We start from the raw sequence: 50,368 nt of genomic DNA, 5'->3' as shown, positions 1-50,368 counted from the left end.
CCCACGACCCCCACACCCACACCCCCCACGACCCCTACGCCCTCGCCCGTGCCAAGATCGCCGGGCTGCTCGCCGCGGCCCGGCTGCCCGCGCCCGCGCCGTACTACACGCTCACCACCGCCCCCGGGTACCTGCCCGGCATCCTCGCCCGGCACCGCCTCGCCCCGGACGGCACCCCGCAGCCCGGCGCCGCACGGCCGGAGGCGGGGGAGTCCCGGCTGCGCCGTCGGCTCCGCACCCATCTGCGCGAGGCCGCCCGCGGGGTGTACCGGCACGGGGTGCAGCGCGTCGCCCCGGTGATCCGCCGACTGGGGGAGCTGTGAGGGTCCTCGCCGTCGTCCCCGCCCGCGGCGGCTCCAAGGGGGTCCCCGGCAAGAACCTCGCCGAGGTCGCCGGCACCCCGCTCGTCGCCCGCGCCGTCCTGGCCTGCCGGGCCGCGCCGACCGTCACCGACGTGGTGGTCTCCACCGACTCCGAGGCCATCGCCGGGGCCGCCCGCGCCGCGGGCGCCGACGTGATCGCCCGCCCCACCGCACTCTCCGGCGACACCGCGAGCAGCGAGGCCGCCGTCCTGCACGCGCTCTCGGCCTTCGAGGAACTGCACTCGCTCACCGTGGACGTGGTCCTCCTCGTCCAGTGCACCAGCCCCTTCCTCGCGGCCTCCGACGTCGAGTCGGTCGCCGCGGCCGTCGCCTCCGGGGCGGCCGACTCGGCCCTGACCGTGGCCCCCTTCCACGGCTTCCTCTGGCGGGACGACCCCGACGGCTCCGGGACCGGCGTCAACCACGACCCGGCGTACCGGCCCCGCCGCCAGGACCGGCCGCAGGACCTGCTGGAGACCGGCGCCGCCTACGCCATGGACGCCGCCGGCTTCCGCACCGCCCGCCACCGCTTCTTCGGCCGCACCGTGCCCGTCCCCACCGACCCCGCCCGGGTCCTGGAGATCGACGACCCGCACGACCTGGCCCGCGCCCGGCTCCTCGCCCCGCTGCTCGACCCGCGCCCCGGCGCCCCCGCCGACCCGCAGCCCACACCCCTCGCCCCCCGTACACCCCCGCACCGAAGGACGCCCCCTGCCATGACGACCTCCCTCCCCGACCCGCGCCTGCGTCCCTTCGGAGCGCGCACCGCCGGCCCCGGCCGCCCCGTCTACGTCGTCGGCGAGATCGGCATCAACCACAACGGCGACCTCGGCAACGCCTTCGCCCTCATCGACGTCGCCGCCGAGGCCGGATGCGACGCCGTGAAGTTCCAGAAGCGCACCCCGGAGATCTGCACCCCGCGCGACCAGTGGGACATCGAACGCGACACCCCCTGGGGCCGGATGACCTACATCGACTACCGCCACCGGGTCGAGTTCGGCGAGGACGAGTACCGCGCCATCGACGAGCACTGCGCCAAGCGCGGCATCGACTGGTTCGCCTCCCCGTGGGACACCCAGGCCGTCGCCTTCCTGGAGAAGTTCGACGTCCCCGCCCACAAGGTGGCCTCCGCCTCCCTCACGGACGACGAACTGCTGCGCGCCGTGCGCGCCACCGGCCGCACCGTCGTCCTGTCCACCGGCATGTCCACCCCGCAGCAGATCCGCCACGCGGTCGAGGTCCTCGGCAGTGCGAGCATCCTCCTCTGCCACGCCACTTCGACGTACCCGGCCAAGGCCGAGGAGCTCAACCTGCGGGTCATCGACACCCTGCGCGACGAGTACCCCAACGTCCCGATCGGCTACTCCGGCCACGAGACGGGCCTGCAGACCACCCTCGCCGCCGTCGCCCTCGGCGCCACCTTCGTCGAGCGCCACATCACCCTCGACCGCGCCATGTGGGGCTCCGACCAGGCCGCCTCCGTGGAGCCCGGCGGCCTGGCCCGCCTGGTCCGCGACATCCGCACCATCGAGACCGCCCTCGGCGACGGGGTCAAGCGGGTCTACGAGTCCGAGCTCGGCCCCATGAAGAAGCTCCGCCGCGTCCGCGGCGAGCTGGCAGCCGTCTAGGGAGCGTCCGGCGCGCACCGGTCCCGCCCCACGAGAAGGAGTACGTGTGAGCACCTCCGCCTCCACCCTGGCGTTCGTCGAGAGCCCGGTCCAACTCCTCAACGTGCTCGAATGGGCCTACGCGCGCGGCACCGCCGCCGACAGACCGCTGGACGGCGTCCCGAGCCAGCGCGGGCGCCGGGCCGCCGGGCGGGCGGCGGACCCCGGCCCCCGCCCGGCGGACACGCCGGCACCCGTGCGGATCGTCGTCCTGCCGCCCACCGACCCCATGTCCCGCGGCCAGCTGCGCCGGATGGCGGCACTGGCCCGGGACGAGGGGTGCGACGTGCAGTGGCAGGAGGCGCGCGGCAGCCGACTCGCGCCGCTGCGGGCGCTCGCCGCCCTGGCGGGCGACGTCCGCGCGGCGCGCACCGTCGTCATCGGTGACCCCTTCTCGCGCTACGTCCAGCTCCTGCTCACGCTGGTGCGCGCCGAGGAGCTCGTCGTGGTCGACGACGGCACCGCCACGATGGAGTTCGTCGCGCAGACCGCCCGCGGCGAACGCCTCGTCCGCTGGCACCGGGTCGGCGGCGGAGGGCTGCCCGGCCGCGTCCGCGAGCTGGCGTACGCGCCCGTCTCGGCGGCCGCCCGGCGCCGCTTCGTCCCGGACCGCACCGCCGGCCCCGGGGCGGCGCGCCGCGTCGAGCTGTTCACCTCGATGCCGGTCGCCCCGCACGGCGGGATGACGCTGCGGGCCAACGAGTTCGCCTGGACCCGCGCCCGCTTCGGCCCGCCCCGGCTGACCAGGGGCACCGACCTCGTCGGCACCTCGCTCGTGGAGACCGGAGTGGTGGACCCGGACCGCTACCTGGACGCGGTGCGCTCCCTCACCCTGGAGCACGGTGCCACCCGCTACTTCGCCCACCGCCGCGAGTCCCCGGAGAAGCTGCGCGCGCTGAGCCGGGCGACCGGGCTGGAGATCGTACGCCCGGACCTGCCACTGGAACTGATCGCCCGTCGGGGTCCGGTCGGCCGGACGATCCTCAGCTTTCCGTCCACGGTCGTCCACACCCTGCCGTACGCCCTGACCGGTACAGGTGTCACCGTCGCCGTATGCGATGTGGACCCGGACTGGCTCACCGGCTCCGCCTCCCCGCGCGCCCGCAGCTTCCTCGCGGGGGTCACCGACACCGCCCGTGATGTGCACAGACTGCCTGCCCAGGCGGCGCCCAGGGCCGGATGAGCGCGCGAGTTTACCCCCGCGCTCACCCGGTCATGCGTCCAGAGGCTGGGTTTCTTTCCCCTAACGGCATGAACTTTTCGTGATCCCCGGCCAGTTGACCCATCCGTGCGCCTACCCTTCAACGGGTGAACCAGTTGATGTCCCGCGAGTCCCAGACCCTCCAGCCCGTCGCGTCCGACCGGCCCGAGCTGCCCGGCAAACTTCCGGACCACCTGCGCACCGAACTGATCGCCTTCCGCCGGGACTTGCACATGCACCCGGAGCTCGGACACCAGGAATTCCGCACCACCGCGGCGATCAAGGCCAGGCTCGAGAAAGCCGGCCTTCGACCACGGGTCCTGAAGTCCGGCACGGGCCTGATCTGTGACGTGGGTACCTGGGACGGGGGCCGGCCGATGCTGGCCCTGCGCGCGGACATCGACGCCCTGCCCATTCCCGACACCAAGACGCACGTCTCGTACCGCTCGACCTTCCCGGACCGCGCCCACGCCTGCGGCCACGACGTGCACACCGCCGTCGTCCTCGGCGCCGGCCTCGTCCTCGCCGAGCTCGACCGGCAGGGTCTCCTGCCGCGGCCCGTGCGGCTGCTCTTCCAGCCCGCCGAGGAGGTGCTCCCCGGCGGGGCCACCGACGCGATCGAGTCCGGGGTGCTGGACGGCGTGGGCCGGATCGTCGCCGTGCACTGCGACCCCCGGGTCGACGCCGGCCGGATCGGACTGCGGCCCGGCCCCATCACCTCCGCCTGCGACCGGCTGGAGGTCACCCTCACCGGCTCCGGCGGGCACACGGCGCGGCCGCACCTGACCACCGACCTGGTGACCGCCGCCGCCCGGGTGGCCGTCGACGCCCCCGCCCTGCTCGCCCGCCGGATGGACGCCCGCTCGGGCATGTCCGTCACCTGGGGCCGGATCGAGGCCGGGCACGCCTGCAACGTCATCCCGATGCATGCCGAGCTGTCCGGAACCGTTCGGTGCCTGGACCTGGCGGCCTGGCACGAGGCCCCGGACATGATCCACGCGGCGATCGACGAGATCGCGACGATGCACGGGGCCAAGTTCGAGATCAACCACGTGCGCGGCGTGCCGCCGGTGGTCAACGATCCGGTGATCACCGAGCTGCTGCGCGAGGCGATGGGGGCCCGCTGCGGGGCCGAGTCGGTCGAGGACACCGAGCAGAGCCTGGGCGGGGAGGACTTCTCCTGGTTCCTGGAGCACGTTCCGGGTGCCATGGCACGCCTGGGAGTGCGCGCGCCGGGCGACACCGCCAAGCGGGATCTGCACCGCGGGGACTTCGATGTGGACGAGGACGCGATCGCCGTCGGCGTCGAGTTCTTCACCGCCGCTGCCTTGATCGACGGCCGCCGTACGCCGCCTTCCAGGTAGCGATCGGGCCCCGCCCTCTACAACATCGGCGAGCCTCTCGGCGGACGCGTCCAGCCCTTGGTACACAAGGGCTGGACGCGTTGGCAGTTACCGATCGGTCACTGTCCGGTTCACGACGATCCGATAACGACTCATGAACGGGCCTTTAACTGACATCTACGCGCGTTACGATCGCCGCGAAACCAGCGCCGGTCGTGGCGCTTCGGTCAGGTTTTGAAGGAGCCTCCCCTTGCGCCGGATCACCAGGATCGCCACCGTGGGCATCGCGTCCGCGGCGCTGGCCCTCTCGGCCACCGCCTGTGGCGGTAAGAAGTCCTCTGACGCTGCCGCCTCCCCCTCGGAGTCGGGCGGTCAGAAGTCCGCAGCCATCGCGTACGACATCGGTGGCCGCGGCGACCAGTCGTTCAACGACGCCGCCTACGCCGGTCTGAAGAAGGCCGAGACGGACCTCAAGATCAAGGGCGCCGAGGCGGAGCCCACCGACGGCGAGGGCGAGGCCGACAAGGTCCAGCGCCTCACCGAGCTGGCCCGCAAGGGCAACAACCCGGTCATCGGCGTCGGCTTCGCCTACGCCCCGGCCATCAAGAAGGTCGCGCCGAAGTTCCCGAACACCACGTTCGGCATCATCGACGACACCTCGGTGACCGGCCCGAACGTCGCCAACATGGTCTTCAACGAGGAGCAGGGCTCCTACCTGGCCGGCGTCGCCGCCGCCAAGGCGTCCAAGACCGGCACGGTCGGCTTCATCGGCGGTGTCGAGGTTCCGCTGATCAAGAAGTTCGAGGCGGGCTTCACCCAGGGCGTCAAGGACACCAACCCGAACGCCAAGGTGCTCTCCGCGTACCTGACCCAGCCGCCGAACTTCGACGGCTTCGCCAAGCCCGACCTCGGCAAGGCCGCCGCGCAGGGCCAGCTCGACGCGGGCGCCGACGTGATCTACGCCGCCGCCGGTCTCGCCGGTTCCGGTGCCATCGAGGCCGCGTCCGCCAAGGGCAAGTGGGCCATCGGCGTCGACTCCGACCAGTACAACCAGGCCGGTCTGGCGAAGTACAAGGACTCCATCCTGACCTCGGTCACCAAGGACGTCTCGGACTCCGTCTTCAACCTGATCAAGTCGGTCGAGGACGGCAAGCCCACCACCGGTGAGATCCGCTACGGCCTGGACAAGGACGGCGTCGGCCTGGCCGACTCCAACCCGAAGTACAAGGAGATGACCGACGTCATCGCCGCGGTGGAGAAGGCCAAGGCCGACATCATCGCCAAGAAGATCACCGTCAAGACCGCCCCGTAAGGCAGTCTGCGACATGTAGTCCTGGGTCTCCGGGGTCCGGGAAGCGATCGACATCGCTCCCGGGCCCCGAGCCTCATTCTGTGATCACTAGTCTGTGACCAAGCAGCCTTCGTGGCCGCGAGTTTTCACTTCCGACAGTGCTACGCGCGTAGAAGCATCGTGGACGCGATACTTTCACTCCCCGCCCTGTCCTCCCTGCCTTCCGCTCCTTTTGCGCCAAGGAGAGTGCGTCATCAACGCGTCCAGCCCGCCCCCCGCCGTAGAACTGCACGGCATCACAAAGCGCTTCCCCGGCGTCGTCGCCAACAAGGACATCGCGATCACCGTCCGCAAGGGCACGGTCCATGCCCTGATCGGTGAGAACGGCGCCGGCAAGTCGACTCTGATGAAGATCCTCTACGGCATGCAGAAGCCGGACGAGGGCACCATCGCCATCGACGGGGAGCAGGTCGCCTTCCACACGCCCGGCGATGCCATCGCCCGCGGCATCGGCATGGTGCACCAGCACTTCATGCTCGCCGACAACCTCACCGTCCTGGAGAACGTGGTTCTCGGCGGCGAGAAGCTGTACGGCATCGGCGCCAAGGCCCGTAAGAAGATCATGGAGATCTCGGACGCGTACGGCCTGGGCGTGCGCCCCGACGCCCTCGTCGAGGACCTCGGCGTTGCCGACCGCCAGCGCGTGGAGATCCTCAAGGTCCTCTACCGCGGCGCGAAGATCCTCATCCTCGACGAGCCGACCGCAGTGCTCGTGCCGCAGGAGGTGGACGCACTCTTCGACAACCTGCGCGAGCTCAAGTCCGAGGGTCTGACCGTCATCTTCATCTCGCACAAGCTGGGCGAGGTGCTGAAGGTCGCCGACGACATCACCGTCATCCGGCGCGGCACCACGGTCGGCACCGCCGACCCCAGGACCGCCACCCCCAAGCAGCTCGCCGAGCTGATGGTCGGTGCGGAGCTGCCGTCGCCCGAGACCCGCGAGTCCACGGTGACCACCACCCCGATGCTGCAGGTGACGGGCCTGACCATCGCCGCCTCCGACGCCGTCGTCGCCGAGCCGGAGGTCCTGGTGCCCGCCGGCGCCCCGGACTCCGCGACCCTGGAGAAGGCCGAGGCCGGCCGTCTCCTCCTGGACGACGTCAACCTCACCATCCACAAGGGCGAGATCCTCGGCATCGCCGGTGTCGAGGGCAACGGCCAGACGGAACTGATCGAGGCCCTCATGGGCATGATGGCCCCCGACGCGGGCGTCATCACCCTCGACGGCGCGGACATCACCAAGATGTCGGTGCGCAAGCGCCGTGAGGGCGGCATCGGCTACATCCCCGAGGACCGTCACCGCCACGGCCTGCTGCTGGAGTCCCCGCTCTGGGAGAACCGCATCCTCGGCCACGTCACCGAGGCGCCCAACTCCAAGAAGGGCATCCTCGACCCGAAGGCGGCCCGCAAGGACACCGAGCGGATCGTGCGCGAGTACGACGTCCGCACGCCCGGTATCGACGTCACCGCGGCCTCGCTCTCCGGCGGCAACCAGCAGAAGCTGATCGTCGGCCGCGAGATGAGCCACAACCCGAAGTTCCTCATCGCCGCCCACCCCACCCGCGGTGTGGACGTCGGTGCGCAGGCGCAGATCTGGGACGCGATCCGCGAGGCCCGTCGCGAGGGCCTGGCCGTGCTGCTGATCTCCGCCGACCTGGACGAGCTCATCGGCCTGTCCGACACCCTGCGCGTGATCTACCGCGGCCGCCTGGTCGCGGACGCCGACCCGGCGACCGTCACCCCCGAGGAGCTCGGCACCGCCATGACGGGCGCCGCCACGGGGCACCTGGAAGCAACCGACAACCACTCCGCCGCTGCCGACGGTGACACGACGGAGGACGAGGCCCGATGAAGAAATTCGACAAGGACCGGCTGCTGCTCGCCATCGCCGGGCCCCTGCTCGCGCTGCTCAGCGCGTTCGTGCTGACCATGATCGTGCTGGCGGCGACGGGCATCAACCCGATCGAGCCGCTGCGCATCATGGTCGAGAACGGCGGCTACGAGGACGTCCAGATCCTCATCGTCAACCAGGCCGGCACGTACTACCTGGCAGCCCTGGCCGTCGCCATCGGCTTCCGGATGAACCTCTTCAACATCGGCGTCGACGGCCAGTACCGCCTCGCCGCGATGATCTCCGCCGTGGTCGGTGGCGCCATCGCGCTGCCCGGCCCGCTGCACATCCTGCTGATCGTGGTCGTCGCCATGCTGACCGGTGCCTTCTGGGCCGGTATCGCGGGTGTCCTCAAGGCCAAGCGCGGCGTGAGCGAGGTCGTCTCGACGATCATGCTGAACGCCATTGCGACCAGCCTCATCGCCTGGCTGATCCTGCCGAAGAACCTCGGTGTGCAGGTGGAGGGCTCCAACGACCTCACCACCGGTGAGATCGCCCAGTCCGGCTGGTTCCCGGCCCTGTCCATGGGCGACTCGGGCGAGATCTACGGCTTCACCTTCATCGCCTTCGCCCTCGGCGTCGTGTACTGGTTCGTGCTCAACCGCACCCGCTTCGGCTTCGACCTGCGCGCCAGCGGCGCCAGCGAGTCCGCCGCCGCGGCCTCCGGTGTCGACTCCAAGAAGATGATCATCACCGCCATGCTCATCTCCGGCGCCGTCGCCGGCCTGTCCGGCATGCCCGTGCTGCTCGGCGAGAGCCACACCTACACCCTCGTCTTCCCCGTGGGTGTGGGCTTCACCGGCATCACCATCGCCCTGCTCGGCCGCAACAGCCCCATCGGCATCTTCTTCGCCGCCCTCCTGATGGCCTTCATCGACAAGGCGTCGGCCGGCCTCGACACGGCCGGCTACGCCAAGGAGATCGGCACGATCATGAAGGGCCTGATCGTGATCGCGGTGGTCGTCTCCTACGAGCTCATCCGCCGCTACGGCATCCGGCGCCAGCAGCAGAAGGTCGGCGAGGAGCTGGCCGCGGGCCACGCCATGAAGACCGAGAAGGAGGTCGCGGCGTGAGCGCCAGCACCGTTTCCACGAAGAAGGCGGCGCCCGCCCCGGGCGGCCGCAAGAAGCTCACCCTGCCCTGGATCCTGCTGATCATCGCGGGTGGCCTCGCACTGGTCTCGCTGGTCCGCGTGATCTCCGGGGCCGACGACCTGACCTCCATCGGCCAGGTCTCCGGCGCCCTCTCCCTCGCCGTGCCGATCGGCCTCGCCGGTCTCGGCGGTCTGTGGGCCGAGCGCGCGGGCGTCGTCAACATCGGCCTCGAAGGCATGATGATCCTCGGCACCTGGTTCGGTGCCTGGGCGGGCTACCAGTGGGGCCCCTGGACCGGTGTCCTCGTCGGCATCGCAGGCGGCGCCGTCGGCGGCCTGCTGCACGCGATCATCACGGTCACGTTCAACGTCAACCACATCGTCTCCGGTGTGGCCATCAACATCCTGGCGCTGGGCTTCACGCAGTACCTGTCGAACTTCACGTTCGCCGAGGCGCCGGGCGGCTCCTCCAAGCAGTCCCCGCAGGTCGAGCCGATCACCAAGATCACCATTCCGGGGCTCTCGGACTGGATGGCCGACCTCCAGGGCAAGCACTGGTTCTTCGTCTCGGACCTCGCCGGCGTCATCGGCGGCCTGATCACCGAGATCTCGCTGCTGACCATCGTGGCCCTGCTGCTGATCCCCGCCACCTGGTGGGTGCTGTGGCGGACCTCCTTCGGTCTGCGCCTGCGCTCCTGCGGTGAGAACCCGATCGCCGCCGAGTCCCTCGGCGTCAACGTCTACAAGTACAAGTACATCGCCGTGATCGTCTCCGGCGCCCTCGCGGGCCTCGGTGGCGTGTACCTCTCCGAGGTCGCCAGCCCCATCTACCAGGAGGGCCAGACCGGCGGCCGCGGCTACATCGGTCTCGCCGCGATGATCTTCGGTAACTGGATGCCGGGCGGCATGGCGCTGGGCGCGGGCCTGTTCGGCTTCATCGACAGCCTCAAGCTGCGCGGTGGCGCCGAGAACGTCCACGCGATGCTGCTGCTGATCGCGATCCTGCTGGTCATCGTCTGCGTCTGGCAGCTCTACAAGAAGAAGTACATCCAGGCCGGCATCTCGGCGGTCTTCGCCGTGCTGCTGTTCGTCTGGTACGTGACGACGGACGCGGTGCCGAGCCAGTTCGTCGACGCGGCCCCGTACCTGACCACGCTGCTCGTGCTCGCCCTGTCGGCGCAGCGCCTGCGGATGCCCAAGGCGGACGGCATGCCGTACCGCAAGGGCCAGGGCAAGTGACCGCGGAGCACGCGGTGGACTGGGAAGTCCTGCGGACGCACGCCCGGGAAGCGATGACCCGGGCGTACGCCCCCTACTCGGGCTTCCCGGTCGGGGTCGCCGCCCTCGTGGACGACGGCCGCGTCGTGACCGGCTGCAACGTCGAGAACGCGAGCTACGGGCTGGGCCTGTGCGCCGAGTGCGGCCTGGTCTCCTCCCTCCAGGCGACGGGCGGCGGCCGCCTCACGCACTTCACGTGTGTGGACGGCAAGGGCGAGGTCCTCGTCCCGTGCGGGCGCTGCCGACAGCTGCTGTACGAGTTCGGCGGCGACGAGCTGCTGGTGGAGACCCCGGCCGGGGTCCTGCCGCTCGCGGCGATGCTGCCGCAGGCCTTCGGGCCCGATCACCTGAGATAGCCGTGCCGACGGCCCTTCGCCCCTGCCGGGCGGAGGGCCGTCGCACTTCCGTTTCCCGAACCCCTCTCTCCCTCTCTCTATGCGCGTAGAAGGAAGCACTTCATGGACGTCATCTCCGTCATCCGGACCAAGCGGGACCGCGGTGAGCTGAGCCCCGAGCAGATCGACTGGGTCATCGACGCCTACACCCGCGGCGTCGTGGCGGACGAGCAGATGTCCGCGCTGGCCATGGCCATCCTGCTGAACGGCATGAACCGGACCGAGATCGCCCGCTGGACCGCCGCGATGATCGCCTCCGGCGAGCGCATGAACTTCGACGCCCTCTCCCGTCCGACCGCCGACAAGCACTCCACCGGCGGCGTCGGCGACAAGATCACCCTTCCGCTGGCCCCGCTCGTCGCCGCCTGCGGCGCCGCCGTGCCGCAGCTGTCGGGCCGCGGCCTCGGCCACACCGGTGGCACCCTCGACAAGCTGGAGTCCATCCCCGGCTGGCGCGCGCTGCTCTCCAACGAGGAGATGATGCGCGTCCTGGACACCACCGGCGCGGTCATCTGCGCGGCCGGCGACGGGCTCGCCCCGGCCGACAAGAAGCTCTACGCGCTGCGCGACGTCACCGGCACCGTCGAGGCCATCCCGCTGATCGCCTCCTCGATCATGTCGAAGAAGATCGCCGAGGGTACGGGCTCGCTCGTCCTGGACGTGAAGGTCGGCTCCGGCGCCTTCATGAAGAACATCGAGGACGCGCGCGAGCTGGCCCGCACCATGGTCGGTCTCGGCACCGACTCGGGCGTCAAGACCGTCGCGCTCCTGACGGACATGTCCACCCCGCTCGGCCTGACCGCCGGCAACGCCCTCGAAGTCCGCGAGTCGGTCGAGGTCCTCGCGGGCGGCGGCCCCGCCGACGTCGTCGAGCTCACCATCGCGCTGGCGAAGGAGATGCTGGACGCGGCGGGCATCAAGGACGCCGACCCGGCGAAGGCCCTGGCCGACGGCTCCGCGATGGACCACTGGCGCCGGATGATCGCGGCCCAGGGCGGCGACCCGGACGCGGCCCTCCCGGTCGCCCGCGAGCAGCACGTCGTCACCGCCCCGGAGTCGGGCGTGCTGACCCGCCTGGACGCGTACGGCGTCGGCGTCGGCGCGTGGCGCCTCGGCGCGGGCCGCGCCCGCAAGGAGGACCCGGTGCAGGCGGGCGCCGGCATCGAGCTGCACGCGAAGCCGGGCGACACCGTCACGGCCGGCCAGCCGCTGATGACCCTGCACACGGACACCCCGGAAAAGTTCGACTACGCCCTGGCGGCGCTGGACGGCTCCTTCGACATCGCCGCGGCGGGCACGTCCTTCTCCGCCACGCCGATCGTCCTGGACCGCATCGCCTGACCTGCGGCTTCCCCTTCGGGTGAACGGGACCGGTGGACCCCCACCGGTCCCGTTCGGCATGCTCGGATCGGTGACGAACCGATGGCGATCCACTTGTACGGCGAGCCGGCGAACGGTACCTACCGCCTGCTGTGGTCGGGCACGTTCGGCGAGACCGTCAAGCTTCCGGAGCCCTTCGCCGTGGCGATCGACACCTCCGCCTTCCCCCGGCCCTGAACCCGGTGCACCGGCAGGGGCGGTCTCGGCGATGAGTTCCGGCGGGTGGGGGAGTCATCCCCTCGTGGAGACCACCCGACTCGTGCTGCCCGGACCCGCCCCGACCGCGCGTGACGCCGCAACGCTGTGTGCGCGCCTGGCCCGCCTGTACGAGGACGGGGCCCGCGCGGTGGAGTGCGACGCGCGGGCCGTCACCGCGCCGGACCTGGGCGTCGTGGAGGTGCTGGCCCGGCTGCGGCTGACCGCGCGGGGGCGGCCGTTCCGGGTGGCCGGGGCCGCGCCCGCCCTACGCGCCCTGCTGGAACTCGTCGGACTCGTCGAGCTGCTCGGGGAGGCCGAAGAGCGGGAACCACCGGGCCGTGTCGAGGAAGGCGTTGAGGCCGACGATCCGGCCGTCTGAGACCTCCAGCACCTGCAGCGCCCACGGCGTGTGCCCGGGCCGGCCGTCCTCGCGCGGCCGGTACTGCCCGAAGGCCGGCATGCCGTTCGCGGTCGTCGGGATCAGGCGGGAGCCCTTGCAGCCGATGCCCTGGTTGAGGTGCCATGCCGCGATGTCCGCCTTGCCCTGCAGCCACAGGTCGAACGGCGGCATGGACAGGACGGCGTCCTCGTGCAGGAGCGTCGTCAGGCGCGAGATGTCGTACGACTCGAAGGCCGCGAGGTACTGCTTCAGCAGCTTCGCCTGCTCGGCGTCCAGCGGGTCGGCCGACTCGCTCGCGCGCACCCGCTGTCCGGCGAGCGTGGCCCGCGCCCGCTGGAGCGCACTGTTCACCGACGCCACCGTGGTGTCCAGCAACTGCGCGACCTCGTCAGCCTTCCAGGCCAGTACCTCGCGCAGGATGAGCACCGCGCGCTGCTTGGCCGGCAGGTGCTGGAGCGCGGCGACGAAGGCGAGCCGTACGGACTCCTTCGCGAGCGCCATCTCCGCCGGGTCCGCGGTCTGCGGCAGCACCCGGCCGTCCGGGACGGGCTCCAGCCAGGTCACCTCGGGCCGCTGGTTGAGAACGGCGGAGGACTGGTGCTGCGGCGCGGTCAGGTCCATCGGCCGGGCCCGCTTGTTCCCGGCGTTCAGCAGGTCCAGGCAGACGTTGGTGGCGATCCGGTAGAGCCACGACCGCAGCGAGGAACGGCCCTCGAACTTCTCGTGGCTGCGCCAGGCGCGGATGTAGGTGTCCTGCACCGCGTCCTCGGCGTCGAAGGCGGAACCGAGCATCCGGTAGCAGTAGCCCGTGAGCTCGACCCGGTAGCGGTCCATCGCCGCGTCGAGGTCGCTGCTGGTGGTGGCGAGGTCACTCATGGCGGTCCGTCCCCCTGACGTACGTGGCTCCTTCGGAACCTACCCGAGGGCACTGACAACGGCAGCCGGAAGTGCGGAGCAGCCCAGATCTATCGACATCAAGTATCTTGACGTCAAGATTATTGTGCGGCAGGCTTCCTGCGGTATCTCGACATCGAGATACCTGGACGGTGGACGGGGAGGTGCCGGAATGCGGCGTGGCGGGGAGATCCGGAAGGCGCGGCGGGGAGAGCGGGAACCCGGCCTGGTGGCGCAGCTGCGGCGGCCGCCCGGCGGCCGCGACGCACGGATCATGCTGCTCGCCCAGCTCCTGGACCGCGCCGGCACCGGCGTCTGGGCCGCAGCCTGTGTCCTCTACTTCACCTTCGTCATCGGCCTCGACGCCGGACAGGTGGGGCTGCTCCTCGGCGCGTCCGGGGTGGCGGGCATCGCCGGCTCGCCCCTGGCGGGCCACCTCGCCGACCGCTTCCCGGTGCGCTCCCTGCTGATCGGCGCCCACCTGCTGCGCCTGGTCACCCTCTGTCTACTGCTCGTCGTCACCGACTTCGCGCTCCTGCTGTGCGTCGTGGCCGTCACCCACCTGGGGGACCGGGCGGCCAAGACCCTGGAGATGCTGTTCGCCACCCGGGTCGCGGGCGAGCGGCGCGCCACCTACCAAGCGCTGTCGCGCAGTTCGGCGAACGCCGGCTACGCGCTCGGCGCGGGCCTCGCCGCCATCGGCCTCGCCGTCGGCACCCGCGGCGCCTACCACGTGCTCATCCTGGCCAACGCGCTGTCGTTCCTCGTGGCCGCCGCCCTGGTGTGGCGCACGCGGGAACCGCGCGGCCGCGGGCTTGTGGCCGCACCGTCACCCGTACCCGCCGCCGCCACCGCCACCGAGGCCCCGGCCCCGGCGGGGAGGCGGAGTCCCTGGCGGGACCGCGGCTACCTCCGGTTCGTCCTGCTCGACATCCCGATGAACCTCGACGACTCGATCCTGGGCCTCGGCATCCCGCTCTGGCTGGTGAGCCGCACCTCGGCGCCGCACGAGCTGATACCGGCCTTCCTGGTCATCAACACCGTGCTCGTCGTCGTCCTCCAGCTGCGCGTGTCGGCGAAGGTCCGCGACGCCCGCGGGGCGACGGGAGCGGTCGCCCTCTACGGGCTCACCACGCTCCTGTGCTGCGGCCTGCTGGCCGCCGCGACCGGTCGCGGCGCCTGGGCCGCCTCCGCCGCCCTGCTCGCCGCGGCGGTGCTGGCCACCGCGGCGGAGCTGATGCGCTCGGTGAGCTCCTGGGAGCTAGCCGTCTCCCTCGCGCCCCGGGAGGCGCGCGCCTCGTACCTCGGAGTGGCCGGCATGGCCCAGTCCGTCCAGAAGTCCGCCGGACCGCTGCTGCTGACGGGCGCGGTGATGGCCGCGGGCCCGGCGGGATGGCTGGCCCTCGGAACGGCGGTGGCGGGCCTGTCGCTCGTCCAACGGCGCTTCAGCCTGCGCCGGTTGGAGGAGCAGGCCGCCCCGGCCGCCATGCCCGCCTCCGCGTCCGCCTGAGGCTACGTACCGGGCTTGCGGCCGTACACGTAGACGTCCTCCCCCTTCCCGAGGAGGTTCCAGTACGCCTTCGCGTCGGCGGGCCGCATGTTCACGCAGCCGCCCGAACCGGGCGGGTTCCACATGCTCTTGGTGGTCGAGTGGAAGGCGATGCCGCGGTCGAAGAACTGCGCGTACGGCATCGACACGTCGTAGAGCGTCGACCAGTGGTCGATGCTGCGGAGGTAGATCTTCTTCGGGCCGGTCCGCGTCTCCGTGCCGTCCTTGCCCGTGCGGACCGGGACGGGGCCGTACTTGAGGGCGGAACCGTCCTGGATCCAGCTGAGCTGCCGCGTCAGGTCCACGCAGGCGATCCGCCCCCGGTCCACCGGGCAGTCACCCGCCCGGTTCGGGGTGCCGCCCGCCGCCCGCTGGGCCAGCATCGTGCTCATCACCTGCCAGGTCAGCGGCCCGGCGTAGCCCTGGGCCGGGCTGATCCCGTGGCTTCTCTGGAACGCCCGGACGGCCGTGCAGTCGGCCGCCGACTGCCTCCCGTCCACGGGCCGTCCCAGGAACATCTCCACCTGGCGCTGGTACGGCCCGGCGGACCGGTTGCAGGAGGCGGCCTCTGCCGTACCGCCTCCCGCGACCACCGCCAACGGCAGCGCCAGCGCCGCCGCTCCGCCCCACACCGCCGCGCGCCGCACCGACCGCCCGCGCGCCCTCCGCGTCCCCATCCGGTCCTCCCCTGCTCACCGCACTTCGTTCTCCGTGTTGAATGCCCGGAAAACGAGCAGGGGTTGCCTCCGGTGGAAGCGAAGTCCGCGTCAGCGCACGCCCGCTGCGCAAGCCGGTACGCGCCGCTGCGCGCGGGCCGCGTGCGTCCCGTACAAGGTGATCGACACGACGCCGAGCACCGCGAGGAGCGCGATGCCGACCGTGGCCGCCCAGCCGGCCTCGTGGTAGGCGAGGGCGCCGAGGGTGCCGCCCGCGCTGGAACCGAGGTAGTACGCCGACTGGTAGAGCGCGGAGGCCTGAGCGCGGCCCGTTTTCGCCGTCCGGCTCACCGCGGCCGAGGCCACCGCGTGCCCGGCAAAGAAACCGGCCGTGATCAGGACCAGCCCCAGCACGACCGTCACCAGGGAGTCCGCCAGCGACAGCAGCAGTCCCAGAGCCGTGGTGGTCACGGCCAGGTACAGCGCGCCGCGCCGCCCCGTACGGGCCACCAGCTTGCCGGCGGCCGCGGAGGAGACCGTGCCGACCAGGTAGATCAGGAAGATCGACCCGATCACGCCCTGGCCGAGCGAGAACGGCTCGTCCACCAGCCGGTAGCCGATCACCGTGTAGACCGCACCGAAGACCGTCATGAACAGCGCGCCGATCCCGTACAGCCGCAGCAGCAGCGGGTCGCGCAGATGACCGGCGACGGTACGGCCCACCGCGCGCGGGTTCAGCGACGCCGGGCGGAAGAACCTCGCCCGCGGCAGCAGCACCAGGAAGGTCACCGCGCAGACCAGCGCCATCACCGCGACCGCCGCCAGACCCGCGCGCCAGCCTCCCAGCTGCGCCGCCCAGCCGGTGACCAGGCGGCCGCTCATGCCGCCGATGGAGTTGCCCGCCACGAACAGGCCGATCGCGGCCACCAGCGCCCTGGGCCGGACCTCCTCCGCCAGGTACGCCATCGCCGAGGCCGGAATGCCGGCGATCGCCGCACCCTGCACGGCGCGCAGCACCACCAGCCACTCCAGGTTCGGCGCGAAGGGGACGAGGAGGGCGACACCGACGGCGACCGCCATCGACCAGGTCATCGTCCGGGTACGGCCGAACCGCTCGGAGAGCGCGCTGAGCGGGAGCACGAACAGCGCGAGGGCGCCGGTGGCCGCGGACACCGTCCAGCTGGCCTGACCCGCCGTCACCCCGAGGTCGTCGGAGATCGCGGGCAGCAGTGCCTGGGTGGAGTAGAGGAGGGCGAAGGTCGCCAGTCCGGCGGCGAAGAGCGCGAGGCTCATCCGGCGGTAGCCGGGGCGGCCGGGGGAGTGGGGTTCCGGTGCGGGGGACGACGCGGTGGAGGCACCCGGGATGACAGGTGCCCCGGTATGAACGGGAGGCATGCTTCGACGGTAGGCCCGTGTTTTTCATGCGTCCAATGCACAGAATCGCGATAATCGATCCACTGCTGCATCAGTCCAGGTCAGGAGCGTGGATGTCGACGAACCGTTACGTAGAAGACATGGCGGTGACAACCTCGCTGGCGCCCCGGCTGGCGTATTTCGTCGCCGTCGCCCGGCACGAGCACGTCACCCGCGCCGCCCAGGAACTCGGCGTGCCGCAGTCCACCCTGTCCCGGGCCATGGTTCGCCTCGAACAGCAGCTGGGCGTCTCCCTGTTCGCGCGCAAGGGCCGCACCGTCGCCCTCACCACGGCGGGCCGCACCTTCCTGGCCTCCGCCGAACAGGCCCTGGACGGCATCGCCCACGCCGCGGAGTCCGTCCAGCAGGACGCCGACCCGGCCTACGGCAAGGTCGCCTTCGGCTTCCTTCACACCCTCGGCCCCGAGACCGTACCCGGCCTCATCCGCGCCTTCCGCGCCGACCACCCGCGGGTGCGCTTCTCCCTCGTCCAGAACTACGGCGAGGCCATGCTGGAGAAGCTGCGCGCCGGCGAGCTCGACCTCTGCCTCACCTCGCCGCTCCCCGACGCCCCCGACCTCGTCGCCCGCCGCCTCGACGAACAGAGGCTGCGCCTGGTCGTCCCCGACGACCACCGCCTCGCGGGCCGCAAGCGCATCCGCCTCGCCGAGGCCGCGGAGGAAGCCTTCGTCACCCTGGAGGCCGGCTACGGCCTGCGCCGCATCACCGACGACCTGTGCGCGGAGGCCGGCTTCACCCCCCGCGTCGCCTTCGAGGGCGAGGAGGCCGAGACCCTGCGGGGCCTGGTCGCCGCCGGCCTCGGCGTGGCCCTGCTGCCACCGCCGGCCGTGGCCCGCCCCGGAGTGGTCGAGCTGAACGTCACCGCCCCGCGCGCCGTCCGCGAGATCGGCGTCGCCTGGCTCGACGGCCACCCCGACACCCCGCCGGTCGCCGAGTTCAAGCGCTTCCTCCTCTCCCGTCGCGGCCGCCTCATCCCGGAACTGGAACAGCCTGCCGCACAGGAGGGGCACCACCCCGAAAACTGATGGCCGTCCCCGGCTCCTCCGAGCAGAATCAGCAGGGTTGCCGGGGTCTGGGGAAGCTGTTTGGACGTGTTCGTGTGCGCGGGGTGCGGTACGGAGCTGACGGCCCCGGTCTCCCGGGTCGCCCTTCCCGACCACACCCACTACGGGGCGTGGGAGCGACTGCACCCGCCGCTGATGGAGCCGGCGACGTACGCCGTCGAACCCCGGCCCACCGGTCCGCCCTGGCGGTCGTGGGACGACGTGGGGGAGGACCTGGCGGCCGAACAGGGGGTGTACCTGCGGCAGTACGCCGTGTCCTTCGGTTCGCGGGACCGGGTCGTCATCGCGCCCGGCGACTCCCGCGGCACGGCCCTGATCCTCGACAAGTGCGAGGGCTACTGCATGGGCATCGACGGCCGTGACGGGCCCAACCTGGCGTGCGAGGGCTGCGGGCGCCCGGTGGCGACGCGCATGGACAACTGCGGGCTGTGGCAGACGGTGTGGCTGGAGGCCGACGAGGTCCGGCGCGTGCCCTCCGGCGCGCCCGCCGTCCCGGTCCCCGGCTGGGACGAGCTGGACCTGGAGGCCTGCGCCGTGGCGCCCGTCGAACTCGACGGCTCCTGGAGCTTCCGCTGGGAGGCCGCCGTCCCGGTGGCCCTCGCCCGCCTGGCGGTGGCCTGCGAGGGCCGCCCGGTGACGCTGCCGGGTCCCCTCGCCGACCTGGTCGGTGACGCCGTCGCCGGCTACCTGCCCGCAGGTCCGCCGGCCCTCACCGCGCGCCTCGCCGGGCCGGGGAGGCCCGCCCTCCCGCCCGGCGGCGACGTCCTCCTGGTACCCCGCCACCCCGTCACGGGGGAGCCGTGGCGGCCCCCGGACGGCACGGCGCCCGTGGTACCGCTGGACATCGGCGTCTGGGCCCACCTCGTGCTCCCGGGGGAGACCTCGCCGCTGCCCGCGACGGGCACGCTGCCGGACGGCGTGCTGCGCGACGACTACGTCCTGCCGCTGCGCCCCTGGCGCAGCTTCCACCCCCACGGCCGGGCCTTCAGGGACACCCTGGCCCACCTCCCCGACATCCGCCGCCCGGAGCTGCGCGCCTACTACGACCGGTACGGCGGGCCGGGGCCGTACTAGTCCGGCGGGGCGGCGGCCGGCGCGGGGTGCGGTGACAGCAAGTACCCGGCCTGGAACCGGGACTTGGCGCCCACCGCCCGCATGATCTCCGCGATGTGGCGCTGGCAGGTCCGCTCCGACATGCCGAGACGGCGCGCGATCACCTTGTCCTCCAGGCCCTCCGACAGCAGCCGTACGATCGTCTGCCGCAGCTCGTCCGAGATCGACCGCGCCGCCTCCGGGCTCACCGACGTGGGGAAGGGCTCCGCCCCCAGCCACGACCGCTCGAAGGCTGCGGTCATGAAGTGCACGACGCTCGGCTCGCGCACCACCAGCGCCGCCCCGCTGCGGTCCGGCACCGACATCAGCCCCGTGCGCCCGTCGAACACGAGCATCCGCATCAGCCCGTCGCCGAGCGTCCGCACCTGCGCGCCCAGCGCCGTCACCCGCTCCACGTACGCCGCCGTGGGCCGCGAGTACCGGGCGGTGTGCTGGTAGATCGTCCGCATCCGGACCCCGCGCGTCAGCAGCGACTCGTCCCGTCCGATCGACTCCTCCAGGGTCTCCGGGGGGCGGCCGCCCCCCGGCTGCGAGGTCAGCAGCTCCTGCTCGCACGCCGCGGCCAGCTCCGCGATCAGCCCCCGTACGGCACCGAGGTCCGTGACCAGCTCCAGGCGTCCCGCCCCGCTGAGGTCCCGGTGCGCGGTGCCCGCCTCGTACGCGGGCACGAGCGCCTCCAGCCGGCCCCGCAGCCGGTCCATCTCGTCGTGGGTCTCCCGTACGAGCAGGGCCAGCGGGGCCAGGGCCCGGGCCGCCGCCGCCCGCGGCGCCACCGCGCTCCACCGGTCCGGCCCACCGCCCGGCGCCCGCTGGAGCAGGTGCGCCGCGGCCAGCTCGGTGATCGCGGCGGCCGCGCGCACGCCGAGGGCCCGCGCGGCCTCGTCGGCGTGGAAGGCGTGCCGCTCGACGGCGTACGCGTACAGGCGCCGGGCGGCGGGGGACAGCTCCCCGGAGACACCGGCTGCCCCGGACGCCGCCCCGTGCGGTCCGGTTTCCTCGGCTGGCATGTGCCTATTCGTCCCTGTCTGGACCTGTTCGTAAACCCCTCGTGTTCCCGCAAGGCGGCAAGACGACGCCTGGGAGGACTCGTTCGGCACATGCCTGCCGGGCACAGTGGTCGCACGGCGTGAAGGGGGAGCACGGTCGCGCCGGTCCATCCGTGCCATCCGACCGAGAGGGGGCGGAACGGCGGGTACGGACGGACCGGCGTGCCTACGGGGACCGTCGCAGGACGGGAGGACCCGTCAGTCGGAGGGCTTCGCGTAGTCGGAGAAGCCGGTCCAGTCCAGTGTCACGCACGGCTCGTCGCCCACCACCCAGGCGTCGTGCCCGGGGTGCACCCGCATGTAGTCGCCGGGACCGAACTCGGCGCTCTCCCCGCCGTCCGTGACGACCTTCATGCGGCCGCTCACGACGTACCCGGTGTGGTCGGCCCGGCAGCTGTCCGTCCCGGCCAGCGGCTTGATGTGCTCCGACCACTTCCAGCCCGGCTCGAAGACGGCCCGTCCGACGGCGCCGTCCCCCGTGTCCACGAGATCCAGCCGGCCCATGCCGCCGACGAACGGCCTGGTCTCGTCCGGCTCGTCGAAGGTCCTGCGGTCGATCGCGGCCATGACGTATCGCCTCCGGGAATGGTGCGTGCGCCCCGAGTCCACTTCTCACGGTACGCCGCGGGCCCCCGGCGCGGAATGCGTCCCGGCCCGCGCCTCACCCTCCGCCTCACCCCCGCAGCGATCTCCCGAAACCCGAGGCCAGCGGCATCCTCAGACCCAGCGGCGGCGGCGCGGCCAGGGCGTCCGTCACGGGGCGCGAGTACCGCGCCGCCAAGACCGCGCCCAGGACGAAGTCCACGCCCAGTGCGACCACTTCCGCCTGGTGCTCGCGCAGCCCGTGGCCGTCCGAGTGCACCTCGAACCGGCACGTGGAGCGGTTCGCCTTCTTCGCCCGCTCCGCGAGGCGGAACGAGATCTCCGGGTCGCTGCGGGCGTCGTTCGTGCCGTGCACGATCAGCACCTGCCGCCCCGAGAGCTGTTTCACCGGTTCAGGGGAGCCGGAAGGCGCCCCCTCCACCAGGCAAGGGGCCAGTGCCAGAACCGAGTTGACGGCTTCGTGGCCCGCTGCCCGCAGGGCGGCCAGACCTCCCGCGTCATAGCCGGCCAGGCACACCGGTACGTCCCCGTACCGACGCACCGCCTCGTCCGCCGCCCACCGCGCCTGTTCCTCCCGCGGGGACTCCCCGCCGTGGACGACGGCGTGCGCGACCAGGCCGTCGGCGCCGCCCGCCCGGGCCAGCGCCCGCGCGAGCGGACGCAGGGGACCGGGGGAGAATCTGGACGCTCCGGGAAGCAGGAGCACCACCCCGTTGACCGGGCTTCGCGTGGGATCCGAGCCGGTTCTCGCGCCGGCCGCCCGCCCCAGGCGGGCCCCGCGCGCCGGCGGCGCATGCTGTGCCATGGCGGAACAGTCTCAGACCTTCGGGTGTACGCCATCCGTCCGCGCGGTCTCTGTTACATATCGACGCCCGCCGGGGACACCCCGCTCTACGCGCGTAGGAGTAGAGTGCGCAGATGACGAGCGAGACCCCGAACCTGCCGACCCCGGACCAGATCCGTCGTTCCCCCAAGGTGCTCCTGCACGATCACCTCGACGGTGGACTGCGTCCCGGGACCATCATCGAGCTGGCCCGCGAGGTCGGCTACGAGAACCTCCCCGAGACCGACGCCGACAAGCTCGGCATCTGGTTCCGCGAGGCCGCCGACTCCGGCTCCCTGCCGCGTTACCTGGAGACCTTCGCGCACACCTGCGCGGTCATGCAGACGAAGGCGGCCCTCTACCGCGTCGCCGCCGAGTGCGCCGAGGACCTGGCCGAGGACGGCGTCGTCTACGCCGAGATCCGCTACGCCCCCGAGCAGCACCTGGAAGCCGGCCTGACCCTCGAAGAGGTCGTCGAGGCCGTGAACGACGGCTTCCGCGAGGGCGAGCGCCGCGCCAAGGCCAACGGCCACCGCATCCGCGTCGGCGCCCTGCTGACCGCGATGCGCCACGCGGCCCGCGCGCTGGAGATCGCGGAGCTGGCCAACCGCTACCGCGACAACGGCGTCGTCGGTTTCGACATCGCCGGCGCCGAGGCCGGGTTCCCTCCCACCCGCCACCTCGACGCCTTCGAGTACCTCAAGCGCGAGAACAACCACTTCACGATCCACGCGGGCGAGGCCTTCGGCCTGCCGTCGATCTGGCAGGCACTGCAGTGGTGCGGTGCCGACCGCCTCGGCCACGGTGTGAAGATCATCGACGACATCGAGGTCGCCGAGGACGGCTCGGTCAAGCTGGGCCGCCTGGCCAGCTACGTCCGGGACAAGCGCATCCCCCTGGAGATGTGCCCGACCTCGAACCTGCAGACGGCCGCGGCCGCCTCGTACGCCGAGCACCCGATCGGTCTGCTGCGCAAGCTGCACTTCAGGCTCACGGTCAACACCGACAACCGCCTGATGAGCGGCACCAGCATGAGCCGCGAGTTCGAGCACCTCGTGGACACCTTCGGCTACACGCTGGACGACATGCAGTGGTTCACCGTCAATGCGATGAAGTCCGCGTTCATTCCTTTCGATGAACGACTGGCCATGATCAACGAGGTCATCAAGCCGGGCTATGCGGAGCTGAAGTCGGAATGGCTGTTCCGCCAGACCGCCTCCACCAGCGGTTCCGTCTCGGCGTAGGCCATGGCATGACGGACTGAAAGCGCCCGGGAGAGGCAATTTCCGGGCGCTTTCTCATATGAGCGGATGTTTGCGGGCGGGGGTTTGAAGTGACTAGTTTGCGGAGCCGCTCAATTCCCCGTCGCAAGGAATACCTTTCATGAAGCAGTCAGCTGCCAAGTTCCTCGGTGCCGCCGCCGTCGGCGCCGCCCTCGCCGCCGTCGCCGCCGGTACCGCTTCCGCCGCCGTTCCCGCCATCGGCATCACCGACGCGCTGGGCACCGCCACCGGCGCGCTCGAGGGCGTCACCAGCCAGCAGCAGATGAAGGCCGAAGAGGGGCAGCCGAGCGACCCCACCGCCGCGGTCACGGGTCTGCTGGGTCCGGTCACCGGCGCCCTCAACGGCTGACGCCGAAGCGAAAAGGCGAACGCGCGCACGGCGGTCGCACGCTCCTTCGACGAGGTGTGTGTGCCGCCGTGCGGTGTGCCACGATCACCACCAACTGCCCGCCGACGCACTGGGTATGAGGTTCTCGGTCATGCGCATGAAGGCACGAGCGACGTTGGTCGCGCTGGTCCCCGCCCTGCTGGTCGCCGCGGTGGGGTGCAGCAGCACGGACGCCCCCGCGACGGGCAGGTCCCCCGACCCCAAGGGGTCCGAGGCCGGCACCGGCGGCGCGCCCGGCGCCCCCGCGGCCTCCCCGGACCCGGGCGGATCGGCCCCGCCGAAGACCGGCGGCACCGCGCTGGAGCGGTCCGCGCTCGCCCAGGGCGACCTGCCCGGCTACCAGGTCTCCGCCCAGGGCAAGAACCCCAACGCACCGGACGGACAGCCGCAAGCCGACAAGAAGGCCTGCCAGCCGCTGGCCGACATCATGGGCGACAAGCCGGACCCCGCCGCGCGCGAGACCGTCAACCGGGGCATCGGATCCCAGAAGCAGGCGGGTCTCGCGGTCTCCGCCTCCGTCAGCTCCTACTCCGAGAGCGACGCCAAGGCACTGATGGCCCGGCTCAAGGCGGCCGTCGCGGCCTGCGGCACGGGCTTCTCCGCCACGGTCGACAAGCAGACCGGCAGTTACCGCGAGGTCCGCGCCACCGAATACCGCACGGCCGGCGACGAGAGCGTCAGCTGGACCACGACCGCGGCCGCCCAGGGCGTCTCGGCGCAGGTCCACCTCGTCGTCGTCCGCGAGGGCGACACCGTCGTGCGGCTGATGGCCCTCAACGTGGCGGGTGGTCAGCAGAAGGTCCAGGTGCCGCAGGAAGTGACCGACAAGCAGCTGGAGAAGGTCGGGAAGGCCGGCTGAGCGGCGGCCCCACTACCAGGCGGCCGAGGTGGACTTCTCGTTCGGCAGCAGCACCCACAGGGCGATGTAGATCAGGAACTGCGGGCCGGGCAACAGGCACGACACCGCGAAGATGGCGCGCATCGTGTTCGCGGACATTCCGAAACGCCGTGCGAGTCCGGCGCAGACTCCGCCGATCCAACGGCCGTCACGGGGGCGGACCAGGGCGCTCATGAGGTTCTCCTTCGTCAGGATCGCTTTCCTTGCGATGCCTCAATACTCCCGCTGGACCGCGGACAGGACGTCGGTCCACGGGCCGAGCCCGACCCTGGAAATCCTCGGGGTGTCCCCCTGATAAACGGCATGTGAGCGGCGCATCCGCGCCCGCAGCGCCGGTACGACGGCAGCGTGCGCCAGCAGCACGCCGAGGGTGTTGAGCAGCACCGAGTCCACGTCGACGACCCGGCCCGGGACCCCGCTCTGGAGCATCTCGATGCTCATCGAGACCAGCGCGCCCGCGGCGGTGGTCCGCGCCAGGGAGGACCACTGGGCCAGCCGCGACAGCCGGAGCCGCCCGCTGACGAGCGGTACCAGCACCCCGAGCGGGGCCAGCAGCGCGAGTCCCTCCCCGATCCGCCGGGTGGCCTCCAGCGGCCCGAGGGCGAGGTCGGCCCTGATCCCCTCCAGCGGGGACAGATTGCCGGCGGCGGCCCAGGGAACGTCGAGGGGGCGCAGGGTCAGCCAGCCGACGACCAGGAGATGGGCGGCGAGCAGGACCCCGGCCATCAGTCGCAGACGGAGGGGGATCGCGGTGGCGCCGGCGGGACTGCCGTCGGCCTCAATACGCTGCACACCTGCGAGGACGCACCACGTGGTAGCCCCGGTTCCGCCCCGTGGGGGTGGCGGCGGGCACGGGCGGGTGCAGCCGCCGGCCGGGTCAGCGGACGGCGAGCAGGACGATCAGCAGCAGCGCGCCGGCCACGGCGGGCGCGATGATCTCGTACGACCACTGCACGCGGACGCTGCCCTGGGCGCCGGCCCGCTCGGCCCCGCGCTCGGCCAGCCGCTGGAGCTCGTCGACGATCCGGTCCGCGCTCGCCCGCATCGGCTCGGCCGGGACCCGGGCCTTCTCGCCGGGGGACCGCTGCTCCCGGTCGCGGAGCCCCTCGTGGCGCAGGCGCTGGCGGTTGGCCTTCTTCCGCTCGCGCAGCGACACGGGCACGGACCACAGCTGGTACTTGGACCCCTCGGCCAGCACCTCCGCCGAGTACCCGGAGCGCACGGCGTCCACGGCGGCCCACGGCAGCTCGATGATCCGGAACGGGTTCCGCACGCGCATCCGGTCGTCGTTGGCGAAGACGGCCGGGCGGATCGTGAACGCCACGATCAGCGGTACCGCGCACAGCGTCACCGCCAGCGCGATCCACGGGGTGTTCCCGGAGCCGCGCAGCACGGCGTCCCCGCAGAGCCACGCCGTCAGCGCGAGCAGCAGCACCCCCGAGACGACGCCCATGGTGGAGCGGTAGACCCGGTCGTCGTAGACCGGTTCATCGGTCGGCTGCTGGCTGCTCATGGGGTCGATTCTGCCCCACGGTGCCGCGTGGGCATATCAGCCCACGAGATCGGCGTACAGGATGATGTTGTCGGGCCGCCGGCCGTCCCTGAACTCGCCGCCGCAGGTGATGACGCGCAGCTCGGGGCGGGTGGTGTCGTCGTACACGTTGGCGGTCGGGAAGCGGTCCTTGCCGACCTGCTCCAGCTCGCGGACGCGGAAGACGGCGGTGGTGCCGTCCGCCCGCGAGACCGTGATCTCCTCGCCGGTGCGGACGCGCGAGACGTCCCCCAGCACGGCCGGGCCGCGGGGGGTGTCGAAGTGCCCGATCAGCACGGCGGGACCGGTCTCGCCGGGCGTGAGGCCTTCCGTGCACCAGCCGATCTTGTCCCCGTCGGCGACGGAGGGCACCTCGACGGTGCCGTCGGCGGCCAGCCCCAGCTCCAGCACCGGGGAGGCGTCCGCGCCGGTGGCAGGGATCCGTACCCGCACGGGGGCGGAGGCGGGCAACGGGGCCGCCGCGACGGGTGCGCGCTCGGATCAGCGCCGGGTGCGGTCGCGGCGGCGGGCGATGAAGGCCGCGCCGAGGCCGGCGACGATGGCGCCGAGGCCGGCGCCGGCGTAGCCGGTCGTGGAGTCGTCGGTGTCCTCGGCGGCGGGCTCGGCCCCGGCGGCGACGCCGCCCTCGGGCACGACGGACGTCTGGCCGACGGCCTGCGCCTTCGGGGCGCCGGGGGCGCCGGGGGCGGCGGAGGCGGTCTCGGCGGACGGCGTCGCGGACGGCGCGGCCGGCCCCGCGGCGGAGGGCGTGGGGGAGGAACCGGCGGACGGCGTGGCCGCCGGCTTCGGGGCGGGGGCCTCGTCCTGGACCGCGTAGGTGAACGCGCAGCCCGCGGGGAGCTCCGGGAAGAGCGCGGTCCCGAAGGGGTCCGCCTGCCCGGGGGTCTCGTACTCGAACGACGGCCGGGCCGCGCTCGGGTTCATGATGCGGGCGACGGTCCGGCCGCCCTTGACCAGGGCCGGGCCGGTGCGCGTCAGCTTCGTGGAGGGCTCCTTGGTGACCCCGTCCACCAGCTGCACCTGGGGCCCGTCGGGCGTCGTCGTCAGGTCGGCGACCAGCGTCCCGTGCAGACCGAGCCGCTTCGTCGCGGAGACGCACTCGGCGCCGTGGGCCCGGCCCGCCTCGGACAGCGGCATCGGGTAGGACGGGGGGACGCCCGCCTGCGTGACCGTGAGGAGGGGCGCGGCCGAGTTCATCCGGGTGATCTCCAGCTGCAGGCCGTTCGCGGAGTCGACGGGGTTCATGCGGTCCAGCACGGTCAGCACGCGGTACATGTAGTTGTCGCCCGGCTTCCAGTCGGGCCCGACGGCCCGGATCCAGGCCTCCGGGCCCTCCGCCTCATGACGCAGCACCGCCACCAGGCCCGCACCGATGTGCACCGGGGTGCCGGAGAACCGGTCGGCGGGGGACCCCTGGTCGACGGTCGCAGCCTGCGCGGCGGTCGTGGCGGCGTACGCGGTGCCCGCGGCGGGGGCGAGGAGCACACCGGTGACGACGGCGGTGGCGAGGCAGGCACGGAGGGCGGTACGCATAACGACTCCTTGAAGCGTGGTGCGGGAAGTGGAGGAGAGCCGCATGCCGCGTTTTCTCTGTCGGTTTTTCGTCCGGTGAGCTTCTGACGGGCTGCTGGGAAGAAATCTATTGATCTTGTGCGTGCGGTTGATCGCTCTCCTGTCATGGGCCGGTAACGGAGAGCGGAGGTGTCGATTCCGTAGCGGATCGGCCGGAATCGGGGGAGGGGGGTGACAGGTCGCTACGCGCGTAGATATGCTCATCTGGTGACCATGCCCACCACCCTCACCGCATTCGCTGACGTGACGACGTCCGACAGTGCGCTGCGCCGCTTCCTGCACGGGCTGCCCGGCGTCGACGCTGTCGGCCTGGAGGCCCGCGCGGCCTCCCTCGGCACCCGTTCGATCAAGACGACGGCCAAGGCGTACGCCATCGACCTGGCCATCTCGATGATCGACCTGACGACGCTGGAAGGCGCGGACACCCCGGGCAAGGTCCGGGCGCTCTCCGCCAAGGCCGTCCACCCCGATCCGACCGACCGCACGACCCCCATGACGGCCGCCGTCTGCGTCTACCCCGACATGGTGGCCACCGCCAAGGCCGCGCTGAACGGAGCCGACGTCAAGGTCGCCTCCGTCGCCACCGCCTTCCCGGCCGGCCGCGCCGCGCTGCCGGTCAAGCTCGCGGACACCCGTGACGCCGTCGCCGCCGGCGCCGACGAGATCGACATGGTCATCGACCGTGGCGCCTTCCTCGCGGGCCGCTACCTGGAGACGTACGAGCTGATCAAGGCCGTGAAGGAGGCCTGCGCCCGCCCCGACGGCAGCGCGGCCCGCCTGAAGGTCATCTTCGAGACCGGCGAGCTGTCCACGTACGACAACATCCGCCGCGCCTCCTGGATCGGCATGCTCGCGGGCGCCGACTTCATCAAGACGTCGACCGGCAAGGTGGGCGTCAACGCCACCCCCGCGAACACCCTGCTCATGCTCGAAGCCGTCCGCGACTTCAAGGCGCAGACTGGAATCCAGATCGGCGTGAAGCCGGCCGGCGGCATCCGCACCACCAAGGACGCGATCAAGTTCCTGGTCCTGGTCAACGAGACCGTGGGCGAGGACTGGCTGAGCAACACCTGGTTCCGCTTCGGCGCCTCCAGCCTGCTCAACGACCTGCTGATGCAGCGCCAGAAGCTGAGCACCGGCCGTTACTCCGGTCCCGACTACGTGACGGTGGACTGATCACCATGGCATCCCTCTTCGAGTACGCACCGGCTCCCGAGTCCCGCTCGGTCGTCGACATCGCCCCCTCCTACGGGCTCTTCATCGACGGCGAGTTCACCGACGCCGCCGACGGCAAGGTCTTCAAGACCGTCTCGCCCAGCAGCGAGGAAGTCCTCTCCGAGGTCGCCCAGGCCGGCGCCGCCGACGTGGACCGCGCCGTGAAGGCCGCCCGCAAGGCCTTCGAGAAGTGGTCCGCGCTGCCCGGCTCCGAGCGCGCCAAGTACCTCTTCCGCATCGCCCGGATCATCCAGGAGCGCAGCCGCGAGCTCGCCGTCCTGGAAACCCTGGACAACGGCAAGCCGATCAAGGAGACCCGCGACGCGGACCTCCCGCTGGTCGCCGCGCACTTCTTCTACTACGCGGGCTGGGCCGACAAGCTCGACCACGCGGGCTACGGCGCGAACCCGCGCCCGCTCGGCGTCGCCGGCCAGGTCATCCCTTGGAACTTCCCGCTGCTGATGCTCGCGTGGAAGATCGCCCCGGCGCTCGCCACCGGCAACACGGTCGTCCTCAAGCCCGCCGAGACCACCCCGCTCTCCGCACTGTTCTTCGCCGACATCTGCCGCCAGGCGGGCCTGCCCAAGGGCGTCGTCAACATCCTCACCGGGTACGGCGACGCGGGCGCGGCCCTCGTCGAGCACCCCGACGTCAACAAGGTCGCCTTCACCGGCTCGACCGCCGTCGGCAAGGCCATCGCCCGCTCCATCGCCGGCACCGACAAGAAGGTCACCCTGGAGCTGGGCGGAAAGGGCGCCAACATCGTCTTCGACGACGCCCCCATCGACCAGGCCGTCGAGGGCATCGTCAACGGCATCTTCTTCAACCAGGGCCAGGTCTGCTGCGCGGGCTCCCGCCTCCTCGTCCAGGAGTCGATCCACGACGAGCTGCTGGACTCCCTCAAGCGCCGCCTGTCCACGCTGCGCCTCGGCGACCCGCTCGACAAGAACACCGACATCGGCGCGATCAACTCCGCCGAGCAGCTCGCCCGGATCACCGCACTCGCGGACACCGGCGAGGCCGAGGGCGCCGAGCGCTGGTCCCCGGCGTGCGAGCTGCCCTCCGCCGGCTACTGGTTCGCCCCGACGCTCTTCAGCAACGTCACCCAGGCGCACACCGTCGCCCGCGACGAGATCTTCGGCCCGGTGCTGTCCGTGCTGACCTTCCGTACCCCCGACGAGGCCGTCGCCAAGGCGAACAACAGCCAGTACGGCCTGTCCGCCGGCATCTGGACGGAGAAGGGCTCGCGCATCCTCGCGGTCGCGAACCAGCTCCGCGCCGGTGTCGTGTGGGCCAACACGTTCAACAAGTTCGACCCGACCTCGCCCTTCGGCGGCTACAAGGAGTCGGGCTTCGGCCGCGAGGGCGGTCGCCACGGCCTGGAGGGCTACCTCGATGTCTGAGTCTTCTGCGACCCGCCTGAACGTCTTCAAGACCTACAAGCTGTACGTCGGGGGCAAGTTCCCCCGCTCCGAGAGCGGCCGGGTGTACGAGGTGACGGACTCCAAGGGCAAGTGGCTGGCCAACGCCCCGCTGTCGTCCCGCAAGGACGCGCGTGACGCGGTCGTCGCCGCACGCAAGGCCTTCGGCGGCTGGGCGGGCGCGACCGCCTACAACCGCGGCCAGATCCTCTACCGCATCGCCGAGATGCTGGAGGGCCGCCGCGAGCAGTTCGTCCGCGAGGTCGGCGAGGCCGAAGGCCTGTCCAAGTCGAAGGCGGCCGCCGTCGTCGACGCGGCCATCGACCGCTGGGTCTGGTACGCGGGCTGGACCGACAAGATCGGCCAGATCGTGGGCGGGGCCAACCCGGTCGCGGGCCCGTTCTTCAACCTCTCCACCCCCGAGCCGACGGGTGTCGTCACCGTCCTCGCCCCGCAGGACTCGTCCTTCCTGGGCCTGGTCTCCGTGATCGCCCCGGTGATCGCCACCGGCAACACGGCGGTCGTCATCGCCTCGGAGAAGGCGCCGCTCCCGGCCCTCTCCCTGGGCGAGGTGCTCGCCACCTCCGACCTGCCCGGCGGCGTCGTCAACATCCTGTCCGGCAAGGCCGGCGAGATGGGCCCGCACCTGGCGTCCCACCAGGACGTCAACGCGATCGACCTGGCCGGGGCCGATGCGGCACTCGCCAAGGAGCTGGAGATCGCGGCGGCCGACAACCTCAAGCGCGTCCTGCGTCCACAGCCTGTGGACGACTGGAGCGCCGACCCGGGCACGTCGCGCATGACGGCGTTCCTGGAGACCAAGACCGTCTGGCACCCCACCGGGTCGCTGGGCGCGGGCGGCTCGTCCTACTAGGACTCGCCCCCCCCCGCAAGACCGGCCCCGGCAGCGTCCCCCGCGCTGCCGGGGCCTTTGTGTGAGGGCTCGGTTCGCCTCCGGCGGCGCTGCTGTCGGCTCCAGGCGGGCGTACGTCCTCGAAACCGCTCGTTCCTCACGGTTTCTCCGGGCGCTCGCCCGCCTTCGCCGACGCGCCGCCTTCGGCTCACTCGCCGCGGCTCAGCGGGGGGCCAGGGGGCCCAGGAGGGACGAGACGGCCGCCGTGGGGAGTTCGCCGACCGACGGTCCCTGGGTGAGGATGCCCGTGACCGCCGTCGTACCCACCGCCGGGAAGTCCGCGACCTTGGTGGCGACCCCGTTGTCCAGCGGATCCACACCGGTGTGGGCGAGCGGGTTCACCTTGAGGTTCGCGATCGGGTCCGTGACCCCCGCCAGGGCCGCCGGAACGTCCAGCTCACCGGCCTGCGCACCCCCCGCCGCCATCGCCAGCGCGGCGCCGGCCATCGAGAGGGTCAGACCCGCGCTGCGGAGCCGGTTCGGTGCCGAAGGGGCTGCGTGACGTGCCATGAGGATCCCGCCTGTGGTCGTAGTCGCGTGCGCACGCAGCGTAGTCGAGGTGTGTTCCTGGACACCAACCGGTCACCCGGAGGATCCCCTACCCGGGGGAATGCTTCAGACTGGTGTCCCGTGAGCTCTTCCTCTCCCTCGCCGACCCGAGTCGTCCTCCTGACCGGTCCGTCCGGCTCCGGAAAATCCTCGCTGGCCGCCCGCTCCGGCCTGCCCGTGCTGCGCCTCGACGACTTCTACAAGGAAGCCGACGACCCCACACTCCCGCTCGTGGAGGGCAGCTCCGACATCGACTGGGACTCCCCGCTCTCCTGGGACGCCGACACCGCCGTCGCCGCGATCGCCGAGCTGTGCGCGTCGGGGCGAACGGACGTGCCGGTGTACGACATCGCCACCAGCTCCCGCACCGGCTGGGACACCCTCGACATCGCCCGCACCCCGCTGTTCATCGCGGAGGGCATCTTCGCCGCGGACGTGGCCGCCCGCTGCCAGGAACTGGGCCTCCTCGCGGACGCCATCTGCCTGCGAGGCCGCCCCTCGACGACCTTCCGCCGCCGGCTCGCCCGCGACCTGCGCGAGGGCCGCAAGTCCGTGCCGTTCCTGCTCCGCCGGGGCCTGCGCCTGATGCGTGCGGAACGGGGCATCGTGGCCCGCCACGTCGCCCTCGGCGCGCACGCCTGCGCCCGCGACGAGGCCCTCGGCCGCCTGGCCGCCGCCGCTGCGGGCCGCCACCGCACGACCGCCCCGGCCTAGGGTCCTCGCGCGCAGGGGCCGGACCAGGCCCCGCCGCGCGTGGACCACCGGAGCAGCGCATGCGAAAAGGCGGGACCGAGCGGACCCCCGGCCGCTCGATCCCGCCTTTTCATCCCCCCAACGGCCCCCGTCCCACCCCCGTAGGACGGGCCCCCCGGCCCGATGGTCTTCGTGGGTCGCGTTACGCGACCAGCTCCTCGAAGGACTCCGCCTCGTCGCGGCCGAAGCTCAGCGACTCGTCCTCCCGCAGGCGCCGCAGCGAGCGCCAGATGCTCGACTTCACCGTGCCGACGCTGATCCCGAGGATCTCCGCGATCTCCGGGTCCGTACGGCCCTCGTAGTAGCGCAGCACCAGCATCGTGCGCTGCGGCTCCGGGATCCGCGTCAGCGCCTGCCACAGCACCGCGCGCAGCTCCGTACCGCGCATCGCGTCCGTGTCGGAGGCCGTCTCCGGCAGCTCCTCCGTCGGGTACTCGTTCAGCTTCCGCCGACGCCACGCGCTGATGTGCAGGTTCGTCATCGTGCGGCGCAGGTAGCCGCCGACCGCAGCCTTGTCGCTGATCCGGTCCCAGGCGCGGTACGTGGAGAACAGCGCGCTCTGCAGCAGGTCCTCGGCTTCGTAACGGTCACCGGTGAGGTGGAAGGCCGTCGCGTACAGGGCGGCCCGCCGCTCCTGGACGTACGCCGTGAACTCCGCCTCGGAGGTGGAGGACGGGGTCTGCTGCTGGGCGGGAACCGCCTGGTACTGGTTTGCGTCAATGGCTACGACGTGGGCCGGCCGGGGCCGGGCGACCGCCACCGTACGGACAGCCGTCCGGCGGTTCACATCGTGCAGCCGCGTGACAACCGCGCTGGTGCTGGTGCTGTGCAGCGTGTTCATCTCGCGCCCCCCGTCGTGGAGTGTGTCTGCTTCGGATCGCTGTGCGTTGAGAAGAAGACTGCCGGGCCGACTTAACCGGGGTGTCCGTCGACTGTCACAGCACTGTCACAGCGTCCGCCGGGAGGACCCCGGCGGACTCCCGCAGGATCCGGCTCCCCTGACGGTCGAACTCCCGACGGCCCATGAGACAGAATGAGCCCGTGCCTTTCCTGTTGCTGATCGAGGACGACGACGCCATCCGCACGGCCCTCGAACTCTCCCTGTCACGCCAGGGCCACCGTGTGGCCACCGCGGCGACGGGCGAGGACGGCCTGAAACTGCTGCGCGAGCAGCGGCCGGATCTGATCGTGCTGGACGTGATGCTGCCCGGGATCGACGGTTTCGAGGTGTGCCGGCGCATCCGCCGCACCGACCAACTGCCGATCATCCTGCTCACCGCGCGCAGCGATGACATCGACGTGGTCGTCGGCCTGGAGTCCGGCGCCGACGACTACGTGGTCAAGCCGGTCCAGGGGCGGGTCCTCGACGCCCGCATCCGGGCCGTACTGCGCCGCGGCGAACGCGAGTCGAGCGACTCGGCGAGCTTCGGCTCCCTCGTCATCGACCGGGCCGCCATGACGGTGACCAAGAACGGCGAGGACCTCCAGCTCACCCCGACCGAGCTGCGGCTGCTCCTCGAACTGAGCCGCCGGCCCGGGCAGGCCCTGTCCCGCCAGCAACTGCTGCGGCTGGTCTGGGAGCACGACTACCTCGGCGACTCGCGGCTCGTCGACGCCTGCGTCCAGCGACTGCGCGCCAAGGTAGAGGACGTGCCCTCCTCGCCCACCCTGATCCGCACGGTCCGGGGCGTCGGCTACCGCCTGGACTCCCCGCAGTGATCCGGTCGTTGCTCGCGGGCCGGCGCTGGACCAGCCTGCGGCTGCGGCTCCTCGTGGTCTTCGCCCTGGTCGCCCTGACGGCCGCCGTGTCCGCGTCCGGGATCGCCTACTGGCTCAACCGCGAAGCCGTGCTCACCCGCGTCCAGGAAGCCGCCCTCGGCGACTTCCGGCAGGAGATGCAGAACCGTGCGGCCGCGCTGCCCGCCGACCCGACGTCCGAGGAACTGCAGCGCACCGCCGAGCTGATGGCGGGCAGCAGCCCCGGATACAGCGTGCTGCTCGTGCAGGAGGGCAAGGACAACCGCCAGCTGTACGGCGCGGCGGGGCCCGACAACTTCCGGCTCGCCGACGTGCCGAAGTCCCTGCAGAACGCGGTGAACGACCGGCAGAAGACGACCGCGGCCAACGACGCCGAGTACCACGTGTACTGGCAGCGGACGAAGCCGCGCGGCAACCCGTACCTCGTCGGCGGCACCCGGATCGTGGGCGGCGGGCCCACCGGCTACATGTACAAGTCGCTCGCCCAGGAGCGGGACGACCTGAACGCGCTCGGCTGGTCCCTGACCATCGCGACGATCCTCGCGCTGCTCGGCTCCGCGCTGCTCGCGCAGGCCGCGGCCCGCACCGTGCTCAAGCCCGTGCAGCGGCTCGGCGACGCGGCACGACGGCTCGGCGAGGGCGAACTGGACCACCGGCTCGACGTGTCCGGCACCGACGAACTCGCCGACCTGTCGCACACCTTCAACAAGACGGCCGAGGCGCTGGAGAAGAAGGTCGCCGACATGAGCGCGCGGGAGGAGGCCAGCCGGCGCTTCGTCGCGGACATGTCGCACGAGCTGCGCACCCCGCTGACGGCGCTGACGGCGGTCGCCGAGGTGCTGGAGGAGGAGGTCGAAGACCTCGATCCGATGATCGCACCGGCGGTCGGCCTGGTCGTCAGCGAGACGCGTCGGCTGAACATCCTGGTCGAGAACCTGATGGAGGTCACCCGCTTCGACGCCGGTACGGCCAAGCTGGTCCTGGACGACGTCAACGTCGCCGACCAGGTCACGGCCTGCATCGACGCCCGGGCCTGGCTCGACGCCGTCGAACTCGACGCCGAGCGGGACATCGTGGCGCGGCTCGACCCGCGCCGCCTCGACGTCATCCTGGCCAACCTGATCGGCAACGCGCTCAAGCACGGCGGCTCGCCGGTGCGGGTGTCGGTGACCGTGGAGGAGGACTGGCTGGTGATCGCGGTCCAGGACAACGGGCCGGGCATCCCCGAGGAGGTCCTGCCGCACGTCTTCGACCGCTTCTACAAGGCGAGCGCGTCGCGACCGAAGTCGGACGGGAGCGGGCTCGGACTGTCGATCGCCGTGGAGAACGCGCACATCCACGGCGGCGACATCACCGCGGCCAACGTGCCGGGCGCAGGGGCGCTGTTCACCCTGCGGCTGCCGATGGACGTGCGAAAGGCGATCAGTGGTGACGTGGATGCGTAAGGCCCTGCCGGCGGTGCCGGCCGTACTGGTCCCGCTCGTCGGGATCGCGCTGCTCGCCACGGCGGGCTGCGGGATCCGTGCGACGACCGTGCCCGTGGACGTGGGCGCGGCGCCCTCGCGCGTCTCCTGCGACACCCCGGCGCAGCCGGGCGGGCAGAGCGGGGCGCCGGGCTTCCCGGCCACGGTGGAGCTGGTCTGCGGATCGCAGCTGGTGGGCGTGGAGCGGATCGTTCCGATGCCCGAGAAGGGCACCGTACGGGACCCCGTCGTGCTGGCCGCGCAGGCACTGCTGGAGGCGCTGGAGCGGACGCCGAGCGCGGAGGAGCGGGACGCCGGCTTCACGACCGGGGTCCCGGCCGGGCTGACGGCGGGCGCGCCGAAGCCGGGCGACCCGGCGGGCACGGTGCGCCTCAGCCGCAAGCCGGAGGATCTGCCGCCGGTGGCGCTGTCGCAGATCGTGTGCACGCTGGCCGGCAGCGAGACGGTCTCGGCCGGGCCGGGGCCGGTGGTCCTGGGCGGACCGGACGCCGATCCGCCGCGGGCGTGGGAGTGCACGGACGCGGTCCGCTCGCGGCCGGAGTCCGTCCCGACGCTGGGCGAGATCGTCCGCCCGACCGCGACGGCGGCCCCGTCCCCCGCCCGCTGAGGTCCGCGCGGCTCCCGCCCGTGGGGGCGCTGAGGTCCGCGTCGGGGCGCGCCGCCCTTGCGGGGGCTCCGCCCCCGGACCCCCGCGCCTCACACGCCGGCGGGGCTGTTTTCAGCTGGGGAGAAGGTTCCGCGCAGCGGCCCCGTACGCCGACGGCCCCCTGAGCCGGGGCTCGGGGGGCCGAGGGGAAACGGGTGGCCAGGCCCCGCCGGACGGGGCGGGAACCTGGCCGGGCGGGGCCGGAGCCCCGCACCCGGTTCGCGGACGAAGGGCTAGATGCCCATCGCGGCTGCGAGGTCCTTCTTGATCGCGTCCAGGACTTCCTGGCCGGTCACGCGGGCCGACGCCAGGTCGGAGGCCTCGGCCACCGGGACGACGACCTCCAGGTAGCACTTCAGCTTGGGCTCCGTGCCCGACGGGCGGCAGATGACCCTGGCCTTGTACGCGCCGTCGAGGTAGTACCGCAGGCCGTCCGTGGGCGGCAGCGACGCCGTGCCCTTGGTCAGGTCCTCCGCCGAGACGACCCGCAGACCCGCCAGCGTGACCGGGGGCTCCGCACGCAGCTGCGCCATCGCGTTCGCGATGACCGTCAGGTCCGACACGCGGATCGAGAGCTGGTCGGTGGCGTGCAGGCCGTGGGCCATCGCCAGGTCGTCCAGCAGGTCGGTCAGGGTGCGGCCCTGCTCCTTCAGCTCCGAGGCCAGTTCGGCCACCAGCAGGGCGGCGGTCACGCCGTCCTTGTCGCGGACGCCCTCGGGGTCCACGCAGTAGCCGAGCGCCTCCTCGTAGCCGTAGCGCAGGCCCTCGACGCGGGCGATCCACTTGAAGCCCGTGAGGGTCTCCTCGTAACCGACGCCCGCGGCCTCCGCGATCCGGCCCAGAAGGCTGGAGGAGACGATCGACTCCGCGAAGACGCCGGTCGCGCCCTTGTGGACCAGGTGCGCCGCGAGCAGCGCGCCGACCTCGTCGCCGCGCAGCATCCGCCAGCCGTCCGCGGTGGGGACGGCCACCGCGCAACGGTCCGCGTCGGGGTCGTTCGCGATCACGATGTCCGGCTGGACCTCGGCGGCCCTGGCGAAGGCCAGGTCCATCGCGCCCGGCTCCTCCGGGTTGGGGAACGCCACCGTCGGGAAGGCCGGGTCCGGTTCGGCCTGCTCGGCGACCAGCACCGGCTCCGGGAAGCCGTGCCGGGCGAACGCCGCCATGACGACGTCCTTGCCGACACCGTGCATCGCCGTGTAGACCGTCCGCACGCCCCGGGGGGAGCCGGGGGTCAGGACGGCGTCCGTACGGGCGAGGTAGGCCTCCAGGACCTCGTCGCCGAGGTCCTCCCAGCCGGACTCCGGACGGGGCACCGAGGCGAGCGTGTCGACGCGGGCGATCTCCGCCGCGATCTCCGTGTCCGCCGGGGAGACGATCTGCGAGCCGTCGCCGAGGTAGACCTTGTAGCCGTTGTCCCGGGGCGGGTTGTGGCTCGCGGTCACCTCGACGCCGGCCACGGCGCCCAGGTGCCTTATGGCGTACGCGAGGACGGGCGTGGGCAGCGGGCGGGGCAGGACGGCCGCGCGCAGCCCGGCGCCGGTCATGACGGCCGCGGTGTCGCGGGCGAAGTCCGCCGACTTGTAGCGGGCGTCGTAGCCGACGACGACCAGGCCGTCTGCGTGGCCCTGCGCCTTCAGGTAGGCCGCGAGGCCCGCCGCCGCCCGGATGACCACGCCGCGGTTCATCCGCATCGGGCCCGCGCCGATCTCGCCGCGCAGTCCGGCGGTGCCGAACTGGAGGGTGCCGGAGAACCGGGCGGCGAGCTCCGCCGTGTCGCCCGCCCCGATGAGCGCGGCGAGTTCGGCCGCCGTCTCGGGGTCGGGGTCCTCCGCCAGCCAGGCCCGGGCCCGGGTGATCAGGTCGTCCTGTTCCTGCACTACTTCCGCCTTACCTCTCGTACGGTCCCGGAGCCTCAGATGCGGGCGAGGACCTGGGTCAGCAGCTTGCCCATGCGCGCGGCCGAGTCGCGGCCGGCCTGGAGGACCTCTTCGTGGTTCAGCGGCTCGCCCGAGATGCCCGCCGCCAGGTTGGTGACCAGGGAGATGCCGAGCACCTCGGCGCCGGCCTCGCGGGCGGCGATGGCCTCCAGAACGGTGGACATGCCGACGAGGTCGGCGCCCATCACGCGGATCATGTTGATCTCGGCCGGGGTCTCGTAGTGCGGGCCGGGGAACTGGACGTAGACGCCCTCCTCCAGGGAGGGGTCGATCTCCTTGCACAGCGCGCGCAGCTCGGGCGAGTACAGGTTCGTCAGGTCCACGAAGTTCGCGCCGATGATCGGCGAGGTGGCCGTCATGTTGATGTGGTCGCTGATCAGGACCGGCTGGCCGGGCTGCATGCCCTCGCGCAGACCGCCGCAGCCGTTGGTCAGCACGACGGTCTTGCAGCCCGCGGCGACGGCGGTGCGGACACCGTGGGCGACGGCGGCGACGCCGCGGCCCTCGTAGTAGTGGGTGCGCCCGAGGAAGACCAGCGCACGCTTGTCGCCGATCTTGTACGAGCGGACCTTGCCGCCGTGTCCTTCGACGGCGGCCGGGGGGAACCCGGGCAGCTCGGTGACGAGGAACTCGGCCTCGGGGGCGCCCAGGGCCTCGGCGGCGGGGGCCCAGCCGGAGCCCATGACGAGGGCGACATCGTGGGTCTCGGCGCCGGTGAGCTCCCGCAGGCGGGCGGCTGCGGCGTCGGCGGCGGCGGTGGGATCGGTAACAGATGCGTTCACGCTGACGAGCGTAGCCGCTCATTGCCTACGCGCGTAGATGGCACAGCTCACCATGCTCGGATCGTTGTCTTGTCGTTTCCCACCACATGTCCGCAGTGACCCGGTGTGACCTGCGGTGACCGCCCGGATCCGGGCGGCAGCCCGACCGGAAGGCAGGCCGGAAGCCCGACCGCAATCCCGGCCGGGCGGTCCCGCGGCGGAATCAGCAGGGGCGCTTGCGCAGCTCCATCACGTAGTCGTGCGGGGCGCCCGCGGACTCGGCCGCGTCCGCGATCTCGCCCAGGTAGCGCGCCGAGGGCAGGCCGCCCTCGTAGCCGTTGAGCACGTAGCACCAGGCGGCTTCCTCGCCGTCCAGCGTGTGCACCCGGATCCGCATGCGCCGGTAGATGTCGAGCCCGACGCCCTCCCAGCGGTCCATCGAGTCCTCGTCCAGCGGGGCGATGTCGTACAGGGCGACGAAGACCTGGTGGCGGGGCGCCTCGACGATCGTGGCGAGGGAGCCCTCCCAGCCCATCTGCTCGCCGCCGAAGGTCAGCCGCCAGTCGTTGATCCAGCCCGTGCCGCGCAGCGGCGAATGCGGAGCGCGGCGCGTCATCAGCCGCGGGTCGAGGTTGCCGGCGTACGCGGCGTAGAGCGACATGAGGTCGAGGGTACGGGAGGGGTGGCCGTGGCGGTGTGCCCGGCCGGGTGTACCCCGGACGGAGTCCCGGGAAGGGACCGGGCGCGAAGCACCTTGAAGCGTGCGGGACAATGGAGCACGGAATGCATCCCCCGGGGAGAACCCCCGGAACACCGGCCGGGCCGGCAGCCGGCCGGGTAGACGTGAGGCGGACTTTTCGTGACCCGGATCGTGATCATCGGCGGCGGACCCGGCGGGTATGAGGCGGCGCTGGTCGGCGCCCAGCTCGGCGCGGAGGTGACCGTCGTGGACTGCGACGGTCTGGGCGGGGCCTCGGTCCTGACCGACTGCGTACCTTCCAAGACTCTGATCGCGACCGCAGAGGTGATGACCACCTTCGACTCCTCCTACGAGGAGCTGGGGATCATCGTCGCGGACGACACCCCGCACATCGAGCAGGCGGCGCGCGTCGTGGGCGTGGACCTCGGCAAGGTGAACCGGCGCGTCAAGCGCCTCGCGCTCGCCCAGTCGCACGACATCACCGCCTCCGTCACCCGGGCCGGCGCCAAGGTCATGCGCGGCCGCGGCAAGCTCGGCGGCCCGCAGGGCATCGACGGCACCCGGGACGTCATCGTCACCGCCGCGGACGGCACCGAGACGATCCTGACGGCGGACGCCGTCCTCATCGCCACCGGCGGCACCCCGCGCGAGATCCCCGACGCCCAGCCCGACGGCGAGCGCATCCTGAACTGGACGCAGGTCTACGACCTGGACGAGCTCCCCGAGGAGCTCATCGTGGTCGGTTCCGGTGTCACCGGTGCGGAGTTCGCCGGCGCGTACCAGGCGCTCGGCTCCCGGGTCACCCTGGTGTCCTCCCGCGACCGCGTGCTGCCGGGCGAGGACCCCGACGCGGCCGCCGTCCTGGAGGACGTCTTCCGGCGCCGCGGCATGAACGTCGTCGGGCGCTCGCGCGCCGAGTCCGCCAAGCGGGTCGGCGACCGGGTCGAGGTCACCCTCTCCGACGGCCGGGTGCTGACCGGCACCCACTGCCTGATGGCGGTCGGCGCGATCCCGAACACCCAGAACATGAACCTGGAGGAGTCCGGCGTCCGCCTCAAGGACTCCGGGCACATCTGGACCGACAAGGTCTCGCGCACCTCCGCGCCGGGCGTCTACGCCGCCGGTGACGTCACGGGCGTCTTCGCGCTCGCCTCCGTCGCCGCCATGCAGGGGCGCATCGCGATGTACCACTTCCTCGGCGACGCGGTGGCCCCGCTGAACCTGAAGACGGTGTCCTCGAACGTCTTCACCGACCCCGAGATCGCCACCGTCGGCTACACCCAGGCGGACGTGGACGCCGGCAAGATCGACGCCCGTGTGGTGAAGCTGCCGCTGCTGCGCAACCCCCGCGCCAAGATGCAGGGCATCCGCGACGGCTTCGTGAAGATGTTCTGCCGCCCGGGCACCGGCATCGTGGTCGGCGGTGTGGTCGTCTCCCCGCGAGCGAGCGAGCTCATCCACCCGATCTCGATCGCCGTCGACAACAATCTGACGGTCGAGCAGATCGCAAACGCGTTCACCGTGTACCCCTCGCTGTCCGGGTCGATCGCCGAGGTCGCCCGCCAGCTGCACACCCGGAAGGCCGGCGGGGAGGCGTAAGCACCCCCAACCGCCCCGCGCCCCAAGGGTGTTGGGTCGGTGCGCGGCCGCGTGGCCGGGTGTTCACCCAGACCTCGGGCCGCGTATACCACTAGTCGCCCCGCCATATGGACAACTTCGGTATTCCGGCGCAAAGAGCTGAAAGCAGACGGTCGTTGGGGTTACTGTCAGTTTCGTGTTCGCTGCAGAACGTCGCCAATTGATCCTCGAAATGGTGCGGGCCAACGGAGCGGTTTCGCTCCGGGAGCTCGCCCGCGTCGTCCAGACCTCCGAAGTGACCGTACGGCGGGACGTGCGGGCACTGGAGGCCGAAGGACTCCTCGACCGCCGACACGGCGGTGCGGTCTTGCCGGGCGGTTTCACGCGGGAGTCCGGCTTTCCGCAAAAGTCCCATCTCGCGACGGCGGAGAAGACCGCCATCGCCGATGTCGCGGCCGGCCTCGTCGAAGAGGGCGAGGCCGTCGTCGTCGGCGCGGGCACCACGACCCAGGAGCTGGCCCGTCGGCTCGCCCGGGTGCCCGGCCTGACCGTCGTGACCAACTCCCTCCTGGTCGCCCAGGCACTGGCCCACGCCAACCGGGTCGAGGTCGTCATGACCGGCGGCACCCTGCGCGGGTCCAACTACGCCCTCGTCGGCAGCGGGGCCGAGCAGTCCCTCCAGGGGCTCCGGGTCTCCCGCGCCTTCCTCTCGGGCAGCGGCCTGACGGCGGAGCGGGGCCTGTCCACGTCCAACATGCTCAGCGCGAGCGTGGACCGGGCGCTGGTGCAGGCGGCCGCGGAGGTGGTGGTCCTGGCGGACCACACCAAGCTCGGCACGGACACGATGTTCCAGACGGTGCCGACGGACGTCATGACCCGCCTGGTCACCGACGAGCCCCCGCCGCACGACGACCGCGCGGCCACCGAGCTCCACGCCCTGGCGGACCAGGGCGTCCAGATCACCGTGGCCGGCGGCCCCGTCGCCTCGGGCGGCGTGGACGGCATGGGCGCCCGCCGTCCCCGCCGCGACTCCCCCCTCCCGGTCCAGCGCCGCGGCGGCCCGACGGCCCAGCTCCGCAGCGCCTCGGCCCTGCCGGAGCCGGGCGACCGCGAACGGGCCCGCGTGGCGGACATGCGGCGGCGGTAGCCGCCGGTCCTGCCCATGCCCCGCCCCAGTCGTGGCATTGCCGAACGGCTCCACCGGAACGGGATCCGGCGGAGCCGTTGCGGCGTGCCCGGCCGCTGACTGCAGCCGACATGACACCGGCCCCCAGGACCGTTCGGGTCCTGGGGGCCGGGTGCGTTCTGCGGGGGCCGGTATCAGTCCTTGATCTCGCAGATCGTGGCGCCGGAGGTGACCGAGGCGCCGACCTCGGCGGTGAGGCCCACGACGGTGCCGGAGCGGTGCGCGTTGAGAGGCTGCTCCATCTTCATCGCTTCCAGTACGACGATCAGTTCACCCTCGGTGACCTGCTGGCCCTCCTCGACCGCGACCTTGACGATCGTGCCCTGCATCGGGGAGGCGAGCGTGTCGCCGGAGGCGGCCGGGCCGGACTTCTTGGCCGCGCGGCGCTTCGGCTTCGCACCGCCCGCGGCGGCCGTACGGGCCAGGGTCATGCCGAGGGAGGACGGCAGCGAGACCTCCAGGCGCTTGCCGCCGACCTCGACGACGACCGTCTCGCGGCCCGGCTCGTCCTCGGTCTCCTCCGCGGCCGGAGCCGTGAACGCGGGGATCTCGTTGACGAACTCCGTCTCGATCCAGCGCGTGTAGACCGTGAAGGGGCTGCCGTCGGTGGGCGCGAACGCCGGGTCGGCGACGACCGCACGGTGGAAGGGGATGGCCGTGGCCATGCCCTCGACCTCGAACTCGGCGAGCGCGCGGGCGGCGCGCTGCAGCGCCTGCTCGCGGGTGGCGCCGGTGACGATCAGCTTGGCCAGCAGGGAGTCCCAGGCCGGGCCGATGACGGAGCCGGACTCGACGCCCGCGTCGAGGCGGACGCCCGGGCCGGTCGGCGCGACGAACTTCGTCACCGTGCCGGGCGCCGGGAGGAAGCCGCGGCCCGGGTCCTCGCCGTTGATGCGGAACTCGATGGAGTGACCGCGCAGGACCGGGTCGCCGTAGCCGAGCTCCTCGCCGTCGGCGATGCGGAACATCTCGCGGACCAGGTCGATGCCGGCGACCTCCTCGGTGACCGGGTGCTCGACCTGGAGGCGGGTGTTGACCTCCAGGAAGGAGATCAGGCCGTCGGCGGAGACCAGGAACTCCACGGTGCCGGCGCCGACGTAGCCGGCCTCCTTCAGGATGGCCTTGGAAGCGGCGTACAGCTCCGCGTTCTGGGCCTCCGTCAGGAACGGCGCGGGAGCCTCCTCCACCAGCTTCTGGTGGCGGCGCTGGAGGGAGCAGTCACGGGTCGAGACGACCACGACGTTGCCGTGCGAGTCGGCCAGGCACTGCGTCTCGACGTGGCGCGGCTTGTCGAGGTAGCGCTCGACGAAGCACTCGCCGCGGCCGAAGGCGGCGACGGCCTCGCGGACGGCGGATTCGTAGAGCTCCGGCACCTCTTCGAGGGTGCGGGCGACCTTCAGGCCGCGGCCGCCACCGCCGAAGGCCGCCTTGATGGCGATCGGCAGGCCGTGCTCCTTGGCGAAGGCGACGACCTCCTCGGCCCCGGAGACCGGGTCCGGCGTACCGGCGACCAGCGGCGCGCCGGCGCGCTGGGCGATGTGACGGGCGGCCACCTTGTCGCCGAGGTCACGGATGGCCTGCGGCGGCGGGCCGATCCAGGTCAGGCCGGCGTCGATCACGGCCTGGGCGAAGTCGGCGTTCTCGGACAGGAAGCCGTATCCGGGGTGGATGGCGTCCGCACCCGAGTCGGCGGCGGCCTGGAGGACCTTGGAGATGTCCAGGTAACTGGCGGCCGGGGTGTCACCGCCCAACGCGAAAGCTTCGTCGGCCGCGCGGACGTGCAGAGCGTCCCGGTCCGGATCGGCGTAGACGGCTACGCTCGCGATCCCGGCGTCCCGGCAGGCCCGAGCAACGCGGACAGCGATTTCGCCACGGTTGGCGATGAGCACCTTGCGCACGATGGCTCCCTCCTTGAAACAAGCTGAGTTTAGGGACAGCCCACACGGCCTTTCGACCCTTCCCCGGTGGTGACCTTGCCCACACAGAGTGTGATGCGAGGTCCGCTCCGCCGGAGAACCCTTGTGGCGCCCCAGGTCAGGGGGATCCCCGACTGCACAGTAACCCCGTCATGTATCCAAGGTCTCTGTCCCCCGGGTCAGCGGCCCCGGGTGATTCTTTGTCGAGTCCCTACGAACGGCCCACATTTTCTTTGCGGTCGAGCGAGGAGTTGTCCCCTTGTTTACTGATTGGTAGCTCCGTCGTCCCGCAGGGCGAACCGGGACAACACCGTACCCACAGCGAGGTGGCCGACCGGGCTCCCTACGGGCCGCAGCGCGCCGGGCGTGTACTCCGGACGGGCGATGCGGGCGCATCTCTTGCCCGCCGGGCTACCCGTTAGTAGCCTCCAGGCGTCGAACGGGCGTATGGCGCTTGGGGGGTGGGTGCACGTGGTGCGAAGACTCGTGGCCGGACTGGCCGCGATCGTGCTGGTCGCGGAAGCCGCCGTGCTGGTGCTCGTCCACATCGTGCTGGGCCGGACCACGGCCAACCAGTCGATGTCCATCGCGGGCAGCGACCCGGAGGTCATGTCCAGGGCCACCTACGCCATGGGGGCGGGCATGGGCGCCTTCCTCCTGCTGTGCGCCGTGCTCTGCGCCCTCGCCGCGCTGCGCGACCGCCCGCCGGGCCGGTTCGCCCGGGTCGTGCTCATCGCCGCCGCCGTCACCCACGCGGTGCTCGGCATGCTCGCCGTCGGCCTGGTCGGCTGGGCGGCGTTCGCGACGCTGATGCTGATCCTGTGTCTGCTCGTGCTGATCCTGACGCTCTACCCCGCCGCCGCCCGGCAGGTGGACGGCGGAGGCCCGGTCGAGGACGCCCCGCCACCGCCGCCGTTCGGGGAGCTCAAGCCCACAAGTCCGTGATGGACACGTCCAGTTCGCCCAGCAGCGAGCGCAGCAGCGGCATCGACAGGCCGATCACGTTGCCGTGATCCCCGTCGATGCCGTCGATGAACGGCGCCGACAGCCCGTCCAGGGTGAACGCCCCCGCCACGTGCAGCGGCTCGCCGCTGGCCACGTACGCCGCGACCTCCGCGTCCGTCGGCTCGCCGAAGCGGACCGTCGTCGACGCCGTGGCCGAGACCTGCCGCCCCGTCGCCGTGTCGATCACGCAGTGCCCGGTGCGCAGCACGCCGGCCCGGCCGCGCATCGCCTTCCAGCGCGCGGTGGCCTCCTCGGCGTCCGCGGGCTTGCCCAGCGCCTCGCCGTCCAGCTCCAGCACCGAGTCGCAGCCGATCACCAGGGCGCCCGAGGCCTCGTCCAGGCCCGCGACGACGGCCGCCTTCGCCTCGGCCAGCGCCAGCGCCAGCGCGGCCGGCTCGTCGTGGTCGAGGGTGTCCTCGTCGAAGCCGCTGACGATCACGTGCGGGGCGAGACCTGCCTGCCGCAGCAGGTTCAGCCGGGCGGGGGAGGCGGAGGCGAGGACGAGCTTGCGCACGTTCGCGGGCTGGGGTGTGGCAGTCATGCCCGCCATCGTAGGTGCGGGTGCGGGCGGCTCAGAAGTGGCTCACGCCGAGGACGTAGACCACCACGAGCATGGCGAGGGCGAGCACCACGGTGAGCCGCCGGATCATCGCCTGCGCGTCGCGCATGTCCTTGGGCGGCTCGTTCTTCGGGTCGGACCAGAGCATGTTCCGATCCTGGCCCCGCGGGCCGGTGCGGCGCCTGAGTACGGGTACTCAGGCGCCGCACCGCGTTCACCACACGCCGGCTATCCGGGCCAGTACGTCCGGCCCCAGGCCCGCGGCCCCGGCTGCGGCAGCCGGCGCCGGGCCACCCGGGCCGGCGTCGACCACTCGTCCGTGACCTGCGGGGCGCCCGACGGTGCCGACGAAGCCAGCAGCGCCGCGCGCGCCTGGACCACCGCCAGTGCGGCGGCCAGCTCCTCAGGGGTCGGATTGCCCTTGACGACCTTGATCACCACGGTGACCTCCTGAGCGACTAGAGGGGGATGTTGCCGTGCTTCTTCGGCGGCAGGGACTCCCGCTTGGTACGCAGCTGCCGCAGCCCCTTCACCACGTGCGCGCGGGTCTCGGACGGCATGGTCACCGCGTCGATGTAACCGCGCTCGGCCGCCGTGTACGGGTTGAGCAGCGCGTCCTCGTACTCGGCGATGAGCCGGGTCCGGGTCGCCTCCACCTCCTCGGGAGCGGTCTCGGCGAGGGTGCGGCGGTGCAGGATGTTCACCGCGCCCTGCGCGCCCATGACGGCGATCTGCGCGGTCGGCCAGGCCAGGTTCAGGTCCGCGCCGAGGTGCTTGGAGCCCATGACGTCGTAGGCGCCGCCGAAGGCCTTGCGGGTGATGACGGTGATCAGGGGGACGGTGGCCTCGGCGTACGCGTAGATCAGCTTGGCGCCGCGCCGGATGATTCCGTTGTACTCCTGGTCGGTGCCGGGGAGGAAGCCCGGCACGTCCACGAACGTCAGCACCGGGATGTTGAAGGCGTCGCAGGTCCGCACGAAGCGGGCGGCCTTCTCGGAGGCGTCGATGTCCAGGCAGCCGGCGAACTGCATCGGCTGGTTGGCGACGATGCCGACCGGGTGGCCCTCGACCCGGCCGAACCCGGTCAGGATGTTCGGCGCGAAGAGCGACTGCGTCTCCAGGAACTCCGCGTCGTCGAGCACGTGCTCGATCACGGTGTGCATGTCGTACGGCTGGTTCGCGCTGTCCGGGATCAGCGCGTCGAGCTCGCGGTCGCTGTCGGAGACCTCGGTGTCGGCCTCCTCCGGGAAGGCGGGCGGCTCGGAGAGGTTGTTCGACGGGAGGTACGACAGGAGCGACTTCACGTACTCGATGGCGTCCTTCTCGTCGCCCGCCATGTGGTGGGCGACGCCGGACGTGCTGTTGTGCGTACGGGCCCCGCCCAGCTCCTCGAAGCCGACGTCCTCGCCGGTGACCGTCTTGATGACGTCCGGGCCGGTGATGAACATGTGCGAGGTCTGGTCGACCATCACCGTGAAGTCGGTGATCGCGGGCGAGTACACGGCGCCGCCCGCGCAGGGCCCGACGACCAGGCTGATCTGTGGGATCACGCCGGAGGCGTGGACGTTGCGACGGAAGATCTCGCCGTACATGCCGAGCGCGCTGACGCCCTCCTGGATGCGGGCACCGCCGGAGTCGTTGATGCCGACGAGCGGGCAGCCGGTCTTCAGCGCGAAGTCCATGACCTTCATGATCTTCTGGCCGAAGGTCTCGCCGAGGGCTCCGCCGAAGACGGTGAAGTCCTGCGAGAACACGGCGACGGGGCGGCCGTCGACCGTGCCGTAGCCGGTGACGACGCCGTCGCCGTAGGGGCGGGTCTTCTCCAGCCCGAAGTTGGTGGAACGGTGCCGGGCGAACTCGTCCAGCTCGACGAAGGAACCCTCGTCCAGCAGAAGGGCAACCCGCTCACGCGCCGTCAGCTTGCCCTTGGCGTGCTGCTTCTCCACGGCACGGGCGGAACCGGCGTGGGTGGCTTCGTCGATGCGGCGCTGCAGATCCGCGATCTTGCCCGCGGTGGTGTGCATGTCGATCGGCTCTGACGGATGTGACATCGGGGTCGCGGCTCCCTGCATGGTGTCAACTGCCTGGTCAATTGATTGACTACTGCTGGCTACTGGTGCGTAGCGTATCGGCGGGCATGGCGCTCGGCAGTGCGGCGTTTGACACACCTACATTGGGTTGCATGACGCCATCAGATGCATCAGCCGGAGCCTCCGCAGGTCGTTGGTCGAGCCTGGACCGGCCGCCGCTCAATGCCGCAGCGCTGCGGCGGGCCCTCGTCACCGGGGACGGGCTGTGGACCTCCGTGGAGGTGGTCGCCTCCACCGGGTCCACCAATACCGACCTTGCCACGCGGGCGGCCGAGCTGCCCGAGGGGGCCGTGCTCGTCGCCGAGGAGCAGAGCGCCGGACGGGGCCGGCTCGACCGGAGCTGGGTGGCTCCGGCCCGCTCCGGGCTGTTCTTCTCCGTGCTGTTCAAGCCGGGCGACGCGGTCCCGCAGGAGCAGTGGGGGTGGCTGACCCTCCTGGCGGGCGTGGCCACCGCGACCGGGCTCTCCCGGGCCGCCGGCGTGGACACCGCACTCAAGTGGCCCAACGACCTGCTGGTCAGTGTCGAGGGCGAGGAGCGCAAGGCCGGCGGCATCCTCGCCGAGCGCACCGCGGACGGCATCGTCGTCGGAATCGGGCTCAACGTCACCCTGACCGAGGAGGAGCTCCCGGTGCCCGCCGCCGGGTCGCTGCTGCTGGCCAAGGCCACCGTGACCGACCGCGAACCGCTGCTGAAGGCCGTGCTGCGCTCCCTGGAGGAGTGGTACGGGAACTGGCGCGCGGCCGGTGGCGACCCGGCCGCCAGCGGCCTCCAGGAGACCTACGCGGCGGGCTGCGCCACCCTCGGCCGGCACGTGCGCGCGGAGCTCCCGGGCGGGCGCACCCTCACCGGAACGGCCGAAGCCGTCGACACCGATGGCCGCCTGGTGATCCGTACGGCCGAAGGGGCCCACGAGGCGGTGGGGGCGGGTGACGTCGTCCACCTGCGATCCGTGCACTGACGCGGGTGGGGCCGGGCATGCGGCGCAATGCGCGGAATGCTGCGTTTTCGGGTCGTACGGCCCCACGCACGCCGCGCGGAGCCCGGGCCCGGCCCGGATCCGCCCCGGGGAGGGGGAGTGAGCTACGGCACACCTGCCGTATGGTTTAGGCGATCCCGCTGCTCGTGGTGATCAACCGGTTCGGCAGGGCAGTGCGCACGGAATGGACAGGAGGCGGCCCTTGACCGTCGACGACTCTGCCTCCGGCGCGTCCGCCCCCGGGCCCAGCGGTCCCGGCACCCCGATCGGACGCGACCAGCACACTCCCCACCACGAGGTGGACCACACCGTGCAGCCGACGGCGGATCCCCTCGCGATCCGCCTGGAGCAGCTGATCCTCGGCGCCGAGCGCCGCTACACGCCGTTCCAGGCCGCCCGCAGCGCCGGGGTGTCGATGGAGCTCGCCTCCCGCTTCTGGCGGGCCATGGGCTTCGCCGACATCGGCCAGGCCAGGGCGCTGACGGAGGCCGACGTACTGGCCCTGCGCCGGCTCGCCGGTCTGGTGGAGGCCGGGCTGCTGTCGGAGCCGATGGCGGTGCAGGTGGCACGGTCCACCGGGCAGACCACGGCGCGGCTGGCGGAGTGGCAGATCGACTCGTTCCTGGAGGGGCTCACGGAGCCGCCGGAGCCGGGGATGACCCGTACGGAGGTCACGTACCCCCTGGTCGAGCTGCTGCTGCCGGAGCTGGAGGAGTTCCTCGTCTACGTGTGGCGGCGCCAGCTGGCGGCGGCCACCGGACGCGTGGTGCAGGTCGCGGACGACGAGGAGATGGTCGACCGGCGGCTCGCGGTGGGCTTCGCCGACCTGGTGGGCTTCACCCGCCTGACGCGCCGCCTGGAGGAGGAGGAGCTCGGCGAGCTGGTCGAGTCCTTCGAGACGACCGCGGCGGACCTGGTGGCCGCGTACGGCGGCCGGCTGATCAAGACGCTCGGCGACGAGGTGCTGTACGTCGCCGACGACGCGGCGACGGCGGCGGAGATCGCGCTGCGGCTCATCGAGACGATGGAGGCCGACGCGCAGATGCCCGAGCTGCGGGTCGGGATCGCCTTCGGCACGGTGACGACCCGGATGGGCGACGTCTTCGGGACCACGGTGAACCTCGCGAGCCGGCTGACGTCCATAGCCCCCAAGGACGCCGTGCTGGTGGACGGGGCGATGGCCGAGGAGCTGTCCCGGACCGGCGCCGCACCGGTGTCGGAGAAGGAGGCGGAGGCGGAGCCCGGCGAGGGCGCGGCCTACCGGTTCGCCCTCCAGCCGATGTGGCAGCGGCCGGTGCGCGGCCTGGGCGTCGTCGAGCCCTGGTCGCTGACGCGCCGCAAGCGCCGCTGACACCCGCCCGCCCGCGCGCTCCGGCTGCCGCCGGGATCCGCCAGGGCGGGCATCCGCGCCCGCGTGCCCCGGGCGGGGCATCCGCGCCCGCCCGCCCCGGGTGCCGCAGGTGCCCGCACGAGCCACCGGCGC

At 72.1% G+C, this 50,368-nt stretch carries 50 protein-coding genes and 2 pseudogenes; 31 read left to right on the top strand and 21 right to left on the bottom strand.

Annotated elements, in window-relative coordinates:
• From IH80_RS0128975 to IH80_RS42740, 13 genes and pseudogenes are all read left to right on the top strand, one after another.
• Window positions 1–323: pseudogene (locus IH80_RS0128975) on the top strand (hypothetical protein); the annotation flags it as partial.
• Window positions 320–706 (top strand): annotated as a pseudogene (locus IH80_RS46305) (cytidylyltransferase domain-containing protein); the annotation flags it as partial. The pseudogenes IH80_RS0128975 and IH80_RS46305, both read left to right, overlap by 4 nt.
• A 372-nt stretch (window positions 707–1,078) precedes the next feature.
• Window positions 1,079–1,990: an N-acetylneuraminate synthase family protein gene (locus tag IH80_RS46300; protein ID WP_030964419.1), complete on the top strand. Its 912-nt coding sequence runs from the start codon at window positions 1,079–1,081 to the stop codon at window positions 1,988–1,990.
• A 46-nt stretch (window positions 1,991–2,036) separates the two neighbouring features.
• Entirely contained in the window at window positions 2,037–3,212 is a 1,176-nt protein-coding gene (locus tag IH80_RS0128965) for a hypothetical protein (RefSeq protein ID WP_030964418.1), read from the top strand.
• Between the two features lie 137 nt (window positions 3,213–3,349).
• The gene (locus tag IH80_RS0128960) at window positions 3,350–4,594 is read left to right on the top strand and encodes an amidohydrolase (RefSeq protein WP_030964417.1); all 1,245 of its coding nucleotides are present in this window, start codon (window positions 3,350–3,352) and stop codon (window positions 4,592–4,594) included.
• Between the two features lie 229 nt (window positions 4,595–4,823).
• Window positions 4,824–5,885, top strand: coding sequence for a BMP family lipoprotein (locus IH80_RS0128955; RefSeq protein ID WP_030964416.1), 1,062 nt, complete (start codon window positions 4,824–4,826; stop codon window positions 5,883–5,885).
• Window positions 5,886–6,096: 211 nt separating this feature from the next.
• Window positions 6,097–7,776: an ABC transporter ATP-binding protein gene (locus IH80_RS0128950; protein ID WP_030964415.1), complete on the top strand. Its 1,680-nt coding sequence runs from the start codon at window positions 6,097–6,099 to the stop codon at window positions 7,774–7,776.
• Complete coding sequence (locus tag IH80_RS0128945) at window positions 7,773–8,888, top strand: ABC transporter permease (protein ID WP_030964414.1); 1,116 nt, start codon at window positions 7,773–7,775, stop codon at window positions 8,886–8,888. Before IH80_RS0128950 ends, IH80_RS0128945 begins: the two co-directional genes overlap by 4 nt.
• On the top strand, window positions 8,885–10,147 hold the full coding sequence (locus tag IH80_RS0128940) for an ABC transporter permease (RefSeq protein WP_030964412.1): 1,263 nt from the start codon (window positions 8,885–8,887) through the stop codon (window positions 10,145–10,147). Before IH80_RS0128945 ends, IH80_RS0128940 begins: the two co-directional genes overlap by 4 nt.
• Window positions 10,144–10,542: a cytidine deaminase gene (locus IH80_RS0128935; protein ID WP_030964411.1), complete on the top strand. Its 399-nt coding sequence runs from the start codon at window positions 10,144–10,146 to the stop codon at window positions 10,540–10,542. The genes IH80_RS0128940 and IH80_RS0128935 overlap by 4 nt, the downstream gene beginning before the upstream one ends.
• Window positions 10,543–10,644: 102 nt before the next feature.
• A complete protein-coding gene (locus tag IH80_RS0128930) occupies window positions 10,645–11,922 on the top strand; it encodes a thymidine phosphorylase (RefSeq protein ID WP_030964409.1) in 1,278 nt (425 codons plus the stop codon).
• Between the two features lie 81 nt (window positions 11,923–12,003).
• Entirely contained in the window at window positions 12,004–12,138 is a 135-nt protein-coding gene (locus IH80_RS46955) for a hypothetical protein (RefSeq protein ID WP_267883528.1), read from the top strand.
• A gap of 64 nt (window positions 12,139–12,202) precedes the next feature.
• A complete protein-coding gene (locus IH80_RS42740) occupies window positions 12,203–12,538 on the top strand; it encodes an STAS domain-containing protein (protein WP_234432415.1) in 336 nt (111 codons plus the stop codon).
• On the opposite strand, the gene IH80_RS0128920 is transcribed toward IH80_RS42740, so the two are convergent.
• Window positions 12,425–13,435 (bottom strand): sigma-70 family RNA polymerase sigma factor, encoded by a 1,011-nt coding sequence (locus tag IH80_RS0128920; RefSeq protein ID WP_030964408.1) that lies wholly within the window; start codon window positions 13,433–13,435, stop codon window positions 12,425–12,427. The genes IH80_RS42740 and IH80_RS0128920 overlap by 114 nt on opposite strands.
• Window positions 13,436–13,625: 190 nt before the next feature.
• Between IH80_RS0128920 and IH80_RS0128915 the strand changes: the two genes are divergently transcribed.
• Window positions 13,626–14,963, top strand: coding sequence for an MFS transporter (locus IH80_RS0128915; RefSeq protein ID WP_234432414.1), 1,338 nt, complete (start codon window positions 13,626–13,628; stop codon window positions 14,961–14,963).
• Window positions 14,964–14,965: 2 nt separating this feature from the next.
• On the opposite strand, the gene IH80_RS0128910 is transcribed toward IH80_RS0128915, so the two are convergent.
• On the bottom strand, window positions 14,966–15,679 hold the full coding sequence (locus IH80_RS0128910) for a L,D-transpeptidase family protein (protein WP_030964405.1): 714 nt from the start codon (window positions 15,677–15,679) through the stop codon (window positions 14,966–14,968).
• Between the two features lie 90 nt (window positions 15,680–15,769).
• Window positions 15,770–17,053 (bottom strand): MFS transporter, encoded by a 1,284-nt coding sequence (locus tag IH80_RS0128905; protein WP_030964404.1) that lies wholly within the window; start codon window positions 17,051–17,053, stop codon window positions 15,770–15,772.
• 62 nt (window positions 17,054–17,115) lie between these two features.
• Between IH80_RS0128905 and IH80_RS0128900 the strand changes: the two genes are divergently transcribed.
• Window positions 17,116–18,117 (top strand): LysR family transcriptional regulator, encoded by a 1,002-nt coding sequence (locus tag IH80_RS0128900; RefSeq protein ID WP_199819321.1) that lies wholly within the window; start codon window positions 17,116–17,118, stop codon window positions 18,115–18,117.
• Between the two features lie 66 nt (window positions 18,118–18,183).
• Window positions 18,184–19,230 carry a hypothetical protein gene (locus IH80_RS0128895; RefSeq protein ID WP_324609435.1) on the top strand — a complete coding sequence of 349 codons (1,047 nt, stop codon included), beginning with the start codon at window positions 18,184–18,186 and terminating at the stop codon, window positions 19,228–19,230.
• Here the strand turns inward: IH80_RS0128895 and IH80_RS0128890 are convergent.
• From IH80_RS0128890 to IH80_RS0128880, 3 genes are all read right to left on the bottom strand, one after another.
• Entirely contained in the window at window positions 19,227–20,276 is a 1,050-nt protein-coding gene (locus IH80_RS0128890) for a helix-turn-helix transcriptional regulator (protein WP_030964400.1), read from the bottom strand. The genes IH80_RS0128895 and IH80_RS0128890 overlap by 4 nt on opposite strands.
• A gap of 237 nt (window positions 20,277–20,513) precedes the next feature.
• Window positions 20,514–20,882, bottom strand: coding sequence for a cupin domain-containing protein (locus IH80_RS0128885; protein WP_030964399.1), 369 nt, complete (start codon window positions 20,880–20,882; stop codon window positions 20,514–20,516).
• Between the two features lie 106 nt (window positions 20,883–20,988).
• Entirely contained in the window at window positions 20,989–21,723 is a 735-nt protein-coding gene (locus tag IH80_RS0128880; RefSeq protein WP_078906790.1) for an alpha/beta hydrolase, read from the bottom strand.
• A gap of 113 nt (window positions 21,724–21,836) precedes the next feature.
• Here IH80_RS0128880 and IH80_RS0128875 point away from each other — a divergent pair, with 113 nt between their 5' ends.
• The 3 genes from IH80_RS0128875 (at window position 21,837) to IH80_RS0128865 (ending at window position 24,271) form a co-directional block, all read left to right on the top strand.
• Complete coding sequence (locus IH80_RS0128875) at window positions 21,837–22,985, top strand: adenosine deaminase (RefSeq protein WP_030851223.1); 1,149 nt, start codon at window positions 21,837–21,839, stop codon at window positions 22,983–22,985.
• A gap of 139 nt (window positions 22,986–23,124) precedes the next feature.
• A complete protein-coding gene (locus IH80_RS0128870; protein WP_030964396.1) occupies window positions 23,125–23,373 on the top strand; it encodes a hypothetical protein in 249 nt (82 codons plus the stop codon).
• A gap of 130 nt (window positions 23,374–23,503) precedes the next feature.
• Complete coding sequence (locus IH80_RS0128865) at window positions 23,504–24,271, top strand: hypothetical protein (protein WP_234432413.1); 768 nt, start codon at window positions 23,504–23,506, stop codon at window positions 24,269–24,271.
• A gap of 12 nt (window positions 24,272–24,283) precedes the next feature.
• Here the strand turns inward: IH80_RS0128865 and IH80_RS0128860 are convergent, their stop codons facing one another.
• The 5 genes from IH80_RS0128860 to IH80_RS41075 all read right to left on the bottom strand — a co-directional run bounded on the left by IH80_RS0128860 (window position 24,284) and on the right by IH80_RS41075 (window position 27,395).
• The gene (locus IH80_RS0128860) at window positions 24,284–24,484 is read right to left on the bottom strand and encodes a PspC domain-containing protein (protein WP_030964393.1); all 201 of its coding nucleotides are present in this window, start codon (window positions 24,482–24,484) and stop codon (window positions 24,284–24,286) included.
• A 39-nt stretch (window positions 24,485–24,523) separates the two neighbouring features.
• Window positions 24,524–25,093, bottom strand: a complete 570-nt coding sequence (locus tag IH80_RS0128855; RefSeq protein WP_037881375.1) for a VanZ family protein — start codon at window positions 25,091–25,093, stop codon at window positions 24,524–24,526.
• A gap of 94 nt (window positions 25,094–25,187) precedes the next feature.
• Window positions 25,188–25,823, bottom strand: a complete 636-nt coding sequence (locus IH80_RS0128850; RefSeq protein ID WP_030964390.1) for a PH domain-containing protein — start codon at window positions 25,821–25,823, stop codon at window positions 25,188–25,190.
• Window positions 25,824–25,859: 36 nt separating this feature from the next.
• Window positions 25,860–26,312 (bottom strand): class F sortase, encoded by a 453-nt coding sequence (locus tag IH80_RS0128845; protein WP_051810075.1) that lies wholly within the window; start codon window positions 26,310–26,312, stop codon window positions 25,860–25,862.
• Window positions 26,313–26,342: 30 nt separating this feature from the next.
• Window positions 26,343–27,395 (bottom strand): hypothetical protein, encoded by a 1,053-nt coding sequence (locus IH80_RS41075; RefSeq protein WP_051810072.1) that lies wholly within the window; start codon window positions 27,393–27,395, stop codon window positions 26,343–26,345.
• Window positions 27,396–27,647: 252 nt separating this feature from the next.
• Here IH80_RS41075 and deoC point away from each other — a divergent pair, with 252 nt between their 5' ends.
• The 3 genes from deoC to IH80_RS0128825 are packed head-to-tail and all read left to right on the top strand — an operon-like array spanning window position 27,648 to window position 30,944.
• Window positions 27,648–28,610: a deoxyribose-phosphate aldolase gene (gene deoC, locus IH80_RS0128835; protein WP_030964387.1), complete on the top strand. Its 963-nt coding sequence runs from the start codon at window positions 27,648–27,650 to the stop codon at window positions 28,608–28,610.
• A 5-nt stretch (window positions 28,611–28,615) separates the two neighbouring features.
• A complete protein-coding gene (locus tag IH80_RS0128830; RefSeq protein ID WP_030964386.1) occupies window positions 28,616–30,052 on the top strand; it encodes an aldehyde dehydrogenase family protein in 1,437 nt (478 codons plus the stop codon).
• Entirely contained in the window at window positions 30,045–30,944 is a 900-nt protein-coding gene (locus IH80_RS0128825; protein ID WP_030964385.1) for an aldehyde dehydrogenase family protein, read from the top strand. The genes IH80_RS0128830 and IH80_RS0128825 overlap by 8 nt, the downstream gene beginning before the upstream one ends.
• Before the next feature lie 201 nt (window positions 30,945–31,145).
• On the opposite strand, the gene IH80_RS0128820 is transcribed toward IH80_RS0128825, so the two are convergent.
• Complete coding sequence (locus tag IH80_RS0128820) at window positions 31,146–31,493, bottom strand: hypothetical protein (protein WP_030822874.1); 348 nt, start codon at window positions 31,491–31,493, stop codon at window positions 31,146–31,148.
• 51 nt (window positions 31,494–31,544) lie between these two features.
• Here IH80_RS0128820 and IH80_RS0128815 point away from each other — a divergent pair, with 51 nt between their 5' ends.
• The gene (locus IH80_RS0128815) at window positions 31,545–32,246 is read left to right on the top strand and encodes a uridine kinase family protein (RefSeq protein ID WP_078906789.1); all 702 of its coding nucleotides are present in this window, start codon (window positions 31,545–31,547) and stop codon (window positions 32,244–32,246) included.
• 181 nt (window positions 32,247–32,427) lie between these two features.
• Here the strand turns inward: IH80_RS0128815 and IH80_RS0128810 are convergent, their stop codons facing one another.
• Window positions 32,428–33,126, bottom strand: a complete 699-nt coding sequence (locus tag IH80_RS0128810) for a SigE family RNA polymerase sigma factor (protein ID WP_030964383.1) — start codon at window positions 33,124–33,126, stop codon at window positions 32,428–32,430.
• Window positions 33,127–33,326: 200 nt separating this feature from the next.
• On the opposite strand from IH80_RS0128810, the gene afsQ1 reads away from it, so the two are divergent.
• Genes afsQ1 through IH80_RS0128790 form a run of 3 tightly spaced genes read left to right on the top strand, consistent with a single transcriptional unit; the run spans window position 33,327 to window position 36,134 of the window.
• Window positions 33,327–34,004: a two-component system response regulator AfsQ1 gene (gene afsQ1, locus IH80_RS0128800; RefSeq protein ID WP_063754818.1), complete on the top strand. Its 678-nt coding sequence runs from the start codon at window positions 33,327–33,329 to the stop codon at window positions 34,002–34,004.
• Window positions 33,902–35,488 carry a sensor histidine kinase gene (locus IH80_RS0128795; protein WP_386396613.1) on the top strand — a complete coding sequence of 529 codons (1,587 nt, stop codon included), beginning with the start codon at window positions 33,902–33,904 and terminating at the stop codon, window positions 35,486–35,488. Before afsQ1 ends, IH80_RS0128795 begins: the two co-directional genes overlap by 103 nt.
• Window positions 35,481–36,134, top strand: a complete 654-nt coding sequence (locus tag IH80_RS0128790; protein ID WP_051810070.1) for a hypothetical protein — start codon at window positions 35,481–35,483, stop codon at window positions 36,132–36,134. The genes IH80_RS0128795 and IH80_RS0128790 overlap by 8 nt, the downstream gene beginning before the upstream one ends.
• 272 nt (window positions 36,135–36,406) lie before the next feature.
• On the opposite strand, the gene IH80_RS0128785 is transcribed toward IH80_RS0128790, so the two are convergent.
• The 3 genes from IH80_RS0128785 to IH80_RS0128775 all read right to left on the bottom strand — a co-directional run bounded on the left by IH80_RS0128785 (window position 36,407) and on the right by IH80_RS0128775 (window position 39,535).
• The gene (locus IH80_RS0128785) at window positions 36,407–38,053 is read right to left on the bottom strand and encodes a phospho-sugar mutase (RefSeq protein WP_030964380.1); all 1,647 of its coding nucleotides are present in this window, start codon (window positions 38,051–38,053) and stop codon (window positions 36,407–36,409) included.
• Between the two features lie 35 nt (window positions 38,054–38,088).
• The gene (locus IH80_RS0128780) at window positions 38,089–38,895 is read right to left on the bottom strand and encodes a purine-nucleoside phosphorylase (protein ID WP_030661588.1); all 807 of its coding nucleotides are present in this window, start codon (window positions 38,893–38,895) and stop codon (window positions 38,089–38,091) included.
• Between the two features lie 202 nt (window positions 38,896–39,097).
• Window positions 39,098–39,535: a gamma-glutamylcyclotransferase gene (locus tag IH80_RS0128775; RefSeq protein ID WP_030822886.1), complete on the bottom strand. Its 438-nt coding sequence runs from the start codon at window positions 39,533–39,535 to the stop codon at window positions 39,098–39,100.
• Between the two features lie 198 nt (window positions 39,536–39,733).
• Between IH80_RS0128775 and IH80_RS0128770 the strand changes: the two genes are divergently transcribed.
• On the top strand, window positions 39,734–41,173 hold the full coding sequence (locus IH80_RS0128770; RefSeq protein WP_030964379.1) for an NAD(P)H-quinone dehydrogenase: 1,440 nt from the start codon (window positions 39,734–39,736) through the stop codon (window positions 41,171–41,173).
• A gap of 175 nt (window positions 41,174–41,348) precedes the next feature.
• Window positions 41,349–42,299 carry a DeoR/GlpR family DNA-binding transcription regulator gene (locus IH80_RS0128765; protein ID WP_078906788.1) on the top strand — a complete coding sequence of 317 codons (951 nt, stop codon included), beginning with the start codon at window positions 41,349–41,351 and terminating at the stop codon, window positions 42,297–42,299.
• Between the two features lie 173 nt (window positions 42,300–42,472).
• Here the strand turns inward: IH80_RS0128765 and IH80_RS0128760 are convergent, their stop codons facing one another.
• Window positions 42,473–44,236, bottom strand: coding sequence for an acetyl/propionyl/methylcrotonyl-CoA carboxylase subunit alpha (locus IH80_RS0128760; protein ID WP_030964376.1), 1,764 nt, complete (start codon window positions 44,234–44,236; stop codon window positions 42,473–42,475).
• Window positions 44,237–44,725: 489 nt separating this feature from the next.
• Here IH80_RS0128760 and IH80_RS0128755 point away from each other — a divergent pair, with 489 nt between their 5' ends.
• Window positions 44,726–45,199: a hypothetical protein gene (locus IH80_RS0128755; protein ID WP_234432412.1), complete on the top strand. Its 474-nt coding sequence runs from the start codon at window positions 44,726–44,728 to the stop codon at window positions 45,197–45,199.
• On the opposite strand, the gene IH80_RS0128750 is transcribed toward IH80_RS0128755, so the two are convergent.
• The 4 genes from IH80_RS0128750 to IH80_RS0128735 all read right to left on the bottom strand — a co-directional run bounded on the left by IH80_RS0128750 (window position 45,180) and on the right by IH80_RS0128735 (window position 47,869).
• Entirely contained in the window at window positions 45,180–45,809 is a 630-nt protein-coding gene (locus IH80_RS0128750; protein WP_030964374.1) for a Maf family protein, read from the bottom strand. The genes IH80_RS0128755 and IH80_RS0128750 overlap by 20 nt on opposite strands.
• A 22-nt stretch (window positions 45,810–45,831) precedes the next feature.
• Window positions 45,832–45,966 carry a morphogenic membrane protein MmpB gene (mmpB, locus tag IH80_RS46950; RefSeq protein WP_257856429.1) on the bottom strand — a complete coding sequence of 45 codons (135 nt, stop codon included), beginning with the start codon at window positions 45,964–45,966 and terminating at the stop codon, window positions 45,832–45,834.
• Between the two features lie 80 nt (window positions 45,967–46,046).
• The gene (locus tag IH80_RS0128740; RefSeq protein WP_030964372.1) at window positions 46,047–46,259 is read right to left on the bottom strand and encodes an acyl-CoA carboxylase epsilon subunit; all 213 of its coding nucleotides are present in this window, start codon (window positions 46,257–46,259) and stop codon (window positions 46,047–46,049) included.
• 17 nt (window positions 46,260–46,276) lie between these two features.
• Window positions 46,277–47,869: an acyl-CoA carboxylase subunit beta gene (locus tag IH80_RS0128735; RefSeq protein WP_030964371.1), complete on the bottom strand. Its 1,593-nt coding sequence runs from the start codon at window positions 47,867–47,869 to the stop codon at window positions 46,277–46,279.
• Between the two features lie 131 nt (window positions 47,870–48,000).
• Between IH80_RS0128735 and IH80_RS0128730 the strand changes: the two genes are divergently transcribed.
• Both IH80_RS0128730 and IH80_RS0128725 read left to right on the top strand, forming a co-directional pair.
• On the top strand, window positions 48,001–48,867 hold the full coding sequence (locus IH80_RS0128730; protein ID WP_030964370.1) for a biotin--[acetyl-CoA-carboxylase] ligase: 867 nt from the start codon (window positions 48,001–48,003) through the stop codon (window positions 48,865–48,867).
• A gap of 220 nt (window positions 48,868–49,087) precedes the next feature.
• The gene (locus IH80_RS0128725; protein WP_030964369.1) at window positions 49,088–50,236 is read left to right on the top strand and encodes an adenylate/guanylate cyclase domain-containing protein; all 1,149 of its coding nucleotides are present in this window, start codon (window positions 49,088–49,090) and stop codon (window positions 50,234–50,236) included.
• Window positions 50,237–50,368: the final 132 nt, after the last annotated feature.

Source organism: Streptomyces sp. NRRL S-378 (genome assembly GCF_000720645.1).
Lineage (GTDB): Bacteria > Actinomycetota > Actinomycetes > Streptomycetales > Streptomycetaceae > Streptomyces.
This window is presented reverse-complemented; position numbering and strand designations above follow the sequence as displayed.

Coding starts and splice junctions, on each gene's coding strand:
- IH80_RS46300 (WP_030964419.1), top strand. CDS start 1,079: ATGACGACCTCCCTCCCCGACCCGCGCCTGCGTCCCTTCGGAGCGCGC.
- IH80_RS0128960 (WP_030964417.1), top strand. CDS start 3,350: ATGTCCCGCGAGTCCCAGACCCTCCAGCCCGTCGCGTCCGACCGGCCC.
- IH80_RS0128945 (WP_030964414.1), top strand. CDS start 7,773: ATGAAGAAATTCGACAAGGACCGGCTGCTGCTCGCCATCGCCGGGCCC.
- IH80_RS0128930 (WP_030964409.1), top strand. CDS start 10,645: ATGGACGTCATCTCCGTCATCCGGACCAAGCGGGACCGCGGTGAGCTG.
- IH80_RS46955 (WP_267883528.1), top strand. CDS start 12,004: ATGGCGATCCACTTGTACGGCGAGCCGGCGAACGGTACCTACCGCCTG.
- IH80_RS0128920 (WP_030964408.1), bottom strand. CDS start 13,435: ATGAGTGACCTCGCCACCACCAGCAGCGACCTCGACGCGGCGATGGAC.
- IH80_RS0128915 (WP_234432414.1), top strand. CDS start 13,626: ATGCGGCGTGGCGGGGAGATCCGGAAGGCGCGGCGGGGAGAGCGGGAA.
- IH80_RS0128910 (WP_030964405.1), bottom strand. CDS start 15,679: ATGGGGACGCGGAGGGCGCGCGGGCGGTCGGTGCGGCGCGCGGCGGTG.
- IH80_RS0128905 (WP_030964404.1), bottom strand. CDS start 17,053: ATGCCTCCCGTTCATACCGGGGCACCTGTCATCCCGGGTGCCTCCACC.
- IH80_RS0128890 (WP_030964400.1), bottom strand. CDS start 20,276: ATGCCAGCCGAGGAAACCGGACCGCACGGGGCGGCGTCCGGGGCAGCC.
- IH80_RS0128885 (WP_030964399.1), bottom strand. CDS start 20,882: ATGGCCGCGATCGACCGCAGGACCTTCGACGAGCCGGACGAGACCAGG.
- IH80_RS0128880 (WP_078906790.1), bottom strand. CDS start 21,723: ATGGCACAGCATGCGCCGCCGGCGCGCGGGGCCCGCCTGGGGCGGGCG.
- IH80_RS0128875 (WP_030851223.1), top strand. CDS start 21,837: ATGACGAGCGAGACCCCGAACCTGCCGACCCCGGACCAGATCCGTCGT.
- IH80_RS0128870 (WP_030964396.1), top strand. CDS start 23,125: ATGAAGCAGTCAGCTGCCAAGTTCCTCGGTGCCGCCGCCGTCGGCGCC.
- IH80_RS0128865 (WP_234432413.1), top strand. CDS start 23,504: ATGCGCATGAAGGCACGAGCGACGTTGGTCGCGCTGGTCCCCGCCCTG.
- IH80_RS0128860 (WP_030964393.1), bottom strand. CDS start 24,484: ATGAGCGCCCTGGTCCGCCCCCGTGACGGCCGTTGGATCGGCGGAGTC.
- IH80_RS0128850 (WP_030964390.1), bottom strand. CDS start 25,823: ATGAGCAGCCAGCAGCCGACCGATGAACCGGTCTACGACGACCGGGTC.
- IH80_RS41075 (WP_051810072.1), bottom strand. CDS start 27,395: ATGCGTACCGCCCTCCGTGCCTGCCTCGCCACCGCCGTCGTCACCGGT.
- deoC (WP_030964387.1), top strand. CDS start 27,648: ATGCCCACCACCCTCACCGCATTCGCTGACGTGACGACGTCCGACAGT.
- IH80_RS0128830 (WP_030964386.1), top strand. CDS start 28,616: ATGGCATCCCTCTTCGAGTACGCACCGGCTCCCGAGTCCCGCTCGGTC.
- IH80_RS0128825 (WP_030964385.1), top strand. CDS start 30,045: ATGTCTGAGTCTTCTGCGACCCGCCTGAACGTCTTCAAGACCTACAAG.
- IH80_RS0128820 (WP_030822874.1), bottom strand. CDS start 31,493: ATGGCACGTCACGCAGCCCCTTCGGCACCGAACCGGCTCCGCAGCGCG.
- IH80_RS0128810 (WP_030964383.1), bottom strand. CDS start 33,126: ATGAACACGCTGCACAGCACCAGCACCAGCGCGGTTGTCACGCGGCTG.
- IH80_RS0128790 (WP_051810070.1), top strand. CDS start 35,481: ATGCGTAAGGCCCTGCCGGCGGTGCCGGCCGTACTGGTCCCGCTCGTC.
- IH80_RS0128775 (WP_030822886.1), bottom strand. CDS start 39,535: ATGTCGCTCTACGCCGCGTACGCCGGCAACCTCGACCCGCGGCTGATG.
- IH80_RS0128750 (WP_030964374.1), bottom strand. CDS start 45,809: ATGGCGGGCATGACTGCCACACCCCAGCCCGCGAACGTGCGCAAGCTC.
- mmpB (WP_257856429.1), bottom strand. CDS start 45,966: ATGCTCTGGTCCGACCCGAAGAACGAGCCGCCCAAGGACATGCGCGAC.
- IH80_RS0128735 (WP_030964371.1), bottom strand. CDS start 47,869: ATGTCACATCCGTCAGAGCCGATCGACATGCACACCACCGCGGGCAAG.
- IH80_RS0128730 (WP_030964370.1), top strand. CDS start 48,001: ATGACGCCATCAGATGCATCAGCCGGAGCCTCCGCAGGTCGTTGGTCG.